Annotated in this window: 57 protein-coding genes and 4 pseudogenes (1 of these 61 cut by a window edge); 10 read left to right on the plus strand and 51 right to left on the minus strand. The window is 54.6% G+C overall.

Features of this window, described 5'->3' with window-relative positions; all coding sequences use genetic code 11:
• The 26 genes and pseudogenes from traI to traM all read right to left on the minus strand — a co-directional run.
• A protein-coding gene (traI, locus tag AC2FAP_RS21745; protein ID WP_172687016.1) for a conjugative transfer relaxase/helicase TraI crosses the window boundary here: on the minus strand, positions 1-1104 show its beginning. It extends 4137 nt beyond the left edge of the window; 1104 of the gene's 5241 nt are visible here — the first part of the coding sequence; its start codon is at positions 1102-1104; the stop codon falls past the left edge of the window.
• Positions 1104-3269, minus strand: coding sequence for a type IV conjugative transfer system coupling protein TraD (traD, locus tag AC2FAP_RS21750; protein WP_172687015.1), 2166 nt, complete (start codon positions 3267-3269; stop codon positions 1104-1106). Before traD ends, traI begins: the two co-directional genes overlap by 1 nt.
• A gap of 370 nt (positions 3270-3639) precedes the next feature.
• On the minus strand, positions 3640-4371 hold the full coding sequence (traT, locus tag AC2FAP_RS21755) for a conjugal transfer complement resistance protein TraT (RefSeq protein ID WP_096198065.1): 732 nt from the start codon (positions 4369-4371) through the stop codon (positions 3640-3642).
• Between the two features lie 74 nt (positions 4372-4445).
• Complete coding sequence (locus AC2FAP_RS21760; protein ID WP_059514050.1) at positions 4446-4877, minus strand: hypothetical protein; 432 nt, start codon at positions 4875-4877, stop codon at positions 4446-4448.
• A 16-nt stretch (positions 4878-4893) separates the two neighbouring features.
• Positions 4894-7758 (minus strand): conjugal transfer mating-pair stabilization protein TraG, encoded by a 2865-nt coding sequence (gene traG / locus AC2FAP_RS21765; RefSeq protein ID WP_172687013.1) that lies wholly within the window; start codon positions 7756-7758, stop codon positions 4894-4896.
• The gene (gene traH, locus AC2FAP_RS21770) at positions 7758-9128 is read right to left on the minus strand and encodes a conjugal transfer pilus assembly protein TraH (protein ID WP_032672666.1); all 1371 of its coding nucleotides are present in this window, start codon (positions 9126-9128) and stop codon (positions 7758-7760) included. The genes traG and traH overlap by 1 nt, the downstream gene beginning before the upstream one ends.
• Positions 9115-9543, minus strand: coding sequence for a conjugal transfer protein TrbF (locus AC2FAP_RS21775; RefSeq protein WP_172687012.1), 429 nt, complete (start codon positions 9541-9543; stop codon positions 9115-9117). Before AC2FAP_RS21775 ends, traH begins: the two co-directional genes overlap by 14 nt.
• A pseudogene (gene trbB, locus AC2FAP_RS21780) lies at positions 9536-9907 on the minus strand (type-F conjugative transfer system pilin assembly thiol-disulfide isomerase TrbB); the annotation flags it as partial. The pseudogene trbB and the gene AC2FAP_RS21775, both read right to left, overlap by 8 nt.
• A pseudogene (locus AC2FAP_RS21785) lies at positions 9904-10359 on the minus strand (type-F conjugative transfer system mating-pair stabilization protein TraN); the annotation flags it as partial. The pseudogenes AC2FAP_RS21785 and trbB, both read right to left, overlap by 4 nt.
• Positions 10356-10985, minus strand: a complete 630-nt coding sequence (gene trbC, locus AC2FAP_RS21790; RefSeq protein WP_172687009.1) for a type-F conjugative transfer system pilin assembly protein TrbC — start codon at positions 10983-10985, stop codon at positions 10356-10358. The pseudogene AC2FAP_RS21785 and the gene trbC, both read right to left, overlap by 4 nt.
• A gap of 16 nt (positions 10986-11001) precedes the next feature.
• Positions 11002-11988, minus strand: coding sequence for a conjugal transfer pilus assembly protein TraU (gene traU / locus AC2FAP_RS21795; RefSeq protein WP_032637387.1), 987 nt, complete (start codon positions 11986-11988; stop codon positions 11002-11004).
• 2 nt (positions 11989-11990) lie between these two features.
• Positions 11991-12638: a type-F conjugative transfer system protein TraW gene (gene traW, locus AC2FAP_RS21800; RefSeq protein WP_172687008.1), complete on the minus strand. Its 648-nt coding sequence runs from the start codon at positions 12636-12638 to the stop codon at positions 11991-11993.
• Positions 12638-12985 (minus strand): type-F conjugative transfer system protein TrbI, encoded by a 348-nt coding sequence (gene trbI, locus AC2FAP_RS21805; protein WP_172687007.1) that lies wholly within the window; start codon positions 12983-12985, stop codon positions 12638-12640. The genes traW and trbI overlap by 1 nt, the downstream gene beginning before the upstream one ends.
• Complete coding sequence (gene traC / locus AC2FAP_RS21810) at positions 12982-15612, minus strand: type IV secretion system protein TraC (protein WP_172687006.1); 2631 nt, start codon at positions 15610-15612, stop codon at positions 12982-12984. The genes trbI and traC overlap by 4 nt, the downstream gene beginning before the upstream one ends.
• A complete protein-coding gene (locus AC2FAP_RS21815) occupies positions 15605-16123 on the minus strand; it encodes a conjugal transfer protein TraP (RefSeq protein WP_172687005.1) in 519 nt (172 codons plus the stop codon). The genes traC and AC2FAP_RS21815 overlap by 8 nt, the downstream gene beginning before the upstream one ends.
• The gene (locus tag AC2FAP_RS21820; protein WP_172687004.1) at positions 16113-16409 is read right to left on the minus strand and encodes a hypothetical protein; all 297 of its coding nucleotides are present in this window, start codon (positions 16407-16409) and stop codon (positions 16113-16115) included. The genes AC2FAP_RS21815 and AC2FAP_RS21820 overlap by 11 nt, the downstream gene beginning before the upstream one ends.
• A gap of 169 nt (positions 16410-16578) precedes the next feature.
• A complete protein-coding gene (locus AC2FAP_RS21825; RefSeq protein ID WP_172687003.1) occupies positions 16579-16803 on the minus strand; it encodes a TraR/DksA C4-type zinc finger protein in 225 nt (74 codons plus the stop codon).
• Between the two features lie 119 nt (positions 16804-16922).
• Positions 16923-17462 carry a type IV conjugative transfer system lipoprotein TraV gene (traV, locus tag AC2FAP_RS21830; protein WP_172687002.1) on the minus strand — a complete coding sequence of 180 codons (540 nt, stop codon included), beginning with the start codon at positions 17460-17462 and terminating at the stop codon, positions 16923-16925.
• A gap of 21 nt (positions 17463-17483) precedes the next feature.
• Complete coding sequence (traB, locus tag AC2FAP_RS21835; RefSeq protein ID WP_172687001.1) at positions 17484-18878, minus strand: F-type conjugal transfer pilus assembly protein TraB; 1395 nt, start codon at positions 18876-18878, stop codon at positions 17484-17486.
• Positions 18865-19608, minus strand: coding sequence for a type-F conjugative transfer system secretin TraK (gene traK / locus AC2FAP_RS21840; protein WP_172687000.1), 744 nt, complete (start codon positions 19606-19608; stop codon positions 18865-18867). The genes traB and traK overlap by 14 nt, the downstream gene beginning before the upstream one ends.
• Entirely contained in the window at positions 19595-20161 is a 567-nt protein-coding gene (traE, locus tag AC2FAP_RS21845) for a type IV conjugative transfer system protein TraE (protein WP_025759824.1), read from the minus strand. Before traE ends, traK begins: the two co-directional genes overlap by 14 nt.
• Before the next feature lie 14 nt (positions 20162-20175).
• Positions 20176-20481: a type IV conjugative transfer system protein TraL gene (traL, locus tag AC2FAP_RS21850; protein WP_008324160.1), complete on the minus strand. Its 306-nt coding sequence runs from the start codon at positions 20479-20481 to the stop codon at positions 20176-20178.
• Positions 20482-20631: 150 nt separating this feature from the next.
• Positions 20632-20982: a type IV conjugative transfer system pilin TraA gene (gene traA, locus AC2FAP_RS21855; protein ID WP_058610053.1), complete on the minus strand. Its 351-nt coding sequence runs from the start codon at positions 20980-20982 to the stop codon at positions 20632-20634.
• Between the two features lie 56 nt (positions 20983-21038).
• On the minus strand, positions 21039-21263 hold the full coding sequence (locus tag AC2FAP_RS21860; protein WP_008324165.1) for a TraY domain-containing protein: 225 nt from the start codon (positions 21261-21263) through the stop codon (positions 21039-21041).
• A 77-nt stretch (positions 21264-21340) separates the two neighbouring features.
• A complete protein-coding gene (locus AC2FAP_RS21865; protein WP_172687055.1) occupies positions 21341-22039 on the minus strand; it encodes a PAS fold family protein in 699 nt (232 codons plus the stop codon).
• 187 nt (positions 22040-22226) lie between these two features.
• Positions 22227-22619 carry a conjugal transfer relaxosome DNA-binding protein TraM gene (traM, locus tag AC2FAP_RS21870; protein ID WP_172686999.1) on the minus strand — a complete coding sequence of 131 codons (393 nt, stop codon included), beginning with the start codon at positions 22617-22619 and terminating at the stop codon, positions 22227-22229.
• Positions 22620-23050: 431 nt separating this feature from the next.
• Here traM and AC2FAP_RS21875 point away from each other — a divergent pair, with 431 nt between their 5' ends.
• On the plus strand, positions 23051-23527 hold the full coding sequence (locus tag AC2FAP_RS21875) for a transglycosylase SLT domain-containing protein (protein WP_172686998.1): 477 nt from the start codon (positions 23051-23053) through the stop codon (positions 23525-23527).
• A gap of 48 nt (positions 23528-23575) precedes the next feature.
• Here the strand turns inward: AC2FAP_RS21875 and AC2FAP_RS21880 are convergent, their stop codons facing one another.
• Positions 23576-24106, minus strand: coding sequence for an antirestriction protein (locus tag AC2FAP_RS21880; protein WP_172686997.1), 531 nt, complete (start codon positions 24104-24106; stop codon positions 23576-23578).
• Positions 24107-24355: 249 nt separating this feature from the next.
• On the opposite strand from AC2FAP_RS21880, the gene AC2FAP_RS21885 reads away from it, so the two are divergent.
• On the plus strand, positions 24356-24526 hold the full coding sequence (locus AC2FAP_RS21885) for a hypothetical protein (RefSeq protein ID WP_165586833.1): 171 nt from the start codon (positions 24356-24358) through the stop codon (positions 24524-24526).
• Between the two features lie 206 nt (positions 24527-24732).
• Here AC2FAP_RS21885 and AC2FAP_RS21890 read toward each other — a convergent pair whose 3' ends face one another.
• The 19 genes and pseudogenes from AC2FAP_RS21890 to AC2FAP_RS21980 all read right to left on the minus strand — a co-directional run bounded on the left by AC2FAP_RS21890 (position 24733) and on the right by AC2FAP_RS21980 (position 36278).
• Positions 24733-25563 carry an N-6 DNA methylase gene (locus tag AC2FAP_RS21890; protein WP_172686996.1) on the minus strand — a complete coding sequence of 277 codons (831 nt, stop codon included), beginning with the start codon at positions 25561-25563 and terminating at the stop codon, positions 24733-24735.
• Positions 25564-25605: 42 nt separating this feature from the next.
• Entirely contained in the window at positions 25606-25872 is a 267-nt protein-coding gene (locus tag AC2FAP_RS21895; protein WP_172686995.1) for a hypothetical protein, read from the minus strand.
• 85 nt (positions 25873-25957) lie between these two features.
• The gene (locus AC2FAP_RS21900) at positions 25958-26302 is read right to left on the minus strand and encodes a hypothetical protein (RefSeq protein WP_172686994.1); all 345 of its coding nucleotides are present in this window, start codon (positions 26300-26302) and stop codon (positions 25958-25960) included.
• A gap of 46 nt (positions 26303-26348) precedes the next feature.
• A complete protein-coding gene (locus tag AC2FAP_RS21905) occupies positions 26349-26642 on the minus strand; it encodes a hypothetical protein (RefSeq protein WP_172686993.1) in 294 nt (97 codons plus the stop codon).
• A gap of 61 nt (positions 26643-26703) precedes the next feature.
• The gene (locus AC2FAP_RS21910; RefSeq protein ID WP_172686992.1) at positions 26704-27099 is read right to left on the minus strand and encodes an ammonia monooxygenase; all 396 of its coding nucleotides are present in this window, start codon (positions 27097-27099) and stop codon (positions 26704-26706) included.
• An 876-nt stretch (positions 27100-27975) separates the two neighbouring features.
• Entirely contained in the window at positions 27976-28101 is a 126-nt protein-coding gene (locus AC2FAP_RS21915) for a type I toxin-antitoxin system Hok family toxin (RefSeq protein ID WP_223540704.1), read from the minus strand.
• Positions 28043-28192 (minus strand): annotated as a pseudogene (locus AC2FAP_RS21920) (DUF5431 family protein); the annotation flags it as partial. The pseudogene AC2FAP_RS21920 and the gene AC2FAP_RS21915, both read right to left, overlap by 59 nt.
• A gap of 153 nt (positions 28193-28345) precedes the next feature.
• Positions 28346-28654: a hypothetical protein gene (locus AC2FAP_RS21925; RefSeq protein ID WP_172686926.1), complete on the minus strand. Its 309-nt coding sequence runs from the start codon at positions 28652-28654 to the stop codon at positions 28346-28348.
• Between the two features lie 71 nt (positions 28655-28725).
• Positions 28726-29049 (minus strand): theronine dehydrogenase, encoded by a 324-nt coding sequence (locus AC2FAP_RS21930; RefSeq protein ID WP_172686991.1) that lies wholly within the window; start codon positions 29047-29049, stop codon positions 28726-28728.
• A complete protein-coding gene (locus AC2FAP_RS21935) occupies positions 29046-29774 on the minus strand; it encodes a plasmid SOS inhibition protein A (RefSeq protein WP_281230196.1) in 729 nt (242 codons plus the stop codon). The genes AC2FAP_RS21930 and AC2FAP_RS21935 overlap by 4 nt, the downstream gene beginning before the upstream one ends.
• The gene (gene psiB / locus AC2FAP_RS21940) at positions 29771-30202 is read right to left on the minus strand and encodes a conjugation system SOS inhibitor PsiB (RefSeq protein ID WP_172686990.1); all 432 of its coding nucleotides are present in this window, start codon (positions 30200-30202) and stop codon (positions 29771-29773) included. The genes AC2FAP_RS21935 and psiB overlap by 4 nt, the downstream gene beginning before the upstream one ends.
• Before the next feature lie 42 nt (positions 30203-30244).
• Positions 30245-32254, minus strand: coding sequence for a ParB/RepB/Spo0J family partition protein (locus AC2FAP_RS21945; protein WP_172686989.1), 2010 nt, complete (start codon positions 32252-32254; stop codon positions 30245-30247).
• A 72-nt stretch (positions 32255-32326) separates the two neighbouring features.
• A complete protein-coding gene (locus tag AC2FAP_RS21950) occupies positions 32327-32560 on the minus strand; it encodes a DUF905 domain-containing protein (protein ID WP_172686988.1) in 234 nt (77 codons plus the stop codon).
• A gap of 46 nt (positions 32561-32606) precedes the next feature.
• Positions 32607-33164: a single-stranded DNA-binding protein gene (ssb, locus tag AC2FAP_RS21955; RefSeq protein WP_172686987.1), complete on the minus strand. Its 558-nt coding sequence runs from the start codon at positions 33162-33164 to the stop codon at positions 32607-32609.
• A 235-nt stretch (positions 33165-33399) separates the two neighbouring features.
• Positions 33400-33855 carry a hypothetical protein gene (locus tag AC2FAP_RS21960; RefSeq protein WP_172686986.1) on the minus strand — a complete coding sequence of 152 codons (456 nt, stop codon included), beginning with the start codon at positions 33853-33855 and terminating at the stop codon, positions 33400-33402.
• 139 nt (positions 33856-33994) lie between these two features.
• Entirely contained in the window at positions 33995-34501 is a 507-nt protein-coding gene (locus AC2FAP_RS21965; protein WP_172686985.1) for an antirestriction protein ArdA, read from the minus strand.
• A 410-nt stretch (positions 34502-34911) separates the two neighbouring features.
• Positions 34912-35328, minus strand: a complete 417-nt coding sequence (locus AC2FAP_RS21970) for a DUF1380 family protein (RefSeq protein WP_172686984.1) — start codon at positions 35326-35328, stop codon at positions 34912-34914.
• Between the two features lie 48 nt (positions 35329-35376).
• Entirely contained in the window at positions 35377-35601 is a 225-nt protein-coding gene (locus AC2FAP_RS21975; protein WP_172686983.1) for a hypothetical protein, read from the minus strand.
• A complete protein-coding gene (locus AC2FAP_RS21980) occupies positions 35598-36278 on the minus strand; it encodes a DNA methylase (protein WP_172686982.1) in 681 nt (226 codons plus the stop codon). Before AC2FAP_RS21980 ends, AC2FAP_RS21975 begins: the two co-directional genes overlap by 4 nt.
• Before the next feature lie 351 nt (positions 36279-36629).
• Here AC2FAP_RS21980 and AC2FAP_RS21985 point away from each other — a divergent pair, with 351 nt between their 5' ends.
• From AC2FAP_RS21985 to AC2FAP_RS22005, 5 genes and pseudogenes are all read left to right on the plus strand, one after another.
• The gene (locus AC2FAP_RS21985; protein WP_172686981.1) at positions 36630-37301 is read left to right on the plus strand and encodes an SOS response-associated peptidase family protein; all 672 of its coding nucleotides are present in this window, start codon (positions 36630-36632) and stop codon (positions 37299-37301) included.
• Positions 37302-37480: 179 nt separating this feature from the next.
• Positions 37481-37903: a translesion error-prone DNA polymerase V autoproteolytic subunit gene (gene umuD / locus AC2FAP_RS21990; protein WP_172686980.1), complete on the plus strand. Its 423-nt coding sequence runs from the start codon at positions 37481-37483 to the stop codon at positions 37901-37903.
• Positions 37903-39176: pseudogene (locus AC2FAP_RS21995) on the plus strand (Y-family DNA polymerase). Before umuD ends, AC2FAP_RS21995 begins: the two are co-directional and overlap by 1 nt.
• A 122-nt stretch (positions 39177-39298) precedes the next feature.
• Positions 39299-39937: an AAA family ATPase gene (locus AC2FAP_RS22000; protein WP_172686979.1), complete on the plus strand. Its 639-nt coding sequence runs from the start codon at positions 39299-39301 to the stop codon at positions 39935-39937.
• Positions 39937-40230, plus strand: coding sequence for a CopG family transcriptional regulator (locus AC2FAP_RS22005; protein WP_172686978.1), 294 nt, complete (start codon positions 39937-39939; stop codon positions 40228-40230). The genes AC2FAP_RS22000 and AC2FAP_RS22005 overlap by 1 nt, the downstream gene beginning before the upstream one ends.
• 113 nt (positions 40231-40343) lie before the next feature.
• Here the strand turns inward: AC2FAP_RS22005 and AC2FAP_RS22010 are convergent, their stop codons facing one another.
• Positions 40344-40856 carry a hypothetical protein gene (locus AC2FAP_RS22010; RefSeq protein WP_172689088.1) on the minus strand — a complete coding sequence of 171 codons (513 nt, stop codon included), beginning with the start codon at positions 40854-40856 and terminating at the stop codon, positions 40344-40346.
• Positions 40857-41329: 473 nt separating this feature from the next.
• Between AC2FAP_RS22010 and AC2FAP_RS22015 the strand changes: the two genes are divergently transcribed.
• From AC2FAP_RS22015 to AC2FAP_RS22025, 3 genes are all read left to right on the plus strand, one after another.
• Positions 41330-42286, plus strand: coding sequence for an Abi family protein (locus AC2FAP_RS22015; RefSeq protein ID WP_172686976.1), 957 nt, complete (start codon positions 41330-41332; stop codon positions 42284-42286).
• Between the two features lie 957 nt (positions 42287-43243).
• Entirely contained in the window at positions 43244-43861 is a 618-nt protein-coding gene (locus AC2FAP_RS22020) for a recombinase family protein (RefSeq protein WP_172689087.1), read from the plus strand.
• A 276-nt stretch (positions 43862-44137) separates the two neighbouring features.
• On the plus strand, positions 44138-45091 hold the full coding sequence (locus tag AC2FAP_RS22025) for an Rpn family recombination-promoting nuclease/putative transposase (RefSeq protein ID WP_172686975.1): 954 nt from the start codon (positions 44138-44140) through the stop codon (positions 45089-45091).
• On the opposite strand, the gene AC2FAP_RS22030 is transcribed toward AC2FAP_RS22025, so the two are convergent.
• From AC2FAP_RS22030 to AC2FAP_RS22045, 4 genes are all read right to left on the minus strand, one after another.
• Complete coding sequence (locus AC2FAP_RS22030; protein WP_172686974.1) at positions 45088-45696, minus strand: DUF2913 family protein; 609 nt, start codon at positions 45694-45696, stop codon at positions 45088-45090. The two genes, AC2FAP_RS22025 and AC2FAP_RS22030, sit on opposite strands and share 4 nt — an antisense overlap.
• Positions 45697-45821: 125 nt before the next feature.
• Positions 45822-46310 carry a DUF6685 family protein gene (locus tag AC2FAP_RS22035; RefSeq protein ID WP_279750621.1) on the minus strand — a complete coding sequence of 163 codons (489 nt, stop codon included), beginning with the start codon at positions 46308-46310 and terminating at the stop codon, positions 45822-45824.
• Positions 46311-46329: 19 nt separating this feature from the next.
• Complete coding sequence (locus AC2FAP_RS22040) at positions 46330-46404, minus strand: hypothetical protein (RefSeq protein ID WP_318155675.1); 75 nt, start codon at positions 46402-46404, stop codon at positions 46330-46332.
• Between the two features lie 288 nt (positions 46405-46692).
• Positions 46693-47604, minus strand: a 912-nt coding sequence (locus tag AC2FAP_RS22045; protein ID WP_320718604.1) for an IS3-like element ISEc36 family transposase, incomplete at its 5' end; no start/stop codon positions are given.

Raw genomic sequence — 47604 nt, forward strand, 5'->3', positions numbered from 1 at the left:
GAGCTGCTCATTTTTTATCGCCGCATCGATGCCGTCACGCGCCATCTCCACCATGCCCGACCGCGCGGGCAGCTGCCCGAGGGTGGTGGCCAGCAGTTCGGAATACGTGAACCGCGCCCGCCGGTCGCTCAGCATCGCGATGGCCTGCCCGACGCTGCTGTTAATATCAATGGCTTCAGGCGCCGTTGCGGGAATATTCCCCTGCACAACCCGCAGGTCTGCCGCCTCGCGGTAGGCTTTAATGTCAAACCCCTTCTCTTTCAGGGTCTGCATCCACTCGGCCATGCGCTGTTCGGGGTCAACCTTCTGCTTCGACTGGCGGGTATCGAGCGCCGCCACGTCGCGGGACTTCAGGGACGCGTCATCCCCGACCGCCTCGCTGATGGTCCTGCTGCGGCTGGAATACGGCTCCGTCGGTACGCCCTTCAGCTCCCACATGCCGTGTTTGCCGACCGTCTCAGTCTCATAGCCCATCGCCGCGACGTCATCCTTCAGCGCGGCACGATACAGGCGGCCAAAGGCAATCTGGTTGGCGTAGATATTCTCAATAAACCCGGTTTTACCCACCTTGTCGCTGCTGAGCGTGCGCCACTCATCGCCATGCTGAGTGACGTTGGCCACCACGGCGTGGGTATGCAGCTGCGGCTCCTGGTCGCGGCTGGTATCGTGGTTAAACAACGCCATCACCAGGTTGCCGGTCAGCTGCGTCTCGCTCCTGCCCTCCGTCATAACCCGCGTGGAGGCCATCGCCTCTATCTGCTTAATGGCGGTCTCCACCGCGCGGTTGTGGGCCTCAATCAGACGTTTATCGCCACCGAGCATGGCCATCACGGAGACACTTTTGGGCGCAGAGAAGGTGAAGTCGTAGCCCGGACGGTGTTTGTTCGCCCCGTCCTGAGTCCGGCTGAGGTCGCTGCCGTCCGGCAGGCGTCCCTCAAGAACCTTCGTAAAGACCTTCTGGTACACCCCGCCGCTGAGCCCCAGCGCTTCAGCCCCTTTTCCGGCCCAGCGCTCGCCCATACTGCCGATAACGTAGTAGTTGTCCTTGTCGGTGTAATAATTGCCCGCGCTGCCGGCGGATTTTACCGATCCGATGCTCATCATCAGATGTATCCTCCCGGCTCAAGATCCTTTTCAGGCGCCCGGTGAACGTTGATGTTCACTTCTTCACGACGCTGCCTCTCCTGAGGAGACAGTTCGTCCTGCTCCGCCTGCCACGCCTCCCATGCCGCCATATCCACCACCTCACCGCTTTCACTGATGCCGGGCGGCAGCTGTTCAGCCTCTTCCGCCTTTGTCTTCAGCTCAGGCTCCACGCCGCCGGTGCCGGCGGCACCCGTTACGGATGCGGTATCTGCAGCTCGGGGGGCGGTTGCCGGCTGCTGTGGCTGCTGTGGCTGCTGTGGCTGACCAGCATTCTCCGCACCGCCCTCTGGCGCGACAACATCGGCATCCGGTTCAAAGAGCATGGCGATGCTGCGGGATTCATGTTCACGTGCAGCCAGCGCGGCATTCAGGCGTTCCTCCGCTTTCCCGTCGATGGTGCGCGGAATGAATTCCGGTGCCACCTTTGGACGCTGCTGATACTTCAGCGCCATTTTCACGGCAGGATAAGGTCCGGGAAGCGTGACGTAGCAGGAGAGATCCGGCAACGTCTGGACGTCGGAGTAACTCACCAGGGTGACGCGCTCCATGTCCTTGCCGACCGAGGTACCGTCGCGTACCGGGTCCACGCCGTAGGAATACTGCTCGGATGCCTTGAGGATTTCTTTTTCACCGATTTCGCCGGCGGCGAAATCGGCGATATTGCGCGACGGCGAGCGGAAGAAGGCACGGGTGTTCAGCACGTCGAACAGCGTTTCCGCCGGCTTCTGCCCGTAAATATCTTCCAGCTGGGCGTAGGACTGAATGCCAATGACGTAGCAGCCGCCAAACTTACGCGCCTCCGGCAGGATCTCAACCAGGTCCGGCAGCTTGTGCAGGGTCGGCAGCTCGTCGGCGAAGATCCACACGCGGCGGTTACGGTTTTCACCCATAGCCAGCAGCCCGCGAATGGCGATGGACAACCACATGGAGATAACCGGCTTGAGGGAAGCGTGGGTGTCAGCATTGGAGGAGATAAACAGCCAGCCGTTTTTACCATCCTCACGCACGCCGCGCATCCAGTCGCGTATGGTGAATGACTCGCCGTTATTTTCGATGCCCTGCAGGTAGCGTATGGCCTTGACGTAGTTGGTCAGCACGGCGCGGATGGAGATGGCCGTTTTCTCGATTTTCTCTTCCACCAGGTTCGCCGCTGGGGAGTTTTTCAGGTACGAGCGCAGCTTCTCAATCTTGATGGAAAGCAGCGTGTCGACCAGCTTGCTGTAGCTGCGGTCCTTGTCGTTGCGCATCAGATAAGCGGCTTCGGCAAAGATGGTACGTCCCGACCCCTGCCAGAAGGGGTCTTCCTTCGTGCCCATAGGAATAAGCGTGTTGGAAACGTTGTCGAAGTCAGGCTGCGTCAGGCACTCCCGCCACAGGTCCCATGCAGCGCAGCGCGCATCCAGCGGGTTAAGGATTTTATCCGTGGCCGGATCATAGTAGCTTTTGACGAACTCACAGGAGCGGTCATACACGATGACCATATCGCCACGCTGGCGGGCGTAGTTCATCAGACGGCGGATAACTTCTGATTTACCGGCCCCGACTGTGCCGTGCAGACAGAAGTTCTGGATCTCCGAGTCCTTAATAAGCGGCAGCTCACCGATTTTGATGTCGGATGCGAGACCGTCGCGCCTGAGCATTTTCGCCACCGCTTTCGGGTCATCAGTCAGCTGGCGCCCTCCCGTTATCTCGTCCTCACTCTGCTGCTTACCCTGATGGCCCAGAATCCAGGTGGTGACAAAGAAGGTAATAACGCACACCACGGCCGCGATGATGGCGGCAAGAATAAAGGCCGTCCAGACCTGGTCGGCGCACCACTGGATATATCTGTCCTGCAGTATTTGCTGCGCGTTGTACTTCAGCTCATGGCCGTAATAACGGATGGTATAGACAGGCTGGGATTTAAAAATATCGCGCATGGGGGCCAGCGTCTGACACCAGTAATAAACCATGCCGTTCACGAACGTCTGCCAGGTCAGTTTAACCGACAGCGTAATCGCGACAATGATGCCGAAGAGAATGACGAGGCAGTACACGATGATATTGGCGATCTGACTGAACATACGGATGCGCATGCTCGCGATCTGACCGCCCTGGGTCATATCCTTTGCATTAAAACTCATGATGTATGGGTCCGGTATAAATGGGGTTTAGACGGTTATGATAAGGCTACATTCAGGAACGGCTACTTACTGGCCTGGCAAATAAGAGGTCACTTACGGAAAAAGAATATCCACAGCAGTATTAACAGAACTGAAAATGGAACAGCAAATAAAGCATTCGGATAATCACTTTCGATACTCACTACTAATGCAAATACCGACATATTAATTCCTTTATTCACCTGCCCTGCCGGCAACCCTTCCCGGCAGCACAAAGGATTTGCGCCACCGCTCTGCATTTTTCTTATATCAACAGAGAATGAGGAGAACAGATGCTATTCGGACTGAGTGATCCAGAGGAAAGGGCGGAAGAAACCGCCCCTGGTATTAATTAAAGAATGTTCGCGATAGATTTAGCCAGCTGATCTTCAAGCACAGGCTGGGCTTCGGGGAATTTCAGATTAACTTTGTTCGCATTTGATACCACACGGGTCTGATATTTATGCTGGTTCCCCTGCTCGGTGCTGGTCTGAATTTTGGCACCGGAGGTTCCCTGGCGAAGGGCGGCGATGTTGTCCGTGGTCACGGTCGCTTTGGTACGCTCGGCAATCTGCACATCCGTGATCATGGTGTAGTTGATGTCTTCGACCATCGCATCAGCGGCCATGCCAACAAGGCCGGCAGCAAGTCCTACGCCCAGAGTGGCTCCAGCAGAGCTGGAATTATAGGCGGTAATACCGGCACCCAGCGCGGCCCCTGCCGCTGCACCTTCGTAGCCACGGCTGAGCCAGCTTTGTGACTCACGAAGGTCCATTTTATCGGCCTTAAGTACGTTCGCCTGAATCCAGTAGTAGGCTTTATCCGGCGAGGTCACGACCTGGTAGCCTTTGGCTTTAACAGCTTCGGTAATTTTAGACTGGAGCCCGCTCATGTCTTTATCAGACGTGTTTTTGATCTGCAGGAAAACGGTACGCTCGCTTGATGGTTCAAGCCAGACCGTTTCGCTCATCTGCGTTTTGACCTCAAGGTTACGTTTCTTAATTGCTGTGCTCATCGCACCACACCCTGAGAGGGAGAGAATCGCACCTAATAAAATTACAGAAGTATACTTATTTAACTTCATCCTGATTTCCTTGTTATCTACTTAGTTATGCTTTTTAATATTCCTAAGAACGATCTGACCTGTAAATTACCCTCCTAAAATTTCCATCCCATAGGATAATTATTTTCGCTATTGTAATTAATTCTTTCGAAAGATGGCGGTACTGATTCTTGGCTGATTGAAGAAGCATCCTTACCCTTCCTTCTCTCAACCCAACGATTCATTCTAGTTTCCCCTTGGGCCTTGATTAAATCCCATATTGTCCCAGCAATGAATGCCGTCACTACAAAAATAGGTGAGAAAATCGCGAAAACTGGAAATATTAACAACCAGAAAAAATTAGCAAAACTGTTATGTTTAGAAACATGTCGTCTCGATCTGATTTTCATCATCAATAAAATGAACAGAAGCTGCCAGATAAAAACAAACGAAGCCATGAAAACTGTTTCTGGAAGTTCCCAGCCAGCGATGACACATGCAATAAGCAGAACAACGGTCACCAGACATATCTGAAAGACATTTCTCATTTATCCCCCTTAATCGCTAATCTTTGCGATAATTTTTTTGATACTCCTCAGCCTTTTTCATCAATTCTTCAGGGCTGTCAGCGCCGGGTAAACTTTTCTGCGCACTTACTTCAGCAGTATATTTATTATCCTGCGTCATGTCCTCTTTTTTATGATGGTTTTTTAAGGTGTTGTACTCATTTTCAATGTTTTCTGATTTTCCAGTGATTTGAACGTGCGTTCCGCCGATACTTTGATTGTTAACAGAGACCATGTTGTCTACCTTATCTTTAACGTTGTCTGTTATTCCACTGGACATTGTGCGTTCCTCTATTGCATCCCGGTGAGACTGGTGGTCAGCCATAACAGCCTCTTTGTTTCCGCCCGATGAAATCCCCTGCATCGAGGTCCCAATTTCCGATCGTCCTGAGGAATACGCCGTATCAACAGCTGGTTGAACCTGCTCCTGAACGAACGACCAGGCAAGCTCTCTGCGCTTACTAGCCACTTCAGGCGAAGCAGTATCTGTCAGCAGCGTGTCGGCATCATGTGGTGCCTGCTTACGAACGTATTGGGCAAACTGCTGGTTCAGGTCCTCATTAATCTGACCACTCATGCTTTCGGTACGGGACGCCATTTCAGCATATTCCTTGCTGCGCGCCTGGCTGGTCGAGTACTGCTCGAGACTTTGTTTTGCAGAGCTAAGTGACGCAGACAGCTGGTCGGCGCGTGAGGCGGCGTTGTTATCAGTATGGCTTCCGGACTCACTGACCTTGCGGCTGGTAAAGTAATCACTGGCCTCTTTAAAGTCCTGAGAAGCTTTCGCATCTACATCATGACGCGCATCTTGACTTGAACGTGAACTACTGCTTGCTTGATGCATGTCATCATCAGTAAAATCAATACCGGCCTTAACACCAGCCTGGCCGCTTAATTCAACGCCATTCCCTAAAATCTTGAGCCCCGTGCTTCCTTTAGCATTTACATCGCCGTAAATCCCAAGTGAATCACGTGTGCTTCTGGTCGCCAATTCCTGAGTCGCCTGATCATTACTGATGTTATGCGCTTTCGCATAACTCTCGACCGCACTGCGCATCTTACTGGCCATCATGGAGTCCTGCGCGCTCATCGTGCTGTCGGCGCCCTGCGTCATCGAATCGCTGCTCCCCCGGTTGGTGCCAAACTGGCTGAGAGTCTGCCACGTGCTTGACATGCTGCTACTAAAGCTCTGCATCGCGCTCTGGGACTGCGTCTGGGCCTCGCGCGCCATCTCCTGCTGCGCTGAGGCCAGTTGACGGGCAAAATTAATACTCACGGGCAGCTTACTCGCGGCTTGGGTGGAGTCAGTCACGGTACTGCCGTCACGCATCTGTGTGGACGTTGCTCCGTTGCCCAGCTGCTGACTCATCTGGCCAAACATGGTCGAACTGTTGGTATTCCAGCTGTTGCCGCTCACATTCTCGGTCTGCATGTTGGCGTAGGAATAGTTCCCGTCGATTGACCCTGCCGCCGCCGTTGCCGCCGGACTGATGGCCGAGGACGCCAGGTGGCTGTACAGATTCGAGAAGCTGGAGCCCAGACCTTTCAGCATCCCCCATGCCAGTGGCGGGATAAGCATCGACAGATAGCCCGCCGTGGTGGCCAGATCCGAGTATTTAAGTTGCACCTGCGACAGCTCAGAGAGCACCACCGGCGAGCCGTTGGCTTTCGCATAGAAGGTCATGCAGCTGTTGAGGATGGCGTAAAGCAGCGGCCAGCTCTGCACCCACATGATAGCCAGCACGTACCCCTTCAGCACATTAAGGGTAACGGCGTTAAACATCCCGCCCAGTACCATCAGGGGGAATATCCCGATAATCAGACCGACTATCAGCGTCTGGGACATGGGCAACGAGCGCAGGGCCACCTGCCCGACCGTTGCGTGCGCGAGCCGCTGCTTCTCCATTGAGGACGTGGTGGCGATGTTGAGCAGGCTTGAGGTATCGCCGTTGCGGGCCGCATAGCCCATGATACCGTCGCGCAGGGCATTCATCGTCACGTTCTGGCGGATAATTTGCGAGGCGCTCTGCCCGGAGTTATAAAAATAGTTATAGCTTTCGCCGAGCATCTGGCTCAGGAGCAGGTCGGGATTCGGACGTCCGCCAAACAGCCAGCGTGCGTAGTAGCTCCAGCTTTTTCCTCCGGTCTGGGTATCAAGGCCCAGCTTCTGTTTGAGGATCACTGCGGCTTCTTCGCAGGATAAAAACGCCTTTATCTCCGTTTGTCCGTTATCACCGCTGGTCGTAAACTTCTTATAGTTCTGTACCTGACGCAGCGGACTGGGTTTAGAAAAGATAATGGTGTAGGGATCGGTGCTGTTCATCAGTTCGTCCAGGGTGTACTTCCCGTTGAGGAAGATGTCGCCCATCACGCAGTTCTGCACATAGTCCGCAAAAAGCGTGGTGATTTCAGGATTTTTTGACAAAAAGTCGGTGCTGCGCGCGACCAGATTCGCGCCGAACAGCATCCCGGTCTTGCTGTAGGTCACGCTGTCCGGCTGAGAAAAGACCATCTCATAGCCCTGCACCAGCGCGTGCCCGATGGTGGTCGTCAGCGACGCCGGCAACGCCAGCCCGACGGGCACGTTGTCAACCTGATAAACCTTCGTCAGATCGCTGTTGTCAATAATCTGTACCGGCGTGCGCACGCTCACCAGAAGGGACATCAGGACGATGGTACCTATCCAGCCCAGCATATCCATCACGTTGTGACGGCGTATCCAGGTGATGGCCACGACGAGCACAGACAGCGCGGTCACGATCCGGCGGATAATGACCCAGTTGTCCGTGTTCATAAAGGCCACAATGGCGTTCAGCGTCTGGCTCAGCCAGTCGCCGCCCGCGATAACGTAAATCGCCTGCATCAGCGCGCTCCCCCGAAGTGATAGTTGTTCTGATAGCGCTGCAACATCCGCGCCGAAACCTGCTGGCGCATGTAGCTCATCTGGCGGTCAACAACCAGCAGCGCATCCTGCTGTACCTGCACCTGCGCCTGGAATGAGGCTATCTGTCGCGTGGCCTCGTTGAGGTTGTTATTGATGCTGTCGATAACGGCCTGGTCATAGTTGCCCGTTGCCATCAAGGCGCGCGCCTGCTGCACCATCTCCTGGATGTACTGGAGCAGAATGTCGTAGCCGATATAGTCCGTCAGCTGGTAGACGAGGCTGTCCGAGACGCCCAGCATCATCGGATCCACCAGGTACTTGAACACCGGGATGGTGGTGCCGGAGATAAAGCCCTTCTCCTTCTCGGTCAGCTTTGTGTCGGTTGCAGCCTTGTTCTGGATGCTGGAGAGAATGTCCTTGATCTGATTCTTCAGCGCGTTCTTTTCGGTTATGGTGACGGTCGCGTCGGCCACCACCTTCAGGCACTTCTCGCTGTCGTTGCAGTGGTAAATTTTCGCCGTGCCGCCCTCCATCACGGCCTTAATAATGTCACGATCCGTGGTGCGGGCAGGCAGCGGCGTGATGTTACCCTTCTCGTCAAAAATCAGGGTGCCGGTGAGCGTCATGATGAACTCCCTGAGTTCTTTATTCCCGCTGAACATGCCGTTCTTGCCGAGCGCATTCCAGATGATATTGATGTTTTTAGTGATGCGCTCTTTATCAGCGGTACCGGCCTTGTCGCGCACCTTGTCGAGGCTGCCGCCCACGGTGCAGCCCTGCCGGGATGCCGCCCAGTCTGCAAACATGTTGCTCTCGCCGGCAATGTCCTGGCAGACCTTCTGCTGGGAGACCTGGGTGCGCGGAAACAGACCGCCGACAATCCCCTGCGCCGCCTGGCAGGAGCTGAGGTTCATGCTGTTAATGTCGCTGGCCATCTTCTGCAGGAAGTCTTTAGCAGTCTTGATTTCCGGTACCGTGGTCTGCAGCGCCAGATCGAAGAAGTATCCGGCCGCATTGGACATAATCTGCTTGGCGAAACGCTGCAACTGATCGCTGTTAATAAAGCTGAAGGAGCCCAGATAGGCATCGATGCCGCCGCAGCCGGCGTTGATGTCGGGCAGCGTCATGGAGATAAGCTGGACGGTTTTCACCTGCGTGCGCGCGTAGAGTGAGCCGCCCGTGGCGTAGCCCGCGGCCTGGCCCTGCCAGACCTGTGGCTGGCTGGTGTTGGACGCAAAGCCCAGCTTATTAAAGAAGGTGTTCATGTCACTGTTCACGTCGGCACTCACGCTCGCTGAACACGCAAGAAGGAGGCCACACAGTATGGAGAGAGGTTTACGGACGAACATCGGCACCCTCCCGACTCGCCTGCAGGGCGAGTTTTCCCATTTTTCGTTTTAGTATGAACATTTGCCCTTTCGTATAAAGCGAGTTCAGGATTGCATAAACGCCACCTGCAACGGCAAGCCCGCCGCTCAGCGCGATAAATATCAGTGGAATGGCGTACATCAACACGTTCCACAAATCTTTCACCTGCAGGTGACCGTCCCTGAGCCAGTCGCCGACGCAGGCATTGAAAACGTATGTCATAAAGACGCGCGACAGCACGCTGGCAATGAGCAAAATGCCCGCCCACTCAGCATAAACGCCGAGCCGTGCGTCCTCTTTCCGTGCCCTGAGCGCGATTAACTCTGGCGTCGTAGCTCTCTGAAGCATTCCGGAAGTCATCATGTCGTGTTCCTCTGCATTGTTCTGATCAGCCATTGTTACCCACTCCGCGCATCTGAAGGACCGTATCCATGCGGGCCATAAAGCCCTGTTCGTCGGTCGCGCCCTGCAGCAGGGGCAGGGCTTCAAGGGTGTTTACGTTGACGAGAAAGGTGGTTGGCGTGGCCACGGGCAGGTTGGGGAAAAAGGTTTTCATCACCTCCGGCGGCGCGGGCAGCGCTTCGGGAAAGGACGCATCCCCCTGACCGTCGATGGTGTAGGCCATCACCCCAAACCCCACCCGTGCCGACAGCGACTTCAGGACCGGATCAAACTGGTGGCAGTACGGGCAGTGGCCCTGCATAAACAGCACGACCTTCCAGTCGGCCAGATTGACCTGGCGCCCGTTGCTGAGGCGGTATAGTTGGTGAACTCGCTGCGGCTGATGTTCTGCGCTTCGCACTGCGTCTGCCCCGTTTTGCCGATGATGGTATCGGCGCGGGACTGGACATCCTGGCTGGCCTTAATAAACGGCGCATCGGGTGAAATGGGCTCCTTCGGGTTGTTAACAAACGAGTCGGTGACGGCTTTTGTGGCCTCATTAGTAGTCCAGCCCGTGGTACCGTCCGCTTTCAGCGCACCATCACCGGTCGCCGTCACGCCGCCATAGTACTTTTTCTCACCGGGTGAGGCGGTATAGTTGGGGATAGACGCTGAGGGGTTAAAGTTTTTCAGGCTGCTCTCCCCCTGCCCCTGTACCTGACGGGCAAAATCAGCCCCCGCCCTGTACTGCGCGTCAGCATCGGCAAATGCATTTACGCCCGCCATCGTGGTGGCAATGGCCAGCACCGGTATCAGTATTGCTCTTTTCATCTGGCCTCTCCTTTATTAAGCAACTGTTGCGCTTCATCCCTGCACTCGCCCTTCTCCACCACCTTTTCCAGCGCCTGCTTCAGATGAAGATTGCCACGGATAACGTCATGGCCACGTTCGCAGTACACCACCAGTGAAGGCACACTGGCGATCCCGTATTCGCGAAAGCGGGTGGGATCGATGGCGACGCCGCTGGCTGAACCGTCCTGAACAAGTGCCATCACGGCGGTTGCCGTCGTTTTCATGTCGTTGTTGACCATGCCCCGCAGGGTGGCGGGAATGTCGTAGCGGCGCGCCTCGGTCAGCATGCGCTTAAGCACCGCCTGCGGGATGGCAAAAGAGACGAAATAGAGCGCGCCGTGCGTCGGTTTATCCTGCTGGTCCTCGCGCTGGCGCTGTTTCAGCTCCCCGATAAAACGGGCGTCGTCTGCTGAAAGAGGGTTCTGGCGCACCTGCTGCTCCAGCATCTGGCGCAGCGGCGCGTTGTCCTGCCCCCTCAGCTGCTGGCTGAAAGACTCCTGCTGACGAATAAACTCGCGGTTCGCCTCATCAGCCCCTGACGCCAGCGCAGTGCAACAGTATGCTGACAGCAGCAGCGCCGCCGTCAGACCGGACAGAGTTTTCATGGAAGTTTCCTTTTTCTCAGAGGAAGACGCAGTTGCGCTTGCGCCAGAGCAGATAGCCGTAGTTTTTCTTCGTGTTCGGCGGGTTACGCCCCGTTTCCCAGCGCATGACGGTGCGGCCGAAGGGATGGCACTGCGCCGCATCCGGGAACATGTTCACCATCTGATAGCGCCAGCGCTCTTTCGGGATAATGGGAGACGGGTATTCGAAGCAGACCGCGCGGTCCGCCCCCACGCTCTCCAGTATCTGGCCCTGTCGGTGAAGCTTGAACGCCATGCGCTCACTGACCAGAACGGAAGACTGCAGGGGGCTGGACTCATTGCTCACCCAGCCGTTAAAGGGATACATCGAGCCCTGCGAGCCAGCGCACCAGAACAGCGGGTCGAGAGGCTTATTTACCGCACTGGCTATCGCGTCGGCCGCACATGCGCCCTGCGCGATGGGGTTGGCAAAAATGACCGCCTCCGGATTCAGAATGGAGGTCAGGGCGCTGTCCCCCCATGTTGGGTCGATTTCAGACAGGTATCCGATATCCAGGTCCCCGCCCTGCAGGCACCCGAGAGAGGTGATGATATTGAGCCAGTACGTCAGCGGATATTTGTACCAGTGCACATGGTAGAACGCGCCATTGACCTGTTTGTCATCTTTTTTGGCGGTGCCCATCCCCATTTTCCCGAGATTAACGGTAAATCCGCCGAGGTTCACCATGCAGCCCGGAGAACGCGCCACATCGGTCATGGCCATCGGCTCCCAGTACCCTATTGCCAGGCCGACGCGCTGAAATACCGGGGGTGGCATGGGACAAAACTGTATCGGGCTACCGGGATTGGACGTGTCCGGTAAATCCCCGCCCGTGACTTTTGTGCTGCCGAGCGACAGGGGAAACATGCAGCGCCAGCAGATATCGGTGATCGGATTGACGAAGCGCCCTTCGCAGGCGGCGTCCGCCGCCGCCATGTGGCTGTTACCCCACAGAAGCAGTCCGAACAGAGAGACGGTCAGTATTTTCACCGGACACCTCCTGCGTCATGCTGCACCATATCGGGCGGAATAATTTCCACCTGCAGGCGCTTTCCGCTGGGTGCCGCCGTTACCCTCGCCGGCACCTGGCTTATGCCGAACCGGGTGGTCAGCACCCCGTTCTGGTCGAAGAAAATGCGGCTGTCGAGCTTCTCCGACGTCTGCGGAATATTGCCCTGAACCAGAATAATGCGGGTGATCAGGGTGTCAGGCTTCTGTCGCTGTACCCACGCGAGCTGATCCGCATCGTCGCCGTTGATAAACAGCAGCGTTTCGTTAAACGGCACCACATCAAGCGGATTAAAGATCTGCCCCGCCTGAGCAAACACGTTGCCCCTGTCGTCGGCAAGCGCCTTGTCCACCCGCACGCTCGGATCAAACCAGCGCCGCTCGTAGCGCACCGCGCGGGTTATTCCCTCAACGGCAGGCGGTCGCTGGCTGTTGCGCACCACGCGCGCCTTAAACTCCGCCATCTTTTTGTCCATTTCGCCGGACTGCGCCAGCGTCTGCAGCCGGCTTTCGATAACGTTCAGCATATCCGGCTCCGCCACCGGCCAGAGATCGCCCCACGTCCCGAGGTCAGCGGCCGTCACGCTGCCGGTCAGCAGCGTCAGGCCAAGGGCAAGGGCGCGCATCACGCCCCCTCCTTCATCCGGCGGGCCACGTCTGTCTGGATTTCACGCGTGATATCCGGCGCCCCCTGCACCACGGCAGGCGCGACAAGGATGAGGGCACGATGTCGGACCTGCCAGTCCCGGAGGCTGGCCTCCAGTGACGCGTTAAAGCGGTCTGAGAGTGCTTTTGTCTGCGCCTCGTCCAGCGACCGGCGACCGGCGCTGTCAAAGAAGGCATCCACCGTGGATTTCATGTTGAAGGCCACAACCACAGGACGGTTAAGCTGGCAGACCAGCCAGCTTACGCCTGCGCCCGCAGCCAGCGTGCCGGCAATCAGCGCGGCGTTAATGAGTACGTGTTTTTTCATGAGATGGTCTTCCCTTCATGCTCGTGAAGCCAGCGCTCCAGCGCGGCCATTTCCGGCCCGGATTTTTTCCACGCCAGCTCCCAGACGGCTTCGTGAATACTCAGCCCCTCCCGGCGCCGCTGCTGCAGAAACTCAAAGTCCGGACCGTCCGAGGAGTACATTGCCCGGCTGAGCGGATCGACGAACAGGCGGTGCCAGGACGTCAGGTGCTCAACCGACAGCATAAAGCTGCTGAACCAGTTGTCCTTCGCGCTGCCGAAACCTTTAATCATGTCACGCTGCAGCTGCGAATACTGGTCCGGGTACAGCTGGTTGTACTTGGCGAACTCTTTGGCGGACTGTTTGAGGATAATTTTGTAGGACGAGTTACCCCATGCCGCGCGGGCGGCGCTGGAGGCCGTTTCAGAGTCAAAATCGACGATGTTCTGCGTAATGGTGATGTACGAACCTGTATGGCGGCGGGCGGTTCGGTAGCCCTTCTCGATAAACGCCCCGACCTTATTATTTTTGAAGTCCAGCAGGCGCCAGCCTTCGTCTATCACGTTGAGCTTCTTCAGGCTGCGCGGCGTGCGGTACATGCGGTTCTCAATGTAGAGAATGAGCGAGAACATCACCGCCACCAGAAGGGACGGCCTGTCCTCCAGTCCGCCCAGCTCAAGCACCACCATCCGGGCTTCGTCCTTCAGGGACGGTTCGTCGGAGTTAAAGTAGCTGCCGTACACCCCGTCGCGGGTGTACTGGGTCAGCAACACCACCATCTCATCGAGGCGGCTGCGGATGGTTGGCGATCCGCTGTACTCCTCGCTGTCGCGGGCCATCATCAGGTAGTCCACTACGTCGTCAATGCGCGCCTGGTTTTTCTTCGTAAGCCAGGTGGCCTTCACCGCCTTGAGCAGCAGACCTTCGTGCACCTCGTCCAGGTTGCCGTTGGGGCTGGCCATCACGGACAGCTGGTCCCGCAGGCGTTCGGCCATCTCATCGATGGTATCGTCGGTGACGTTAGCGAACGGGTTAAACTTCAGCGTCTCGCCGTCGAGGTAGACACCGCCCATGTTCTCGCAAAGTGACTTGTAGCCGTCGCCCATGTCGAACACCACGGCGAAGCCGCCGGAGTCGATGACGCTGCGTATCAGGGGCTGGATAAGCCCGGTTTTCCCCGCGCCGGAGGTGCCACAGACCGCCATATTGAAGTTGGTGTTACCCATGCCGCGGCTGAACAGGTCGATAAACGCCAGCTGGTTGCGGTAGGTCGGCGCCAGCAGGCCGGAAGTGGCCAGCGGACTGTCCGCCACCACCGGCATCAGATTGGCGACATTAAAGCTTTCGGCGCGCTGCAGCACGCCGGACTCGCGCAGCTGCTTAAAGAGGCCGCCGCCCGCCATAAACGGCAGGTTCACGAGAAAATTGCGCATATGGTTAAAGCGCGGGGAAATCAGCTCGAAGCCATTTTTACGGAAGCTGTTCAGCACGTCCTGCTCGACCTTCAGCGCAGTTTCCTGGTCATCGCGGCAGAAGAGGGTCACGTTCAGAAAATAGCTCACCAGCGAGGACTGCCCGGACGACAGGCGCTGGCGCAGATCGCTCCACTCTTTTGCCTCCTGCGCCACGCCCGGGAAGAACTTGGCGTAGCTGGTCTTGGACTTCTTCTCAAGATCCATGAACTTCAGGTTGGCCTCGTTCTGCGCCTTTACCTGGTCTTCCACGCTGAGGACCAGCGTCAGGATAAACGGGCACGAAACGGACAGTTCCGGGTTGAGAAGGTTGCTGTAGTTGTCGGCCATATTCCAGAGGAAGGCCAGCTCCGGATTTTTGGTCAGCTGAAAGTTCATGATGCGCGCGGTGCTGTTGCGACCGTTACCGCGCAGCCCCAGCGTCATGTAGTCGGCCTTCACCTTCAGATCAAAGGTATCGTCCACGCACTGGTAGTTCAGATCCTTGAGCGGGTCCAGTTCCCGTTCGGTGGGATACAGCGCATCCGCGTTGTGGTTAATCATTTCGCCCGCAATCCGGATAAAGGCATCCGCGTCCACGCTGCGGGTGGCTATCTGCGCCCCCTGCAGCGAGGCGCGGATGATTTTGACCTGGTTTTCCATCTCCATCACGCTGGCCTTACTTCCGCGCTTACGGGGGACGCAGCAGGAGATGTACACCCGGTAGTTACGCAGGGTCAGCGGCAGGTTGAGGTGATCGGGCAGCGGGAACCCTTCTTCTGCGGCCCTGAGATAGTAGGCGCGGGTGATGGCGTTGAACGTATCGGCCTTTTCCCCCGTCCAGGAGAGCTCGCGCAGACCATACTCGATATCCTGACCCACCAGATGGCTGGACACCAGGTGAACAGCCACCGGCACCTCGCGGGGCAGCTTGGTGCGCATCAGGTTTTCCAGCGACGACACGATAGTTTCGTTGGCGCCGTTGATGGGCTGCGCCTCCAGCATAAAGCCCATCGTCTTCTCGTTCATGAAGAGGCCGGTTTCCGCATCGTAGTCGCGGTACGGCAGCACGCGGCTGAACTGCGGGAAGCGCATCTGCCCGAGGACATCGTTCGCCTCAGAGGACGCATCGGGCATCTTCAGCGCCGTCAGCAGCGAGTTGACCGTGCGGGTGACGGTATCCAGTGGATTACTCACGGTTATCCTCCTTTTTATTGTCGGCCGTTTTTACCGTTTCCGTCTCAGGAGCCGTGCGGCTGGCAGGGATACCGTAGCGAAAACGCGCTGAGCGCATCTGACCGTACAGGCAGAAATACGGACGGCATCCCATAAGCAGCGCCGCCCCTGAAAACACAACGCCCATCACGACCCAAAGCGCTTTCAGGTTTCCACGCCATAACTCATCAACACTGTTTTGTACGAAAGCGGCATAACCTGCAGCATCCGTGGAACGACAACGCTCTCCGTAAAGAGGCCCCCCAAGATTTGGACCACAGTGTCCGGGTATTCTGAATTCCCCGTGACTGACATACCGCGTTGAGGCAGCTATTTCGTCTGCCGCAACCTGACCAGGTGTACTGTTATCCAGCCAGAAAAGCATGATAACCAGCAGCATCAGCGTGGCCGCAGGCCAGACAATCAGATAGTGAAAAGCCCAGGCAAGCCATCGAAGGCAATACAGCAGGACGGACAGAAACTTAAGCATCATTCCCGTTACCTCCGGGATTCAGCGGAAACCAGACGCTACAGTTGTCTCTGATAGCCGCCGCCAGCCTCTCCCCGTCCTCTCCGCTATACAGCTCTTTAATCTGGCTGACGTCAGACTTCGCCAGGAAAACCCGGGCCATATGCTGTTTTGTTACGCCCATATCGGAACCTGAGTCGCGCTCTGCGGCATTAACACAGATGACACGCATCCCCTGCGCCTCGCAGCAGGCCGCAATATCGTTAAGGTGACGGATTTTCCCCGGACCACCGTTATCCCTGGTTGTCATGGCGCTCTCCTGAATCGTTGTCTTTTTCCTCAATGCGTTTGCACCCGCTGTCAGAACGCTTTCCTGACAGAAGCGCCTGTACTATCTGAGCGCAGAAAACCGTCTTACCGCTTCCCGTGCTGCCCGGGACCATAAAATTGCCCTGCCCGGAGATTGCTTTACCCATCGTTCACCTCAGATACTGTTTTTGTCGTATTTCCAGAACCAGCTGGCATTCCGTACAGGTACGTACGCCCGGGATGGCCTGCTGCCGCCTGAGGGGGATGCGATTGCCACAGCATTCGCACCGTTTACGGCTTTTGCCCTGCAGGCAGGACCGCTGCCTCGCGGCCTGTATATGAAGCTGGTTCAGCAATTCGTCCTGCTCCTGCAGGAGATCGAGTTCATCTGCCATCAACGCTCCCTGCTCACACTGTCCGGACACGCTACCGCCCATCCCTTTTCACGTTTCAGGGCACGCGTGATAACGACAGATTGTTAAAATAGGCGCCACACGCGGTGGCGATTCAGGATTCAGTTAACGCGCGGGGTTCCCCACGCTGAGGGTTTCACAACAAAAAACACCCGCGTCGGCTGGTGATAAACGTCCTGCGTATCGATATAGGGTGCGATCCACAGCCCGGCCGTCTTTTCACCGACGCGAAGCGGCCTCGGATCCACGATGGACTCGCGCCCTGGCGGCGGCGCAATAACCGGCGTGACCGTGGAGAGCGGCGCCCGTGAGGCTGAGTGCGGCTGCGGACGGGGGAGAGTCGGCGCGCCCGTCAGCGGTGTATTTCTGGATGCGATGGCATGCACCGGTTCAGCCGGCAGCGTGAGGGGCTGCAAGGACCGGGTCCGGAAATTACCCTCAGCCAGGCGTGGCAGCGATGTCGCACCCGGCTTTACCGTGCTGGCCTCCTCCAGTCGTTTGGCTTTCTCATTGGCCTGCTCGATGGTCATGCAGGTATCGGATGTCGTCGCGTTACACTCAAAATCGCTCGTTGTACCGGCACATCCCGACAGCGTCAGGAGACTGGCCAGCGTGAGCGCAACAGGCACTGTCTTGTTCATTTGCGGTTCCTTTACGTGGGGTTATTGTGAGTCGGCCTTCGGCATAAACTGGCTCTGATTAAGCCTGCCCAGCTGGTTGAGCATCTGGTCGGTACTGAACCCGTTCATGCCGCCCTGCGGGACTGACGGCGGCGGAACCGGACTGCGTTCATCGCTCTCCGCTTTGCTTCTGTCATTCTCGTGCGCAAGCTCTTCAATGGTTTTCAGCTGAAAACCGTCCTGAAAGACAACAGTCACTTCGTTACCCGCCCCAATAGGAATGACGGGGTGGTACTGCTCTGCGCGTTTGATGTAGTAGTCGCTGAGGGTCTGGGCGGCTTTGGAGGCACCTCCACCAATCCCCATCTTCATCACGTCACCCGCGCCGAGGGATGCCGTGGCGCCGAGTCCGACCGAAGGCTGGGACGCGGTCTGCACGCCCTGACCGATGCCGTCAACAAAACCCGCGCCCCAGGCCCAGCCGAGGATTTTGCCGTTTCGCATCACCACTTCACCCTTGATGCCGTTTTTACCCCGGAAGCTCACGTGCCCGGCAATGGGCTGGTCGATGGTGACGCCGTGCTTCAGGCAGCTGATGTTGCGGGTGCGTACAATGGCGCGTTCGCTGGACACGTCGCCCCAGGCTTCAAGCCCGATAAAGCAGCCGGTCAGGTCGTAGCTTTTGCTGTTGGGCATTTCCACCCTGCCCGTAATGCGCAGCTGCATCGGCACCGTGGACTCGTTACCGGTTACGGAGGCGTTGGCGTCAGCCCCCTCAATCAGCATCGATTTGGCGAAGCTGCCCGACGGGATGTACGGCAGGGACGGACCTTTGCTCTCGTCGCTGCGGGCAAAAGACTGACGGCGCAGCTGGTTGGGTACGGGGATGGGCTGGTACTGAACCTGCGCCGGCGGCGTGACGCCGTTACCCGGATAGAACGCGGTCGGCGGCGGGACGGCCCCCGTCTGCGGCGGGAAACCGGTTGGCTGCGGCTCACCTTCAGGCCCCGGCGCAGGCGCTGGCGGCTGCGGGGCCGGCTCACCCGATGCGGTGACGGGTTTCACCCCCAGCGCGCTGACCTGAGCGGAAAGCGCCGCGTTATCCTGGCTGAGTTTATCAATCTGGTGCTGGTAGCCTGCCTGCCCCTTGCTGAGCAGCTCAAGCTCGCGGCGCATTTCGGCATACTGCTTCTGCATTTCGGAGGCGGTAGCCTGCATCTCGGTCGTGGCATGCTGCTGCACCTTCTGGTCAAAGGTGCTGTCCACCACGCCGGTCATATCGGGCGCAGGCTCGCCGGCGGCTGCCGCATCGCTGCTGCCCTCGTAGCGTGCGTCCGCCAGATACCAGCCGCCGCCGCCCACCACGCCAACGGTCGCCAGCACAATACCCAGCCAGATAAACTGCTTGCGCTTCACCACTGAATTAATGCTGGCCATCAGCCGCCCCTCCGCTGCTGATAATGAAGACCTGCTGGGCGCCGCCCGCCATCAGCTGACGCGAGGCTTCACCGAACAGCACCCCGCGAATGCCGCTCTGCCAGAAGTCGCTTTCCGTGATGTTGCGGGCCATCCCGGTATTGTTGGTGACGCGAAAGCGCACCACCTTAAGGTGATTGCCCACCCAGACGCGCTCCGGGACTGCGGATAGTCCGGCGGGCGCGGCGAGGGCTTCATGCGTGACGGGAATGGCCTGCCAGCCAGACGGAAGCTGCCCGCCCAGCAGATGCTGGCTCAGGGAAACCAGCGTGGCCTCGTAGGGGGAAGACTCTTCCCAGGTGCGCGCCGCTTCGCCCGTACCGGACAGCTCGCTGACCAGCCGGATGGTTCGCCCCGCGCCCGCACGCGGCACGGCCTGAACCGAGAAGTTGAGGCCGCGTTCGGTTTCCAGAATGAACGTGAAGGGCTTTTTGTTGAGGGTGCTGACAATCACACCGCCGCTGGCCGTCTGTTCCTGACGCGTCAGCTCACCGTCGAGGCTGGTCAGGGCCGTCACGCGGTCACCTGCGACCGTAAAAAGGTTCGGGTCGGTGTTGCTGACCGCGATGCTGACCTGTCCGCCGTTCGTCAGCGGGACAATCGTGGCAGAAAGCGCAGCGGGTGCGGCGACCGTCTGACCGGACGCGAGCATCAGCAACGCCAGCAGCGCACGGAGACTATTTTTGTTCATCGGTGATTTCTCCGAAGTGACTGAGCCAGCTGATGCCGTCCTCGCGCTCGAACTTGAGAACGTACTGTTTCAGCTCGGGATACGGTTTCGAGTCGCCTATCCAGGTCTTCAGCTGGCCGCGTACGTCCACGCGGCTGCTTGCCGGGTAAACCTTCACGCTGGTCATATAGAAAGACGAGTTAACGTTGTTGTCCTTAATGCGCTTCGCATCCTCAGCAAGCCGGATTTTCAGCTCGTTCTGCGCTGCGGGTTTGACATAGGCCAGCAGCTGCTCATGAGAGGCATCAACGGTCTCCGGGGTGACATTCAGGCGAAGGGCGATAAGCGACAGGGCCATCTGCTGCAGGTAGGAGGCATCTGCCTGGTTCTGCGACACGGCAAACGGCGCGTTGAAAAGCATTGGCGTGACGATAGACTTCTGCTCGTTCTGAAGGCGGTAGTTGTTGACGGCCTGAATAACATTGGTGGTGATACTTCCCAGAATAACCACCCCCATGGCAATAAAGCCGATGGCAATAACCCGCTGTGTACTTAATCGTGCTCCGTGTTCCATATGATTATTCCTGTCTATTTAATCCACTGGCGGTAGCATGAGTCGGGTACATCATGAAAAATCCCCCTCAGCAGTGAGGTCGGCATATACCAGTAGACCAGGTCCCGCAGCCACGAACTGCCCCGCCCTTTCTTGAGCTTTTTTATTCCGAGATAGGCCAGTACGGCAGCGATAATTCCGGGGATATAATGCTGGGTCCAGAATCCCCACCCCAGGCAGACAATGGCCGGAATAAGCTCATCCACAGGAAGGCCAAACCAGCGGCTCTGATTTGTCAGGGTTTCGGGAAAGCGATATTTTTTGAGAGATTCATCTGCCATATATGTTCCGTCTCCGGTACAGCTGGCAGTATGGAAATACCTGCCAGCCGGATTACAGGCAAAGCCCTCCCGTGAATGCTCGTGAAGGGCATTCAGAATTAAACCGGAATTTAATAGTCGGAAGTGGCTCTGAACGGCTGTCGCTGGATATCAGTATCCTGCGACAGACATACCTACCGTGACGAATACGGACAGGATCGCAAAGCCCGCCAGGAACTTGAGGTTCTTGGTCGTCATATACATCACGGCGCCCACCAGAACTTCGGCAAGAATAACCCACTTAACCACGCTGGAATCTTTACCAAATGTTCCTTTAACGGTTGCATCGCCGCTGGACATCAGATCTTTACCCGCAGTCGAGGCAAGAACCGTTTCAGGGAAAAACGCAGCAAGGGCTGCGACAGGCAGGGCAAACTTCAGCGCTTTGAGTAACGCGACTTTGCTGAATTTTTTCTTTGCAGGGGTCGCGGGTACAGCGTTAATAACAGACACATCAGTCATATTCATTAATCCTTTAATTACACCGGATAGATTTGTTGAAATAAAAATCCTAAAAACTAGTTTTGTGACTTGGGTTCAAGATTGTTTGGGATCACCTCCGCCATTTCAGAGTTATAGAAATCAGGGAATTTTTCCAGGTGGTCACGTAACCGAATCAGCGCTTCAGCTGATTTAGAACGACCACTTCTGTCCTTCGCCTTCAAAATAAGAAGATCGGTTTGTGGGTCAAGGTAGATCGACATAGTTACCGTTGGGCCACGAAGCCTGTGACGTCTAATCATGTTTTCCCTCTCAACATATTCCTGCGTCAGGATAGTGACACGTGAAATACAATTTATTCAATACCGAGTTTTCTACACTATTTTATTAACAAAGATTTAACATTAAGTACCTTGAGTACTACTGACGTCATTCTTATATAAACACCATTCTTCAGACAAAAGAATCTGAAGTCATCATAATCAGGGAAATGCTTTCTAATTTCTTTTTTAACACTAGCAAGCCTATTAGTAATCGCAGATTCAGAAACTCCAAGGCACCTCGACATAGTATGAAGCTGAAACCCGAGAACAGAAAAACATAAAGTAATCATTTTTTTCGTTGTCATTTCAGAAAGAAAAATGTCCACATCAAAGCTGTCATTCAGTACCTTAGTGTTTACCTTGAATAATGCCTGGTAATCTGGAAAATAATTTATAAGCCATATAGCATAAAGGTCCCCATCAATTAAACGTATTTCGACTCTCAATTGATAAAACTCACCGTTAAAGTTAAATGTACGACATAGTGCTGTTTCAGGCCCCATAACAAATGCCTCTAATTCAATAGATGATAGTTCGAGTTCAACCTCGTCAGAATCGAAGCTTATACCTGAAAATGATTTCGAAAGTGGATGAAAGAGATCGGAAAAAGCATCATTTTTATAAATTACTTTTCTGGATTGATCGCGAATACAAAAAGGTAGTGATGAGGAATTATAAAGGCCATCAAAATGACTTAGAACATCATCTAATGATTGACTTGATTGGGAGAGATCTCTAGGATCGCGCAGGTGCATTGAAGCCTCCTTGAAAGGTTTCTGTGTATAGTCGGTACATCGGGTCACTACCCCGGTGTACCGGCGAATCGACAAACAGGTTGTCGACAATCAAATTTTAGTTAGGTCTGTACAAAATATAACAATTCCAGCAGCCATTGTCACCCAAAAATGGCAGATCTAAATCCTATTTATCAAACATTTTCAGCTAATTATCTTGAGACTCTTCCTCCTGTGGGAAGAATTTTTCAACAATCTGTTGCACATCTTCACGTATACACGTAACCATATCCCTGAAATCAAATTTTCCATTTCCTGCGAGATGTGGACTCAGCGACTCCATCGCCAGTAGCTTGCTGACAATAAATTGAGTTTTCATTACATTTTCAAAGATAGTTTTATTATAGAGCGCCTGATTAAAGGAAGACTCTTTTCTTTCCATTTGCGCTTCATAGACCCGAAGACCAAGTTCGACCAGCATTGATGCAATGCTCGAAAAACTTACATCTTTATCTCTCGCTCCTTCAGCGCGACGTTTTTCAGCGATTACTCTTATTTTCTCTGACACTTCATCGCTTACATAGACCTGAACTCTGGCCATAATTTTCTCCTTATTTATATTTCCAAAACTTCTATACATCAGAATATTTTGAAAAGCTAAAAATGCACGACTCGGCACAGACTCTCTGCCAGAAAAAAGACGACTTGCATGCCGACACACACTTCTAAAATTCACGACTCGAATATAGACTCGCCGTAGTCATAACTCAATGGATTTATTAAAAATAGTCACAATTGACTCTGAGTAGAGTTTTTACCGAGTCGAATAGAACTCACTACCGAGTCGTTTACACACATTAAAATAAATTATTTCACATTACTATTTCTCTAACTGCATGATTTAAAGAGCCAATCAGCAAAATTTTAATTTTGCGTGGGGTGTGGTGCTTTTGGTGGTGAGGAGTGCATATTAGTTGAGTCTGGGCATGGGATGGGTTAACGTATTTCCGGCATGGTGCCCGGAGGGAAGAAATGAAACGGATTGCTCTTACGTTTTTAATGTTGGCTTTTTCTGGAATGTTGAACGCTGCTGATTGTTTTGATCTGGCAGGAAGGGATTATCATATAGATCCGGATCTGCTTCGGGCAATCTCCTGGAATGAATCGAACTTCCGCACAGACGTTAAAGGCTACAATCCTGTTTCGGGCTTTGGCTCCGGACTTATGCAGGTGGACTACCAGCACTTTAACGAACTGGCTCGTTATGGAATAAAACCGGAGCACCTTATTTCCGATCCGTGTATGAATATCTACACCGGGGCTTACTATCTTGCAATTGCATTCAAAAAGTGGGGAGTCAGCTGGCAGGCCGTGGGGGCGTATAATGCAGGTTTCCGGAAAACAGAAGAACAGGCGCAGAGAAGATATGTCTATGCCAGAAAAATCGAGGCAACATATCGGGCGATAAAGGAAAATAAAAATGCAGAGCAGTACCTCCCGAAACAATAAAAAAGACCTCAACACGAGGTCTTTTTTATTCATGCGGTCTTTAACTCATCAATCAATAGCCCGATAAATTAAATCTGCTTCAGGGTATTTTATGATACTGATGTAGTCTTTCAGTGCATCCTGACGAGCGACGAGGTGTTTACAGACTTTCGAATATTCAGGCCCCATATCTGCAACCTGCCAGGACAACCAGTTCATGATCATCAGGGTCGCAATAATTCCGGCAGCATCGGCACTGACCTCTGCTTCAAAGTAATTACCGGGAATAACCATGTTATAGCGCTGTTCTCCTTCCGGTGCGATATATCCTGTTTGCGCGGTTGTGAATCTGACACAGTTCGGAGCCACGTTTCCTCCGGTGCCCTGCGGAATAATCCAGTAACGCCAGAAACCACCATCATAATCTGAATGCTGACGTAACCAGCTGGCAATCATGTTATCAGCAGAAGGCGTAAAAAAGAGCGCAGGAATAAAATCCAGACGTTCATCACCATCTGTAACAGAGTAGCGCTGGCGTTTATCGACTTTAAATTGTTCGGCTGATTCACGAGTGGCGGTTTTGACGTTTAATGTGTGCATTCTGGTTTTCTCCTCATTGGGTTATTACATCGTTCGACTTCATCACTGAGCGGCGAGGGGCAATGAGCAGCTGACAGTAAGGAAATAAAGGGGCGCGCAGCGTTTATATACCCCTTTATTTCCTTACTGGCTGATGCTAAAAGCAGCCCTCCGCGAACTGATGAAATCGGGCGATAGTCACACAAGGAGAATGCACACATCCCGTAACGGAAAATCGGCGTAAGACGAATTACCGTTACGGGCTTCAGAGTGGAGGTAATTTATTACCGCCACGGTGAAAGCGGCGCATCCATTCTGGATGCAGCAAGCGTGAATTTGAATTTGCGTCAGGATGGACGCCCGAAGGGCGGAGACGGTTTACCGGCTCCGTTCACGACAGCCGTGTCCCTTCAGGGACGACGCCCGGAAAAGAAAGGATAATATCCATATCCGCAGCAGAATAATAAAGACCATCGCCAGCAGGAGAATGAGGAATATTAACCACCTGACCAAAAGACAGGAACTTCAGACTACCACGCGCCGGAATAATGCAGGCAGCGCGTCAGCGCAGCCTGCTTATTCTGCGCCGCAGGCGCGCGGCCTTTGATGCCACGAAAGGCAGGACACTCCCCTGCCCTTCTGGATAGCTATGCAGCGTCATTTATACAGCGCAAAACTTCGCGCATGGCACTGACACGGCACTGATCGTCCAGGCGCTTCTCAAAGTTGTTGATGTAGTACACCGGAGTATACCGAACCCTGTTAAGCTGCATCGTCAGCGTATTTCCCGTGACCACCTCGGCAGGAATACCCAGAAGGGAAAGCTGAATAAACGCCATATCGGCCGCGACAGGATCGATATCGATGCAGCTACCGAACATATGCTCAGACGGGTTATAGCCCGCCTCCAGCAGATATTCTGCATACGCCACAATCATTCCCGCCGCACCGCTTGCCGGATCGCTGACGGTCACGAATCCCTCACGACGTATCGTTTCGTCGACGTCCGGCATCAGCAGCCTCGCCAGCAGTGACTGGACGTGATACGGCGTGAAATACTGTCCGTTGCGGTCGTCGCCAAGCTCAAGCTCCATGAAGATCGCGCCGAGGAAGTCGTGGAATTTGGCCTCCAGTGCGCAGACCATCAGGCAGAAGAGCGTATGCAGGTTGCTGATATCGCTCTCGCTGTACTTCGCGCAGATTTTGCGGCTCTGCTCAATATTCTCCGGCGTTCTTATCCGCGCCATATCCAGCTCGCTGGCGGCCAGCGCGATAAAGTCGCTGAACACCTCCCAGCGGCGCAGGCTGCGGGCGGTATCCCTGAACACGCTGATAAACTGGCGGCGGGCCTGGTCGATTGTCATCATCCGGTGCGGTATCGGCTGTGCATTCACGGTGGGCAATACGGGTTTTGCGGGTGTTAAGGGTGCGGCTTCTCTCGCCTGATCAAAGAAACTGGCAAAACTGAGTTGAGACATATTTCCTCCTTAAATGCCGCCCCCTGCGGGGCGGCACCTCCGTCAGTTAAATGCGCGCTTCAGTTCGAGCGTGCGTAACACCTGTCCCCACTCGCTTCCGCGCATGGCAGGAATGCGAACGGAGCGCCCCTTTCTGCGGCACTTTGCGATATGTCTCCCCAGCGCCCGCATTTCGGTGCTGATGTCGTCACGGTCGATATCACTGTGTTTAATACGCACCTGCTTTTTAGGCGGCTGATTATCCGCCTCGCAGATCTGGACATACAGGGCGGTCGGTGTAACAATCGACGCTCTACTGAAATGATTCATAGATGTTTCCTTTTAGTTGAGGCCGGATTCATCGTTCCTAGGCGAATAAATCCGGCGTGATATGGCAGACGAAAGTCTGCCTGTTTCATTTCTGGCGCTGCATTTCCTCCTTAACGCGCGCCAGGATCTCCGCGTGGTCAAGGTTGCTGTAGTCGCGCATCCGGTAATAACGGATACCGATCCGCGCGTAGATTTCGGTCACGTTTCCGCAGACCATTTCCGCCAGCATGAAGGTTTCACACTCGCCGTTCTCACTGCTGCGCCAGTTCATCGGGTACATCAGCCCCAGCGCATCATGGAAGGCGTGAACGTCGATTTCGGCGGGTACTTTCACCGCCGCCTTTTCCCGGCTCAGCCAGTACGCCCGCTCTGCCTCTGCGGTGGCCTGAATTCCCAACAGGGCGGAGGATTCGGTCAGATGTAAGTGCATGGTTTATCTCCTTCTGGTTAATGGCGTTGATATTTCGCCGTGGTGGTTATTCGTCGAACGTGATGCCGGAAAAATGCGCCATCAGGTGCAGCATGTCGGCAATCTCGTCAACTTTCTGCTGAATGGCAGGTGTTGCCTTACCGATGTGCATCGCCGTTGCTTTCAGCTCGTCCATACCGATGCTTGCCGCTTCACCCAGCGCCGTTTTTTCCGTATTGCTCTGATACTTCAGCAGGGCTTTGCTGACCTTGTTTTGCAGGCTCTCAAGCTCGCTGAGCGCGCTTTTCTCCCATGCGTCGACGCTGAATGTGCTGTTCGCATTACCGTTGCTGATGCTCATGATGTTTCTCCGTTGTGACTAGCGGCATCCCCTGCCGCCGTGTTTAGTCAGGCCATTGCACTCACTCTGCGAGCATGGCGTATTCAAAGTTCATGCAGTTTTTCAGGCTCTGTTTCGCATACGCCCACGCCGCCAGCCCCGTTTCACCGTATAACCGGACGGCATGAGCTTTAGCCTGTAACCACGGCTGCACGACATGGAACGACAGCAGCGGCTTATCACGCATCCAGTCGAGCACGCCCTCGTCCCAGACGTTTTTGCTCATGGCGCAAAGGATGTTGCAGACTTCTTCCGCCTCGTCGGCCTCTGACAGTTGCAGGTTCCAGACCTGACACAGCTCCAGCAGGTATGACTTTTGCTCTGCGATAACACAGGCCAGACGGACTTTCGGGTCTGTACCCCATCTTCCGGTAGATTCTTGAGCGGCGGTTTTGACGTTGACGTTTTGTGTGTGCATCCTGGTTTTCTCCTGTGGTGATGGTTGTCCATCTCCCTGGTGAGTTCTCTCGCGGCAAGGGCAAAGGAGCAACGGCGGGGCGGCAGGAGAAGGGCGGAGACGATAGTTTTTGCGGCACGCAAAAAGTTTTGGCGGAGTGCATTTCACCCTTCGGATGACGAACTGACGGTGCTACAAGCAGCCCTCCGCGTGAGGACGCACGGGGGATGGCCTCACCGGGGGAACAGGATGCACACACCCGACACGTCGGAACGGCGTGGCGCCATTAAAGCGACGGCATCAGCCGGCGCGGTGAAGGCGTTCCGGACGGCACGGCCGGAGAAGCCGCATCCCTTGACCTTCGCCATCAGACCCTAGCGTCAGCCCGAAACCCTAAGGGGTTCGGCGGAGCCCGGCGGGTGCGCAGCGGCCGCCCAGGCGGAGTGGGGCTCGACGACCGGACAGCAGCGCTGGCCGGGAGCCGAAGGGGGCCATCGCCCTGCCCGCTTTTTGGGTTATGGCCATAACGGAGCAGCAGCTGAGGAAGTTAACCAGCAGGACGCCGGATATGGCGCCCGGGATGAAGAACACAGGGAAAACGAAGCTGAAGCCAGGAATGAGCAGGTAACTCACGGCGCTCTGACTTCAGCAAAATCAGGCAGGAAAGGCTGGAGTGTGGACAAGGCGGAGGGAGCAGAGGGGCAGCGCCGGAGGCGCGTCCCCCTTCCCCCGTTCCCCGGAGGGGAACAGCCCTTCCCGGAAGTTCAGGCGTGCGGTCGCGCCAGGAAGGAAAAAGGGGCTACCATCTAACCGGTAACCCCTTCATAAAGGCGCTTCAGGCATGTCAGAGCAACTCAGCACCTGAAAAGGCGGGGGGTTCCCCCGCCTCCAGGTAGCTTACTTACCGGATTCGTAGGCCATAAAAGCCGCCACCTCCCTGTTCGTGTCCCTGTACCGGATTTCGCAGAGCGATTTTCGGGTCAGGTAAGTGAATATCAGCAGTGTGAGACACACTATCAACACGCACCAGAGCAGGGTACTTCGTGGCAGTTTCATAGCTGACTTCTCCTTGCCTTTCGGCAGGTAAGCGGCTAATCTGATGTTGTTCAGGCATACAGACTAAGCCTCGTGGTTAATGAGAATTAACTTCGGGGCTTTCTGCTTTCTGCCGCACAACAAGGAAACAAACCACCTTCACGTCATGAGGCAAAAAGCCTCAAGCGCCACGTCGATTATACCGGGCAGATGCTCTTTCTGACCAGGAATATCATTGGGCTATAAGCCACCCAACGGCACGAATAAGCAGGCAGAACATGTAAAAAATGACCGTCGCAGTAAACATCCCGATGACTATCGCCTGAGACACTTCCGGAGCACCAGACCACATACCGTCACTCCTGAACACCAGGAATGAAAATAACGCACCGAGTCCGGCAAGAGACAAAAACTGGAAAATAAATGCCCGCTTCCTGGTCATAACAACACTGATGATGAGATATCCATATCCTGCGCTAATCACAGCTATTAAAACAAACATTCGCAAAAAATGAGTAAAGGCATACTGAGCTTCTGTCATAAATGGTTTCCATTCCGGGTAAGTTGCACTGATACATTCACAGACTTTAATCCGCGTATTATATAACCGATTTACGCTGGTGATATTCCACGAAAGTACTCAGGCCGTGCCGCCAGTTCCCGCTCAATGAGTTCATCAGCAAACAGCGGCGCAGTTCTGTTAACACGACGTTCCAGATTCCGCCAACGGGCAGCTGCTTTTCGTTCATCACTCCAGCGTCTTATCTTCCTTTCATCCAGAAAATCTACGCACACTGCATATCCGGCTCCGGCCACCCACAGTGACATCACGGACTCAGGTGCGGGCTTCCCTGCCTCCACCACTTCTGACGCCAGCTCTGGTTCACCGGGACAGGGACCGGGACGCTTCCAGCGCAGTGAGTAACGCCACTTCATACCTGACTCCGCGCGGTCAGCTTGTTCGGAACCAACCAGCGCTCCAGCTGCCTGGCAGACTCAGTGCTTTCCCGCGCCAGCGCATCCGTTTCAGCCATCACCGTCCAGAAAGGCTGGTTCTCCGTCATCCAGCGTTCCATTAACGCCAGTGACGGGAAACGCTCGCTCCAGCGCCAGAACATCTCCTCCAGGTCGTACTGGCGCAACTCAGTCCCCGACCAGCGTGCGCTCCAGCTGCTGACTGTTTCCGGGGTATGGAATGCCAGCTCAATTTCTGCCTGGCCCGCCAGCGCCTGGTACGCCCGCTCACGCTGACACTGTTCTTTGTGACGCTGGCGGGTGTATTTTTCATCCCGCAGGGCGTCCTGACAACGAACGCGCTCGGTCTGCTGAAAGGCAACCTCCGGAAAGAGGCGCTGACCGGCACCGACGGGAAGCGGCAGCCAGCAACACGTCCCGCGACTTTCAATCAGGGCATCGATGGCACTGAGCCAGCTGTCCCTGCTGCCCCGCAGCTCCCGCGCCGTCAGCACCGGCGCAAAATAATTAATTTCCCTGACAGTGATGCGCGTGCTGCCCGTGAGCCGGCGAAAAAAGGCGCTGGCATACGGGTACGCCGCTGACACCGCGCTGCGCGACCGCCTGCGCTCAACCTCAGCGATGGCTTCCATCGCGGCGCGTCGCTCAGGGCTGAAGGGAACCAGAGAGAGATGTGAAGGGATCATGCCGCGCCCTCCGCTGCCAGAATGCTGATGATGCTGGCCTGACTGTAGCCGTCCGCATCGAGACGCGCCGTCAGGCTGACGGTGTGGCTGACAAGCTCCGGCTGGTAGCCGCTCAGGGTACCAATGACGGAGAACGGGCGACCGCTGGCGGGAACGAACACCACCATCCAGACGGGACTGATACCACCGGGACTGCATACGGCAAGATGATACTGCCCGTGGGAAGGGGTGAAGCGGATTTGCACCGGAAAGAAGCCTCCGAACTCGCTGCGGTATTCGCCGTTCATGCCCCAGTTTTCAGGGCAGGACAGGTCACGCATGACGGCGTGGGTCAGTTCACGGCGGTAGTCCTCACCGCTGTCGCGCCAGTCCTCAAACTCATCACAGGACATCGTTTTCAGTACATCGGGGGTCAGAATAGTGCGCATGGGTATCTCCTTATCGCCGCCCCGCAGGGCGGCGCTCCGTTATCAGGCGGCGTGTGCCGTGTTGGTGGTGTCGTTGTCAGGGCTGTCGGTATCTGAAACAGCGTCGTCAGCACCGGACTCACCCGCGGGATCTGGTCCTTTCAGCCATGCCGGAACCCAGCGGGTGTGCTGCATAAAGTGCTCCGCATGCCCTGCTGCATCGCCCTTTTTCATCTTCTCAGCATCCCCCGCCGCACCCGTCAGCCCCGCCTCTTTCAGGGAGGCGACAATCTGCGGATGTTTCAGGCTGCCGAAGTAGTTGTCCTTCGTCGGCTGCCACCAGTCGCGCAGGTGGAACCCGATTGCCGCCTCGACCGTATCGAGGGTACTGCGCGAGGTGTTCCCCATATCGCGGGTCTGTACCCCGTCAACGGAACAGGCCGTGCAGAACGCCATCAGCGACATCAGTACCTCCCCGCTCAGGGCGAAGAAGGTGGTGAAGTCCTTCTCCCACCCTTCCGGCAGCAGGGCTTTCAGACGTGCTTTCTCTGTCATCAGGAGGTCAAACGCTGCGCCGCTCTTACCGGACGGGGCATTCTCCGTCAGGCTGCCGTGAGACACGGTCAGGCTGATGCGAAACGGGTGCGTCGTCGTCAGGCAGCCAGAAAACACGCAGGTACACATGCGCCAGACCATCAGCGCTACCGCCTTTTCGGGCTGCTGCATCAGCGACGCCTGTACTGCCAGCGTACGCTCGGAGGTCATTTTCGTGAGCAGCGGGACGCTGATCCCCTCTGCGGCATCTGTCTGACGCGAGGTGAACGGCACCGTTACGCTGCCGGATTCGGTCTCTTCCGGCATATCCGCTTTCAGGCGCACACCGCGCTGCACGTACACCTGCCCTTCGTACAGGCTGACCATCACCCCCGCGCCTGACTTCATGTCGTCAGTCCACGCGCTGACTTCTGCCGCCTCCTGAATGCCGAGGATGTCCGCTTCGATCGCATCCGACTCGTCGCAAACGCTGTCATATGCGTCGTACTGCTCCCGCAGCGCATCAAGACGCTGCTGCTGTTCAGGGGTGTACACCGGATCGGGTTCAACAGGCTGAACGAACTCCTTACCGTCTTCGCCGTGGTACCAGATGCGGGCTGCGCGTCCGCGACTCCATGCCCAGCCCTCACGCTGCTGAATGTCCAGAGCGATACGCTCCAGCTTCTCCTGCACCAGACGCTCAACCAGCACGCTGTCTGCCGTGCCGTCGCCCTCGTCCTGGCTGAACAGATCTTCACGAACGTAACCCCCTGCCGCCTCATACGCTTCGCGCCCGATAAACCGGAATCTGGTGCTGTCGGTGCGCATCTCGGTTTCAGTAATGGCGCGTTTAATCAGGTGTGCGGGCGCGTTTGACCAGCTGGCCTTCACGCTGTCGAATACCTCAACCTGACGGGCAGGATCGTCCTCGAGACAGAGCGCCTGACACTGCTCAACGGTCAGTTCGTCCTGCGCGAGCTTCTCCATCAGGGACGGCGCGAGATTTGCCAGCTTCAGCATGCGCTGGACGTGGCGGGAGCCGAAGCCGAGCGCATCGCCAATCTGTGCGGGGCTTTTACCCTGCTCTGCTAAGGTGCGGAAACCTGCGATTTGCTCGGCAGGATGCATGGCGGCACGCTGCTCGTTCTCCGCGACGGAGGCAATGGCAGCAATGTCGTCTGAGACGCGCTTCACGGCAACGGTGTAACCGGACGGGAGACGGTTTTCTTCTGCCAGAAGCTGCATGGCGGTGAGTCGGCGGCCACCTGCGGCCACACCGTAGCTGCCGTCGGCCAGCGCATGCACAATCAGGTTCTGAAGGAGGCCGAGCGCCCCGATGGAGTCAGCCAGACCGCGAACGCTGTCCACGGAATACGGGATAGTGCGCACGTTCAGCGGGGATTTAACGAGATCGGACAGCGGAACATACTCAATGACGGCGGCCTCAAGGGCGGCTTTCAGGGCTTCTTCCTGCGCCTTCGTGATTTTTTTGCTGCTCGCTTTTTTGGGTGCTTTTGCTTTAACATCGGTTACTGACATAGTTAATACCTCACAGATTGATGATTGTCCGGCCCTGCGGAGTTAGCGCTCCGGCAGGGCACCTCTTACTGCTTACTTCGTTTTACGGATACCGTAACGTTCGATGTAACGGTTAAGCCATTTCCCGGCATCCGCTTCAAAATTCCACGCGCGCCAGACCATCTCCCCATCCTTACGGACAACGAGGCGAAAGTGCGTTCCCTGGTCATCCTCAATCGCGACATTCTCAAACTCCGCCGCCACGCCTTCGGCCTGTTCGCGGGTGAAAGTGTCATCCGGTAACGGTCCGGCGTTATAAATAGTCATGCACTCTCCTTCTGCCCTGCCAGCGACAGGGCGTATTCATCAGGTTTCAGAACGGGGCATCATCATCCATCGGCGGATAATCGTCCGGTAACGGCTGCGGAGCCTCCTGAGACGGTGCGGCGCTCTGACGGCCTTTTCTGGCGCCCTTCACTTTCGGGGATTTATCAACAGTGCCAGCAGGTTGTGCCGGAGCGGCAGAATTCTGTGGTTGTGCGGGCTGCTGCGGTGCGGCACTCTGTGACTGACCGCCGTCACGACGCCCGCCGAGCATCTGCATGGTGCCGTTCTGCCCGACCACGATTTCGGTGACGTAACGGGTCACGTCATTGTCGTCCTGCCAGTTACGGGTACGCAGCTGGCCTTCGACATACACCTGAGCACCCTTGCGCAGGTACTCCCCCGCCACTTCCGCGAGCTTGCCGAACAGCACGACACGGTGCCATTCGGTATTTTCACGCATCTCTCCGGTCTGCTTATCGCGCCAGGACTCCGAGGTGGCGAGGCTGAAGTTAGCTACCGCGCCGCCGTTGGGCATGTAACGGACTTCCGGGTCCTGCCCCAGATTGCCCACGATGATGACTTTGTTGATGCCACGTACTGTCATGATGAATCTCCTTAATCAGTTGTTTTGCCCTTAAAACCATCACCCGTTGAGTTGCCGGGGCCGCGGTTTTGACGTTTTGCGGGGACCTGCTGAACGCGCCCCCTGGTTGTTACCTTCACCCGTTTGAGAGCCGTTCGCCGCAAGGGCGTAAACCAGCGCGGGCGATGGCGGATGTCCAGGGCGCGGTTTACCGCGTGCCATTTACCCTGGACAGCTGACAGCGGCTGTGCTTGTCTCAGCCCCAGCGAAAGGAATCAAAAGGGTGAAAAAACCAGGCAAGGAATGAGCAGGAACCCGCCGCAACGACGGAACGCGCGGGCGCGAAACGGCGTTGCGCCTTACAGCCCGGCGTCAGTATGCCGGGGTGCAGAAAGCGCAGGATACGGCGCGTGAAGGGCGGCGTGACCGGAACGGTCGCAGCAAGCCTGCCGTTGACGTTGCGACAGAGGGATGAAAACCCGCTGCCCCGGAGGGGCCGGGCAGAGACAGCTATGCTGGCTCTGTGCGGAGCATGACAGCCCCGGTTCCCGCAAGGGAAGTCGCCCGCAGTCATATCGCTCAGGAAGAAAATCCGACAGGAAATCGATATCAACCAGTACGCCACCGGTATGGCCACTATTGCCAGCGGCAACGCATGTATTAGCACCGGAACAGAAATAACGGCGACCAGCTGCAGCACACCGGTATTCATACCCTGACACCACAGGAGCATCCGGCACTGGCGGAGATGCGCGGCGCCGCAGGCGCGGCGAACTTCGCCGGCAGGCAGCGCCTGCCAGGGTTTTGCGCGCGGGCTGACAGGCGGCTAAACCGCCTGCCGGGGATAATAATCAGTTGCTGAAGACATAACCGTCATGGAACACATAGCCGCTGCTGAACAGGTCACGCGCATAAGCTTCAAAATCGAAATAGCTGTGCAGCGGCTCCGGCACCTCATTTAACATGCCGTTGTCCTCCACCATCTCCTGTGCGTAGTCTTCCTCGCTTTCCGCCTCCCCGCAGTACGCATCATCAAACGCGTCATAGTCACATTCGCCGGTATACTCCGCCCAGGCGATAAACGCGGCCTCCCTGCCCTCTTCTTCAGCCTGTTTGTACGCGGCGATAAAATCCCAGTCGATGGAGCATTCCGAGACGAACTGCGACGGAATGCCTTCCCAGTCCTGGAACATAAACTCGGCGTCCCATTCATCGGCGTGCAGCGCCTGGCAGGACTCGTAAAAACCCTCCTGGCAGTCAAACTCCGTCAGGTCAAACCATTTACCGAAAATGCTGCCGCAGTTGTATTTGTGATACGTGCCAACGTAGACAGCAGGCGTGGTGGTTGTAGTGCTCATAAAAATTCCTCCTAGGTCGATGTGGTCTGAGTTCCGGCTTACGCCGTGCCGACACGACAGCCCGACAGGGAGCGAAAAATGCAGGGGCGATGCATGAAGCCGCAGCGCCGGTAAACAGCGGAGAGGGTCTGGACGGTTAGCGAGCGAATATTGAGCGAGATAACGACGGGAAGAACCGCGACAGGCATTTAAACAAACGGCGACCGGGTGAATGCATCGACGTCAGTGAACCCTTGCATTTGCAGCGTTCGGGCTAAAGTAGAGGCACGGCGTAAGCCGCAGGCCGCACGTACGTCACTCACCGCGCGGCCGTAACGCAGTGGAGGTCGCGCCGGAACAGAGGAGCTGGCGACATCCTTTTGATTTTCAGGACCGGCAGGGCCAGGATTGCTACCGGCCCTGTGGCTGCATCAGATCCGTTCCATCAGCATTCTGACATCGTGCAGTGCCTGTTTGAGGGATTCAGGCGTGGGTCGGCCCGCCTCCCATGCCTGCCCGACGAGATTTTCCAGGTCGCTTTCCTGTCGCCGCAGTACGCGCATGAGTAGCGCCGCGGGAACAATTACCTCGCGTGCCACGGCCTCACGGTGCCGTACCAGAAGGTCGCATACGCCCGAATTTGTAACGCCTTCCCTGCGATATACAGCCATATCCGTATTACCGGTTGTTTCCATCAGTCCCTGAATCTCGGCAGGTTCCGGCTTTACATCAAGTTCACCGCAGGCGACGTAAAAAGCTTCTTCGGTCCATACCAGCAGTACCAGCGGCTCGTCGGGGGTGAACATGTTTTCGAGCCGGGTGCTGAGTTCTTCGCGTGTTCCGTACATTTTGATTCTCCAGAGTCGTTTTCTGACGGGCGTTTCCGCCCGCCCGTGTCAGTCTTTAAAGCTGGCGTCCAGCTCCAGCGCCTGCCGGTGTGCTTCAGGATAAAGTGTGTTGATGCGGCAAATTGTCTGGCGGGCCAGGCGCTCCGTCAGGTTCTCCGCGTCGTAGCGGTAGCGGGATTCAAGCGCATTGAGCGTGGCGCGCAGATCGCACATGCTGTTTGCAAGGGCGGCAACGTCGGCACGCAGCGCTTCGTTTCCGGCGTAATTCGTCATGCAGCCTCCGGAAGCCAGTCACCGTTGGCAGCGGGCAGGCACATTGAACGCCGGACAGCGGCCAGCCGCTGAACGCCAGCCCGGTGATACTGTTCGAGCAGCTCAATACCGATGTACCGCCGCCCGGCCTGTAGTGCAGCCACGCAGGTGGAGCCACTGCCAGCAAAGGGGTCGAGCACAATCGCGCCGGGATGCGTGAAGGACTCAATCAGCGGTTGCAGGCTGGTTACGGGTTTTTCGGTCGGGTGGTGCCGGTTGCCGCTGTATTTCCAGCCCAGCACGTCCGGCAGCGGGTTTTGTGGCAGACGTGGGCGGCCTTTTGCCAGCAGGTAGGCACACTCATGGCGGTAGCCCACATAGGCGGACTTCGATGTGTAGGTTTTGGTAAAAACCAGGTGGCCGACAACGCTGAATCCGGCCTGTTTCCAGGCGGCCATAAAGCGATCGACGCGGTTCCAGCCGTAGAAACTCACCATCAGTGCGTCTTTTTTCAGTACGCGGTACATCTCATGGCAGGCGGGTTGCAGCCATTCATCGGTTTTATCGCCGGCGATGGTACGCCCCTGACGGTCACGAAAACCTACCAGATATGGTGGGTCGGTCAGGATAAAATCGACAGCGTTATCCGGAAAGCCGGACATGATATGGACGCAGTTACCCAGGATGAAACGGGACATAATCATTCTCCTTTCTCAAATGCGGCGCCAGTTACGCCGTGCCGATACGACAGCCGGGTTAAAAGCGGAGAATGCAGGGGCGGTGCCGCAAGCCGCAGCGCAGTGAAAAAGCAGACGCTGGCTGGACGGTTTGACGGCGAAAATTGAGACGGAAAACGACGGGAAGACAGCGGATAATGCCTCTGAAATTAACTGCGACCGGGTGAGGACACCGACAGAGTGAACCCTTGCATTCGCAGCGTCCCGGCTACAGTAGCGGCACGGCGGCCACACGATGGCAGGAACCTGAAATACGGCCTATGTTCAGAACTGAGGTGAACCCTGATTAGAGATCCACAGCGGAGAAACACAATGTGCGGTCGGTTTACGCAGTACAACTCACGCGAGGAGTACCTGGCCTTTCTCGGAGAAGAAGCTGAACGGGATATTCCGTATGATCCGGAGCCCGTCGGCCGCTACAACGTCGCGCCCGGAACCCGGGTATTGCTGCTGAGTGAACGCCGCTCGCAGCTGCATCTTGATCCTGTTCACTGGGGTTATGCCCCGGAGTGGTGGAACAAGCCCGCTCTCATCAACGCCAGAAGTGAAACTGCGGCCAGCAGCCGGATGTTCAGGCCACTCTGGGAGCACGGACGGGCCATTGTCTTTGCCGACGGCTGGTTCGAGTGGAAACAGCAAAACGGCGTGAAACAGCCGTTTTTCATTTACCGTAAGGACGGAAATCCACTCCTGCTCGCAGCCATCGGGAAACAACCATTTGTAAACGGCAATGACCAGGAAGGATTCCTGATCGTCACGGCAGCTGCGGATGAGGGACTGCTGGACATTCACGATCGGCGACCGCTCGTGTACTCACCGGCTGCCGCACGTAAATGGCTCAGCGAAAAGACAACCGGTAAAGAGGCGGAAGACATTGCCCGTGAGGGCAGTCTTTCCGCCGGAGATTTCACATGGCACCCCGTCAGCCGGGCAGTTGGCAATCCCGGTAACCAGGGCCGGAAACTTATTGAGCCACTGACCTAGCAGACGCTGAGATACGCGGCATCCACTCACAGGGTTATGCACCGTTTCTGTGGATAACTCTGAGCCTGTTTTATCCGCCAGAACAATGACCTGACAGTAGCCGGTAAAATTCTCCTTGCAGGACGGAAAATATCTTAAATAATACTGTATATAAAAACAGGTATTTTAAGAGGTAAGCCATGATCCTTTTTGTCGCTCCCGCATCTGAGCCAGCACTGTTCACCGCACCACTTTTCACAGAGCGCTGTCCGGCAGGTTTTCCGTCACCGGCAGCGGACTACACCGAAGACGAACTGGATCTGAACGCCTACTGTATCCGTCGCCCCAGCGCGACCTACTTTGTCCGTGCCATTGGCGATTCGATGAAAGATATGGGCCTGCACTCCGGCGACCTGATGATTGTCGACAAGGCCGAAAAACCCATGCAGGGGGATATTGTCATCGCAGAAACAGATGGTGAATTCACCGTTAAACGCCTGCAGCTTAAACCCCGAATCGCCCTGCTGCCGATGAATCCCGCCTACCCCACCCTCTACCCGGAGGAACTACAGATATTCGGCGTGGTGATAGCATTCATACATAAGACGCGGGGTACTAACTAATGTTTGCGCTCGCTGATGTGAATTCGTTCTATGCGAGCTGTGAAAAAGTGTTCCGTCCGGACCTGCGTAACAGGCCCGTTGTGGTGCTCAGCAACAACGATGGCTGCGTTATCGCGCGTAGTGCTGAAGCGAAACGGCTGGGTATTAAAATGGGCGTCCCCTGGTTCCAGCTGAGGACGGCACAATTCCCGGAGCCGGTCATCACGTTCTCGAGCAATTACGAGCTTTATGCATCGCTGTCGAACAGGGTTATGTCTCATCTCGAGGAGCTGGCACCGCGCGTGGAGCAGTACAGCATTGACGAGATGTTTCTGGATATCCGCGGTATAGACAGCTGCATCGATTATGAGGACTTCGGCCGGCAGCTGCGCGAGCACGTGCGCTCCGGTACGGGGCTGACAATCGGCGTCGGGATGGGGCCGACCAAAACGCTGGCTAAAAGCGCACAATGGGCATCTAAGGAATGGCGGAAGTTTGGTGGCGTACTTGCTCTGACTTCAGGCAATCCAAAGCGAACGGAGAAACTGCTCTCACTACAGCCGGTGGAAGAAATCTGGGGAGTAGGTCGCAGGATCTCAAAAAAGCTTAATACGATGGGCATCACTACGGCACTGCAGCTGGCGCGCGCGAACCCTGTATTTATCAGGAAAATTTCAACGTTGTGCTGGAGAGAACCGTCCGGGAACTCAACGGAGAAAGCTGTATTTCGCTTGAAGATGCGCCTCCGCCGAAACAGCAGATTGTCTGCAGCCGGTCCTTTGGGGAGCGCGTCACGACGTATGAAGCAATGCGGCAGGCAGTCTGTCAGTACGCCGAGCGTGCAGCTGAGAAGCTGCGCGGCGAGCGTCAGTTTTGCAGGCATATTGCTGTATTTGTGAAAACGTCACCGTTCGCGGTGAACGAACCGTATTACGGGAATGTGGCCAGTGAGAAGCTGATGACTCCCACGCAGGATACCAGAGACATCATTGCCGCAGCGATTAAAGCACTGGATCGGATCTGGGTGAATGGCCATCGATATGCAAAAGCGGGTTGCATGCTCAATGATTTCACTCCTGACGGGGTTTCTCAGCTGAACCTCTTCGATGATACTCAGCCCCGGAGCAACAGTAACCAGCTGATGAAAGTCGTAGACGGCATTAACCATTCCGGTCTGGGGAAAGTGTGGTTTGCGGGACGAGGCATCGCTCCTGAGTGGCAAATGAAGAGAGAAATGTTGTCCCCTGCATACACAACACGCTGGAATGATATTCCTAAGGCTCGTCTGTCTTGATTTGCATCATACTTCACAAGTATGAAGTATTAAATCACACTTCCTATTTATGATTTATTATGTATGATACTTAATGAACGACCCAACTAATCATACTTCACACTTCATAATTAGGATCTATCATGATAACAGTTATTGGTGGTAATAAAGGTGGCTCAGGGAAAACCACCACTGCAGTAAACCTTGCTATAGGTCTTGCTCTCAGGGGTAAAGATGTTTGTCTCGTAAATGGTGATCTCCAACGGACAGCGGCAAAGCACCTTGCTGAACGGGAGGCATCTGAAGTGTTGCCAGCTATCACGCTTATAGAGAAATTCGATAACCTGACTCAAACACTACGAGCACTGGATGAGAAGTATGAGCATGTAATAGTTGATGTTGCAGGTCGTAACTCAAGAGAGTTCATTACCAGCGGTGTGGTTGCTCACAAAATCATCGCACCTCTGCAATGTTCCCAGCCTGACTTAGATACCCTGATTGAGTTACAGCAACAAGTAGAAGGTATGAGAGACCTCAATCCAGATCTGGAAGTCTATTGTCTTCAAAGCATGGCCACTACAAACCCTGTTTTAAGAGGCAATGAGCGTAAAGAGTTTCTTGAATATCTCGATGAATTCCCAACGATAAAAACTCTGGATTCAGTGATTTGTTTCAGAAAGGTTTACCGTGACTGCATGAGCTCTGGTTTAGGAGTATTAGAAACGGATAATACTGCTGCAAAATCGGAAATGGAGAAACTAATGGAAGAGGTATTTGGATAATGGTTAAGAAACCCAGCCAGCAGGCCTCTTCACGTCCAGTAATAACGCCGGAACAAGCAGACGAACTTGCACAGCGTCTCGCTGACAAGCCCTATGGAGATCCAGAGAAACCCAAACAGGAACAAGAGAAGCCTGAAAAACAATGCAGAACGACAATTTCTCTTTATGAGTCTATGTTGTTGAAAGTAGAAGATTTAGCTCTGAAGAATAAGCGAAATGGAAAGGAACCTAAGAACGTTAGTGCCATAGTCAGAGAAGCACTGGAACTATACTTAGGAAATATGAAATCATAAATCATACTTCATACTTCATACTTCACAAATGATATTTATGAGGTTTGATTTCCAGGGTTTAAGGGCCAGTACCTTTTTATATCAAAAAAACCTGCGCCCCCTTATCTTAAAACTCAAAACCCTGGTTCCATTTGTTTAGCGCAGACCACTGCACTCACATTGCAACTAACATGACCCATTTGGTCTGCGACACCACTTCCTGTGTGGCAATATAATGGGATCTCGTATCCCCGCTGAACAATCTTTCCATCGTCATCTTCTTCGATGACTTTTAGTTTAGGTGTCCCTACTGACCAGCCCTTAGCACCACCTTCAGTACCTTCGCCCATAACATATAATCCATTTGGCACATCCCCGTCGTTAGAAACAGCTCCAGCACTTCCACCGGCCCATCTTCCACCGCTCATTCTGTAGCTTTTGTCTAATCTAAAATTACGGGGAAACGGAACAAGAAAGGGCGGGGATGCAGTCACTTTTGCTTCATTCCCAGGCTCAGCATTAGCCTCTTTATATGCTGTTCCAATATACGTCAAACCCTCAGGACAAGAGGGGGACGGGGCGGCTAAAGACTGCGACGCAGACAGGATTAAATATACGGAAAATGAAGCCATTATTGTGTATTTCATAAACACTCCTGACATGATTACTCTTCACTTTCTAAAAATAAACATGTTGGGACTTGATAACACTCATACCATAGAATGATTAAATGTCATTCCGTCTACTTCTCATGGCATTTCGTCAACTGCAGCTGAGCGGCCAACTGAAGAGATGTGGGCCTAACTCGCCACCAATGCACCGGTGCGGTCGCAGAACTGCTAGCAAATACTCTCCGTTACATAATCCCCTTACCAGCTTGGACACTCAGGTAATTCTGTCCACAATAAAACACAGCTAACAAATTTCTAGCAGGTGAAGCACTTATGGGATAACCTCACAACATACCTCCTTATCGCCCCTAGTCCCTATGCTGGATAGCACTTTTTGTTAAAAAAGAAGAACAATAGTATAGTATTGTTTTCCTTAACAACAGCTTCCTCCAGACTTCAAGTCGTAAGAGTGGAGGCTTTTTTTTTGGCTTTTCGATAGGATTGTTGAATTGTCAGATCTCATTCCATACCAAAAACCATACCAGTCAAGCTCTGATTTGTGTCAGAAACTGCAACGAGATGGTTTAACTATCGCTGATGTTGACAATGCGCGAAAGGTACTTGAGAGATGTAGTTACTACCGATTTAAAGCCTATCTGATTCCTTTTCGTGACGAGGCTACCCGCAGATATTATCCAGAGGCAACTTTTGATAAAGCGCATGAGCTATATCTGTTTGATCAGGGGTTACGGCTGCTGGTTTTTAAATTGATACAAAAAATTGAAATTGCCGTGCGCAGTTCTTTTGATTACTGGGTTACTGGAAAAAATCAAAATTCGTTTTGGTATCTAGATTCATCCCTATTTAATCATAGTGATAATCATATCAGAACTGTTTCCAGTGTAAGCATGTCATTCAGAAAATCAAAAGAAGAATTTGCAGAACATTATAGGTCAAAATACTTTAACGAATATTGTCCGTTTCACCGGGGGTTGCCTCCAGGATGGGTGTCAATTGAGTTGTTAACCTTCGGTAATCTGAAAAGCCTGTTAGAAGCCTTTAATCCTTATTCTATCGCAAGTTTGAAACTGGATAGATATGCATCGAGAATTGCGGGGGCAAAAGACTATGTAACTCTTTTGGACTGGTTAACTGTCATCCATACAGTACGTAATGATTGCTGTCATCACACTCGTTTATTTAACAGAAACAGACGAGCACCTAAGCTGGTGAAGAACTTACTTAACCCAGACATTCCGCTAGTGAAAACAAATGTAACAAACCGAGATCAACTTAATCGGATATATACCTCACTTGCCGTTATTCAGAAAATGTTGAGTGCATTTGGTTTTGAGAAATTTGGGGAAGAAGTTCAAGCACTATTCGAAGAATATCCGGTATCTAAATTATTCTATGCTTCAATGGGATTTCCTGAACGCTGGAATGAGGAACAGCTATTTTTTTAAAAAAACCGCAAGCTAATTTCAGGAACTCAAGAAAGAAAGGTCGTGTCAGCGGTCTTTTTTTCTGACGTTTCTCGTAGATTCTTTCGTCCTTCACCCCTGCGAAAATCGCAGAATTCACGTAGCGCACCGCCGTGACTGCTTCCCTCAAAAAAACTCACCGATAATTTTCGTAATGAAAATAACCTAACTCCATGTAAAAAAACAAATTATGTTCGCACCGGCGTTGAGCTGCAGCTGATGGCCAACATCCGGAACGCCTGCGACCGAGCCAGATAATTTGAACAAGATTCCGCGCTCCGGGCGACGTGTCCGGGCAGATCAGCAGCGGACTCTGGCTGCTTCCTGTTTCATTCCCGCACCACCTGGACAGGGAGGTTATTCCGTCCAGTTCTGCTGGCTGGGCGGGATCTGGCCTGGTATAATGTTTAACCTAAACGTACATCCAGCAGGTGAATCATGTTCAATAATGATTTTCTGTTTTATGCACCCATCTGTATAGGTGTTGGCATAGTTGCCTATTTTCTATTTATTAAAAACAGCTAAGGCCGCTCAAGCGGCCTTTTTTACGCCTCTCGTTTAATTCCTCCGGCAGTTAGACATACAGGTAATTCTGTCCAGCATTATTTTTGCCACTTTCGTCCATTCGTCGCGGCCCTTCAGTAACGCACAAAAAATGCTATTAATCCTGGACATTTAGGCACGATCGGAAAAAGTGTCCAAAAAATATTTCGGGTGATCGTATTTAATTTTATTGACCCGCAGCGCAAACCGTGAGTCTGTTCAGAACTCGTTTCTGAACAGGGGAGGGGTTGGACAAGCCCACCGGGCGCGTCAGCCTGTCACATTGGGGTATGCTCTATATATACCATCAGCAAAGATACCGACGAATGTTATTGTGACCACATAAGTGATACCATAATACACAAGACCACTTAAATGTTACCAGAAGGGCAAATAATGTTCGTTTTTGGTTACCTCCGGGCATCAACATCAGAGCAGGATGCCAGTCGGGCAAAAAATGCACTCAAGGCATTTGCAAACCAACATGGCCATCGTATTGCTGGCTGGTATATCGATAATGTATCCGGTACGACAATGAACCGCCCTGAACTAATCAGGCTTCTTGAAGATGCAGAACCCGGTGATATCATTCTCATTGAACAAGTCGACAGGCTTACCCGTCTGGATGATGGGGGCTGGGAGACCCTCAGAAAGCAAATCACCGACAAGCAGCTGGCCATCGTCAGCCTTGATCTACCAACCAGCCATCTGGCGCTATCCAGCACAGTAAGTGATGACTTTACCCGTAGCATGCTGAAGGCCGTAAATGGCATGATGCTGGATATGCTCGCCGCTATTGCCCGAAAAGACTACGAGGACAGGCGACGTCGCCAGGCTGAAGGTATAAGCAAGGCAAAAGCAGAGGGCAAATATCGGGGCAGGGTAGCTGATGCGCAGAAACATGAACTGATACGCACTCTGCGTCTGGTCAACGGTAAATCGCTGCGGGAAACAGCCCGTCTGGCTGGAGTTTCAAAAATGACGGTCATCAGAGTCTGCGCCAGCGTTAGTTAGATACCGAACGCCGGCATTCCCGGCAAGGAAGAAAGAACTTATGCCATCCACTAAAAAAAATGATGCATATGCACGCTGGCTCATAGAGCAGGCAAACAGGAAAGAAAAAGAAGAAATTTCATGTTCGCTCGGAAGGCTAAAAATCACTCTGTTTAATGTTGTGGTGATCGGCCTTCTCTCAGCTATTTTGATACTAGCGATAATGCATGTACCTTCATAGAGCAGCGTGCAGCCAGTAGTGGTAACATATCGGGGTCATTTTTCAGAGCCAGGCTGATGAAGAAGAAAAGCAGCACACCCACTCCCCACGATGCCACGTTCAGGCAGTTCCTGACGCAACCGGATATTGCCCGGGATTTCATGGAAATTCACCTGCCTGCAGAACTGCGCTCAGTCTGCGATCTCAGCACACTGAAGCTGGAGTCCGGCTCGTTCGTAGAGGAAGATCTCCGCCAGTATTTCAGTGACGTCCTCTACAGTCTGAAAACCACAGCCGGCGACGGATATATTCATGTTCTGATCGAGCACCAGTCAACGCCTGACAAACATATGGCTTTCCGCCTGATACGCTATGCGGTGGCCGCTATGCAGCGCCACCTGGAGGCAGGGCATAAAAAACTGCCTCTGGTGATACCGGTGCTGTTCTATACGGGTAAACGCAGACCGTATCCTTATTCAACCCGGTGGCTGGATGAATTTGACAATCCGGCGCTGGCAGGCAAGCTCTACAGCAGCGCTTTCCCGCTGGTAGACGTTACCGTCATTCCGGATGATGAAATCGCCGGCCATCGCAGTATGGCCGCACTGACTTTGCTGCAGAAACATATTCATCAGCGGGACCTCGCTGAACTGGTTGACCGGCTGGCACCCATTTTGCTGGCCGGATATCTGTCTTCATCCCAGGTAATATCGCTGGTACACTATATCGTGCAGGCAGGCGAAACAGCTGACGCCGAAGCCTTTGTACGCGAACTGGCACAGCGTGTGCCGCAACACGGAGACGCACTCATGACCATCGCACAACAGCTTGAACAGAAGGGTATCGAGAAGGGCATCGAGAAGGGCAGGGCTGAAGGCCTGCAGCTCGGTGAACAGCGCGGTATTGAAAAAGGAGAGCGTGAAGCTACCCTTAAAATTGCCCGTACCATGCTGCAGAACGGTATCGATCGCAGTACCGTCATGAAAATGACCGGTCTGTCTGAAGACGACCTTGCGCAGATCCGCCACTAATCCTTTCCTGAGACTCCCTGTCCGGCCATCAGCGTAAACTGGTGGGGCAGGGAGGCACCAGACTCAGGCTCTGCGTGCCAGTCACAGCGATTAAACAGCTTAATCACCCCCGCCACATTCCCCGTCAGACGCGCTGTCAGCGGATATATCTGTCGGCCGCTGTCGTCAAAAGCGACATCGAGGTTGTCCCGGGACAGATAAATGACGTTCACGCCCGCACTGAGCGCCACGGCATTTCGGCCGGACCATTCCCGATCGCTCAGCAGACGGTAGTTCCAGTGCATATCTTTCGCTGTTTCCAGGGCATACGTCAGCCGGAACAGGTCGTTCTGCTCGGACAACTCACCGGTGCAGGAGCGCCAGAGGTAATTCAGCTTGCTGGCCAGCTTCGCGCTGATGCCCAGCTGGCGCCCCTGCTTCAGAAGCCATTCGATATCGGGTGTAACATCACGCGAAAACCGGCGTTGCTTAAGCGCAGTCGCAAGCCATCGGGTGAGAAAGAGGTTTTCCTGTGCCGGCGACAGAACGCCACCATCCTGTCTGGCCAGCGCAAGTGCCACCAGGGCGCACCATGCAAGATGGCCCGATTTATCTGTCAGCGTCAAGCTTGCCTACTCCCTGTATCAAAATTCGTTATACGATGCAGCTCGCGTCGGTATTAATCCGGGCCATAGCATGCTTCCGTCAGAATAATAACCGATCGACACTGAAATTTTAAACTCAGGCGGGATTAAGGTCGTTCCAGGGATATTGTTTCAGCCGTTTGTATGGACAGCAGATTCAGTTGTTTACCGAAATCCGGAAAGCCTGCAGCAGAGAGTACATCAGCAACAGCACTGGCTCTGGGATGGCCTCGTTCAAGCCAGGCGAGTCTGAGAGCAACACCGGTTTTCTCTGTATCATGCATGTTACGCGGCAATTCGGAATGACCAAACGGGCACTCAAAGGCATTCATGGCGTCGAAGAAGCTGCCGAAAATTTCGTCGGCTGGAATAGCATAAAGATGCCATTTCTGACGTAAAGCGGTGATCATCGGCACATTTACACTGTAGCGACAGAGTCTGCCGGTAAGCGGAACTGTAATGCCCAGGCGGCATGCCTGATAGAGGGCAGCGCCAAAATGGTGTGAACCACCGTCGTTCAGCCAGTAGAGCCTCCGCTCTGCCCACGGATATTCAGCAAACCGCATCCTGTCAAGCCGTAATTCCCAGTGCCCCATATTTTTCCGCAGGTGCTCCTCAGTCCACGGGTTTTGCCAGCTCACGGCATCTTAGTATGGGAAACTCATCGATGTCCCGGATATCATGATCCATAGATTTCGATGCCGAAATCCCCCGGATATCCGTGATGTCGCATGAAAAATGAGGGACAGTTTCTTTGCTAATCAGCTTCTGAACCTCAGGAACGGCAAGTGAATGGCTTTCGAGCCGGCGCTGGTAGCCTGGCTTACGGTAGTCGGGCTCCGCTTGGAAAACGGAAAATATCCTACGCTAAGCCTATTTCTTGAACAGAATAGCAGACAGTTCAGAGCTAAAAGCGGATTTTAATGTCTGCCTCTATGAAACACGCCATTACGAATTTACCGCTGTTTGGATTGGCCCCTATATTTCCATACACTTTTTATCACTTAACCCATTACTGGTTCGTCGCCGCAGATATTCCCGTGGCGAACGATACCCCAGTGCACTATGCGGATGCCATTCGTTGTAATGTTCGAAGGCCTCCGCGAGGTTCTTTACCGCTGTTAACCCGTCGGGTTTCGGCATGATACTTATGTAATCGCGCTTCATCGTTTTCACGAAGCTCTCTGCCATCCCGTTGCTTTCCGGGCTACGTACCGCCGTATGCTTAGGCTCCAGTCCTACCATTCTGGCGAACTGACGCGTCTGATAAGAACGGTAGGCTGAACCGTTGTCTGTCAGCCACTCAACGGGGGATGTCGGCAGGCTGTTACCGAAGCGACGCTCCACGGCACCCAGCATGACGTCCTGCACGGTTTCACTGTCATATCCACCAGTACTGGCCGCCCAGTGAAGTGCCTCGCGATCGCAACAGTCCAGAGCGAACGTGACCCGCAGTTTTTCACCGTTATCACAGCTGAACTCGAAGCCGTCAGAGCACCACCGCTGGTTACTTTCTCCAACGGCCACTTTCCCTGTATGCGCCCGCTTCGATGGCGGTATTTCCGGTTTACGCTCAAGCAGCAGCGCATTCTGACGCATGATGCGGTATACGCGTTTGGCATTGATCACCGCCATGTCGTCAGTTTCTGATTGTCTGCGCAGCAGTGCCCATACCCGACGATAACCATAGGTGGGCAGATCGCCGATGACGGTATGGATACGGGCCAGCGCGTCAGTATCATCAGGCTTGCGCTTGCACCGACGATCCTGCCAGTCCTTCGACCGACGGGCCATGGCATGCAGTTGCGCACGTGAGACCCGGAGGCAACGACTGACAAGGCTTATTCGCCATCCTCCGGCAACAAGGGCACGTGCGCTATCCACTTTTTT

This window comes from Enterobacter cloacae complex sp. 394I7, assembly GCF_057320345.1.

What these genes read in the sequence shown, in the direction of transcription:
- traD (WP_172687015.1), bottom strand. Translation starts at nt 3,269, where the DNA reads ATGAGTTTTAATGCAAAGGATATGACCCAGGGCGGTCAGATCGCGAGC.
- traT (WP_096198065.1), bottom strand. Translation starts at nt 4,371, where the DNA reads ATGAAGTTAAATAAGTATACTTCTGTAATTTTATTAGGTGCGATTCTC.
- AC2FAP_RS21760 (WP_059514050.1), bottom strand. Translation starts at nt 4,877, where the DNA reads ATGAGAAATGTCTTTCAGATATGTCTGGTGACCGTTGTTCTGCTTATT.
- traG (WP_172687013.1), bottom strand. Translation starts at nt 7,758, where the DNA reads ATGCAGGCGATTTACGTTATCGCGGGCGGCGACTGGCTGAGCCAGACG.
- traH (WP_032672666.1), bottom strand. Translation starts at nt 9,128, where the DNA reads ATGTTCGTCCGTAAACCTCTCTCCATACTGTGTGGCCTCCTTCTTGCG.
- AC2FAP_RS21775 (WP_172687012.1), bottom strand. Translation starts at nt 9,543, where the DNA reads ATGGCTGATCAGAACAATGCAGAGGAACACGACATGATGACTTCCGGA.
- trbC (WP_172687009.1), bottom strand. Translation starts at nt 10,985, where the DNA reads ATGAAAACTCTGTCCGGTCTGACGGCGGCGCTGCTGCTGTCAGCATAC.
- traW (WP_172687008.1), bottom strand. Translation starts at nt 12,638, where the DNA reads ATGCGCGCCCTTGCCCTTGGCCTGACGCTGCTGACCGGCAGCGTGACG.
- trbI (WP_172687007.1), bottom strand. Translation starts at nt 12,985, where the DNA reads ATGAAAAAACACGTACTCATTAACGCCGCGCTGATTGCCGGCACGCTG.
- AC2FAP_RS21815 (WP_172687005.1), bottom strand. Translation starts at nt 16,123, where the DNA reads ATGATGCTTAAGTTTCTGTCCGTCCTGCTGTATTGCCTTCGATGGCTT.
- AC2FAP_RS21820 (WP_172687004.1), bottom strand. Translation starts at nt 16,409, where the DNA reads ATGACAACCAGGGATAACGGTGGTCCGGGGAAAATCCGTCACCTTAAC.
- AC2FAP_RS21825 (WP_172687003.1), bottom strand. Translation starts at nt 16,803, where the DNA reads ATGGCAGATGAACTCGATCTCCTGCAGGAGCAGGACGAATTGCTGAAC.
- traV (WP_172687002.1), bottom strand. Translation starts at nt 17,462, where the DNA reads ATGAACAAGACAGTGCCTGTTGCGCTCACGCTGGCCAGTCTCCTGACG.
- traB (WP_172687001.1), bottom strand. Translation starts at nt 18,878, where the DNA reads ATGGCCAGCATTAATTCAGTGGTGAAGCGCAAGCAGTTTATCTGGCTG.
- traK (WP_172687000.1), bottom strand. Translation starts at nt 19,608, where the DNA reads ATGAACAAAAATAGTCTCCGTGCGCTGCTGGCGTTGCTGATGCTCGCG.
- traE (WP_025759824.1), bottom strand. Translation starts at nt 20,161, where the DNA reads ATGGAACACGGAGCACGATTAAGTACACAGCGGGTTATTGCCATCGGC.
- traL (WP_008324160.1), bottom strand. Translation starts at nt 20,481, where the DNA reads ATGGCAGATGAATCTCTCAAAAAATATCGCTTTCCCGAAACCCTGACA.
- traA (WP_058610053.1), bottom strand. Translation starts at nt 20,982, where the DNA reads ATGACTGATGTGTCTGTTATTAACGCTGTACCCGCGACCCCTGCAAAG.
- AC2FAP_RS21860 (WP_008324165.1), bottom strand. Translation starts at nt 21,263, where the DNA reads ATGATTAGACGTCACAGGCTTCGTGGCCCAACGGTAACTATGTCGATC.
- AC2FAP_RS21865 (WP_172687055.1), bottom strand. Translation starts at nt 22,039, where the DNA reads ATGCACCTGCGCGATCCTAGAGATCTCTCCCAATCAAGTCAATCATTA.
- traM (WP_172686999.1), bottom strand. Translation starts at nt 22,619, where the DNA reads ATGGCCAGAGTTCAGGTCTATGTAAGCGATGAAGTGTCAGAGAAAATA.
- AC2FAP_RS21875 (WP_172686998.1), top strand. Translation starts at nt 23,051, where the DNA reads ATGAAACGGATTGCTCTTACGTTTTTAATGTTGGCTTTTTCTGGAATG.
- AC2FAP_RS21880 (WP_172686997.1), bottom strand. Translation starts at nt 24,106, where the DNA reads ATGCACACATTAAACGTCAAAACCGCCACTCGTGAATCAGCCGAACAA.
- AC2FAP_RS21890 (WP_172686996.1), bottom strand. Translation starts at nt 25,563, where the DNA reads ATGTCTCAACTCAGTTTTGCCAGTTTCTTTGATCAGGCGAGAGAAGCC.
- AC2FAP_RS21895 (WP_172686995.1), bottom strand. Translation starts at nt 25,872, where the DNA reads ATGAATCATTTCAGTAGAGCGTCGATTGTTACACCGACCGCCCTGTAT.
- AC2FAP_RS21900 (WP_172686994.1), bottom strand. Translation starts at nt 26,302, where the DNA reads ATGCACTTACATCTGACCGAATCCTCCGCCCTGTTGGGAATTCAGGCC.
- AC2FAP_RS21905 (WP_172686993.1), bottom strand. Translation starts at nt 26,642, where the DNA reads ATGAGCATCAGCAACGGTAATGCGAACAGCACATTCAGCGTCGACGCA.
- AC2FAP_RS21910 (WP_172686992.1), bottom strand. Translation starts at nt 27,099, where the DNA reads ATGCACACACAAAACGTCAACGTCAAAACCGCCGCTCAAGAATCTACC.
- AC2FAP_RS21925 (WP_172686926.1), bottom strand. Translation starts at nt 28,654, where the DNA reads ATGACAGAAGCTCAGTATGCCTTTACTCATTTTTTGCGAATGTTTGTT.
- AC2FAP_RS21930 (WP_172686991.1), bottom strand. Translation starts at nt 29,049, where the DNA reads ATGAAGTGGCGTTACTCACTGCGCTGGAAGCGTCCCGGTCCCTGTCCC.
- AC2FAP_RS21935 (WP_281230196.1), bottom strand. Translation starts at nt 29,774, where the DNA reads ATGATCCCTTCACATCTCTCTCTGGTTCCCTTCAGCCCTGAGCGACGC.
- psiB (WP_172686990.1), bottom strand. Translation starts at nt 30,202, where the DNA reads ATGCGCACTATTCTGACCCCCGATGTACTGAAAACGATGTCCTGTGAT.
- AC2FAP_RS21945 (WP_172686989.1), bottom strand. Translation starts at nt 32,254, where the DNA reads ATGTCAGTAACCGATGTTAAAGCAAAAGCACCCAAAAAAGCGAGCAGC.
- AC2FAP_RS21950 (WP_172686988.1), bottom strand. Translation starts at nt 32,560, where the DNA reads ATGACTATTTATAACGCCGGACCGTTACCGGATGACACTTTCACCCGC.
- ssb (WP_172686987.1), bottom strand. Translation starts at nt 33,164, where the DNA reads ATGACAGTACGTGGCATCAACAAAGTCATCATCGTGGGCAATCTGGGG.
- AC2FAP_RS21960 (WP_172686986.1), bottom strand. Translation starts at nt 33,855, where the DNA reads ATGAATACCGGTGTGCTGCAGCTGGTCGCCGTTATTTCTGTTCCGGTG.
- AC2FAP_RS21965 (WP_172686985.1), bottom strand. Translation starts at nt 34,501, where the DNA reads ATGAGCACTACAACCACCACGCCTGCTGTCTACGTTGGCACGTATCAC.
- AC2FAP_RS21970 (WP_172686984.1), bottom strand. Translation starts at nt 35,328, where the DNA reads ATGTACGGAACACGCGAAGAACTCAGCACCCGGCTCGAAAACATGTTC.
- AC2FAP_RS21975 (WP_172686983.1), bottom strand. Translation starts at nt 35,601, where the DNA reads ATGACGAATTACGCCGGAAACGAAGCGCTGCGTGCCGACGTTGCCGCC.
- AC2FAP_RS21980 (WP_172686982.1), bottom strand. Translation starts at nt 36,278, where the DNA reads ATGTCCCGTTTCATCCTGGGTAACTGCGTCCATATCATGTCCGGCTTT.
- AC2FAP_RS21985 (WP_172686981.1), top strand. Translation starts at nt 36,630, where the DNA reads ATGTGCGGTCGGTTTACGCAGTACAACTCACGCGAGGAGTACCTGGCC.
- umuD (WP_172686980.1), top strand. Translation starts at nt 37,481, where the DNA reads ATGATCCTTTTTGTCGCTCCCGCATCTGAGCCAGCACTGTTCACCGCA.
- AC2FAP_RS22000 (WP_172686979.1), top strand. Translation starts at nt 39,299, where the DNA reads ATGATAACAGTTATTGGTGGTAATAAAGGTGGCTCAGGGAAAACCACC.
- AC2FAP_RS22005 (WP_172686978.1), top strand. Translation starts at nt 39,937, where the DNA reads ATGGTTAAGAAACCCAGCCAGCAGGCCTCTTCACGTCCAGTAATAACG.
- AC2FAP_RS22010 (WP_172689088.1), bottom strand. Translation starts at nt 40,856, where the DNA reads ATGAAATACACAATAATGGCTTCATTTTCCGTATATTTAATCCTGTCT.
- AC2FAP_RS22020 (WP_172689087.1), top strand. Translation starts at nt 43,244, where the DNA reads ATGTTCGTTTTTGGTTACCTCCGGGCATCAACATCAGAGCAGGATGCC.
- AC2FAP_RS22025 (WP_172686975.1), top strand. Translation starts at nt 44,138, where the DNA reads ATGAAGAAGAAAAGCAGCACACCCACTCCCCACGATGCCACGTTCAGG.
- AC2FAP_RS22035 (WP_279750621.1), bottom strand. Translation starts at nt 46,310, where the DNA reads ATGGGGCACTGGGAATTACGGCTTGACAGGATGCGGTTTGCTGAATAT.